50 protein-coding genes, 1 tRNA gene and 6 pseudogenes (1 of these 57 running past the window's edge) are annotated in these 57,671 nt (G+C 47.5%); 22 read left to right on the plus strand and 35 right to left on the minus strand.

What is annotated here, in order from left to right; translation table 11 throughout:
* Positions 1-484: 484 nt before the first annotated feature.
* From ON05_RS20760 to ON05_RS20780, 5 genes and pseudogenes are all read right to left on the minus strand, one after another.
* A pseudogene (locus tag ON05_RS20760) lies at positions 485-1,700 on the minus strand (ISL3 family transposase).
* Between the two features lie 81 nt (positions 1,701-1,781).
* The gene (locus ON05_RS20765; RefSeq protein WP_262562208.1) at positions 1,782-2,138 is read right to left on the minus strand and encodes a hypothetical protein; all 357 of its coding nucleotides are present in this window, start codon (positions 2,136-2,138) and stop codon (positions 1,782-1,784) included.
* A gap of 720 nt (positions 2,139-2,858) precedes the next feature.
* Positions 2,859-3,101, minus strand: a complete 243-nt coding sequence (locus tag ON05_RS20770) for a hypothetical protein (RefSeq protein ID WP_262562209.1) — start codon at positions 3,099-3,101, stop codon at positions 2,859-2,861.
* 61 nt (positions 3,102-3,162) lie between these two features.
* Entirely contained in the window at positions 3,163-3,552 is a 390-nt protein-coding gene (locus tag ON05_RS20775) for a hypothetical protein (RefSeq protein WP_262562210.1), read from the minus strand.
* 602 nt (positions 3,553-4,154) lie between these two features.
* On the minus strand, positions 4,155-4,751 hold the full coding sequence (locus ON05_RS20780) for a hypothetical protein (RefSeq protein WP_262562211.1): 597 nt from the start codon (positions 4,749-4,751) through the stop codon (positions 4,155-4,157).
* Positions 4,752-5,220: 469 nt separating this feature from the next.
* Between ON05_RS20780 and ON05_RS20785 the strand changes: the two genes are divergently transcribed.
* Positions 5,221-5,508, plus strand: a complete 288-nt coding sequence (locus ON05_RS20785) for a hypothetical protein (protein WP_262562212.1) — start codon at positions 5,221-5,223, stop codon at positions 5,506-5,508.
* A gap of 143 nt (positions 5,509-5,651) precedes the next feature.
* Positions 5,652-5,813, plus strand: coding sequence for a hypothetical protein (locus ON05_RS20790; RefSeq protein ID WP_262562213.1), 162 nt, complete (start codon positions 5,652-5,654; stop codon positions 5,811-5,813).
* On the opposite strand, the gene ON05_RS20795 is transcribed toward ON05_RS20790, so the two are convergent.
* Entirely contained in the window at positions 5,806-6,027 is a 222-nt protein-coding gene (locus ON05_RS20795) for a hypothetical protein (RefSeq protein WP_262562214.1), read from the minus strand. The two genes, ON05_RS20790 and ON05_RS20795, sit on opposite strands and share 8 nt — an antisense overlap.
* 94 nt (positions 6,028-6,121) lie before the next feature.
* Between ON05_RS20795 and ON05_RS20800 the strand changes: the two genes are divergently transcribed.
* Both ON05_RS20800 and ON05_RS20805 read left to right on the plus strand, forming a co-directional pair.
* Entirely contained in the window at positions 6,122-6,430 is a 309-nt protein-coding gene (locus ON05_RS20800) for a transposase (RefSeq protein WP_010482143.1), read from the plus strand.
* A gap of 2 nt (positions 6,431-6,432) precedes the next feature.
* The gene (locus tag ON05_RS20805) at positions 6,433-6,975 is read left to right on the plus strand and encodes a transposase (protein ID WP_010482144.1); all 543 of its coding nucleotides are present in this window, start codon (positions 6,433-6,435) and stop codon (positions 6,973-6,975) included.
* A gap of 24 nt (positions 6,976-6,999) precedes the next feature.
* Here ON05_RS20805 and ON05_RS20810 read toward each other — a convergent pair whose 3' ends face one another.
* On the minus strand, positions 7,000-7,410 hold the full coding sequence (locus ON05_RS20810) for a hypothetical protein (RefSeq protein WP_029315886.1): 411 nt from the start codon (positions 7,408-7,410) through the stop codon (positions 7,000-7,002).
* Between the two features lie 221 nt (positions 7,411-7,631).
* Between ON05_RS20810 and ON05_RS20815 the strand changes: the two are divergent.
* From ON05_RS20815 to ON05_RS20825, 3 genes and pseudogenes are all read left to right on the plus strand, one after another.
* Positions 7,632-7,784: pseudogene (locus ON05_RS20815) on the plus strand (IS1 family transposase); the annotation flags it as partial.
* Between the two features lie 113 nt (positions 7,785-7,897).
* Entirely contained in the window at positions 7,898-8,704 is an 807-nt protein-coding gene (locus tag ON05_RS20820) for a transposase (RefSeq protein WP_010470898.1), read from the plus strand.
* A gap of 271 nt (positions 8,705-8,975) precedes the next feature.
* Positions 8,976-10,165 (plus strand): annotated as a pseudogene (locus ON05_RS20825) (IS4 family transposase).
* A 25-nt stretch (positions 10,166-10,190) separates the two neighbouring features.
* Here the strand turns inward: ON05_RS20825 and ON05_RS20830 are convergent.
* From ON05_RS20830 to ON05_RS20850, 5 genes and pseudogenes are all read right to left on the minus strand, one after another.
* Positions 10,191-10,559, minus strand: a pseudogene (locus tag ON05_RS20830) (IS4 family transposase); the annotation flags it as partial.
* Positions 10,560-10,689: 130 nt separating this feature from the next.
* A complete protein-coding gene (locus ON05_RS20835) occupies positions 10,690-11,103 on the minus strand; it encodes an RNA-directed DNA polymerase (RefSeq protein WP_262562215.1) in 414 nt (137 codons plus the stop codon).
* The gene (locus tag ON05_RS20840) at positions 11,076-12,269 is read right to left on the minus strand and encodes an ISAzo13 family transposase (RefSeq protein ID WP_262562083.1); all 1,194 of its coding nucleotides are present in this window, start codon (positions 12,267-12,269) and stop codon (positions 11,076-11,078) included. Before ON05_RS20840 ends, ON05_RS20835 begins: the two co-directional genes overlap by 28 nt.
* Positions 12,270-12,351: 82 nt before the next feature.
* Positions 12,352-12,579, minus strand: a pseudogene (locus ON05_RS20845) (RNA-dependent DNA polymerase); the annotation flags it as partial.
* A gap of 30 nt (positions 12,580-12,609) precedes the next feature.
* Complete coding sequence (locus tag ON05_RS20850) at positions 12,610-13,302, minus strand: NrtR DNA-binding winged helix domain-containing protein (protein WP_010468277.1); 693 nt, start codon at positions 13,300-13,302, stop codon at positions 12,610-12,612.
* An 84-nt stretch (positions 13,303-13,386) separates the two neighbouring features.
* Here ON05_RS20850 and ON05_RS20855 point away from each other — a divergent pair, with 84 nt between their 5' ends.
* From ON05_RS20855 to ON05_RS20875, 5 genes are all read left to right on the plus strand, one after another.
* Entirely contained in the window at positions 13,387-14,238 is an 852-nt protein-coding gene (locus ON05_RS20855) for a protein phosphatase 2C domain-containing protein (RefSeq protein WP_010468279.1), read from the plus strand.
* Entirely contained in the window at positions 14,216-14,995 is a 780-nt protein-coding gene (locus ON05_RS20860) for an ADP-ribosylglycohydrolase family protein (protein WP_010468281.1), read from the plus strand. The genes ON05_RS20855 and ON05_RS20860 overlap by 23 nt, the downstream gene beginning before the upstream one ends.
* A 157-nt stretch (positions 14,996-15,152) precedes the next feature.
* Entirely contained in the window at positions 15,153-16,976 is a 1,824-nt protein-coding gene (locus tag ON05_RS20865) for a hypothetical protein (protein ID WP_262562219.1), read from the plus strand.
* Positions 16,977-16,990: 14 nt separating this feature from the next.
* Entirely contained in the window at positions 16,991-18,019 is a 1,029-nt protein-coding gene (locus ON05_RS20870; protein WP_029314936.1) for an isochorismatase, read from the plus strand.
* A gap of 176 nt (positions 18,020-18,195) precedes the next feature.
* Complete coding sequence (locus ON05_RS20875) at positions 18,196-18,975, plus strand: hypothetical protein (RefSeq protein ID WP_010468285.1); 780 nt, start codon at positions 18,196-18,198, stop codon at positions 18,973-18,975.
* Positions 18,976-19,049: 74 nt separating this feature from the next.
* Here the strand turns inward: ON05_RS20875 and ON05_RS20880 are convergent, their stop codons facing one another.
* The 3 genes from ON05_RS20880 to sppA form a co-directional block, all read right to left on the minus strand.
* Positions 19,050-19,541: a CBS domain-containing protein gene (locus ON05_RS20880; RefSeq protein ID WP_010468287.1), complete on the minus strand. Its 492-nt coding sequence runs from the start codon at positions 19,539-19,541 to the stop codon at positions 19,050-19,052.
* A 47-nt stretch (positions 19,542-19,588) separates the two neighbouring features.
* The gene (gene aroH / locus ON05_RS20885; RefSeq protein ID WP_010468289.1) at positions 19,589-20,008 is read right to left on the minus strand and encodes a chorismate mutase; all 420 of its coding nucleotides are present in this window, start codon (positions 20,006-20,008) and stop codon (positions 19,589-19,591) included.
* A 192-nt stretch (positions 20,009-20,200) separates the two neighbouring features.
* A complete protein-coding gene (sppA, locus tag ON05_RS20890; RefSeq protein ID WP_010468291.1) occupies positions 20,201-21,022 on the minus strand; it encodes a signal peptide peptidase SppA in 822 nt (273 codons plus the stop codon).
* A gap of 371 nt (positions 21,023-21,393) precedes the next feature.
* Here sppA and ON05_RS20895 point away from each other — a divergent pair, with 371 nt between their 5' ends.
* On the plus strand, positions 21,394-22,461 hold the full coding sequence (locus ON05_RS20895; RefSeq protein WP_039778584.1) for a DMT family transporter: 1,068 nt from the start codon (positions 21,394-21,396) through the stop codon (positions 22,459-22,461).
* A 6-nt stretch (positions 22,462-22,467) separates the two neighbouring features.
* Here the strand turns inward: ON05_RS20895 and ON05_RS20900 are convergent, their stop codons facing one another.
* The 10 genes from ON05_RS20900 to ON05_RS20945 form a co-directional block, all read right to left on the minus strand.
* Positions 22,468-23,718 (minus strand): uracil-xanthine permease family protein, encoded by a 1,251-nt coding sequence (locus ON05_RS20900; protein ID WP_029314937.1) that lies wholly within the window; start codon positions 23,716-23,718, stop codon positions 22,468-22,470.
* Positions 23,719-23,820: 102 nt separating this feature from the next.
* Positions 23,821-24,915, minus strand: coding sequence for a hypothetical protein (locus ON05_RS20905; protein WP_010468299.1), 1,095 nt, complete (start codon positions 24,913-24,915; stop codon positions 23,821-23,823).
* 125 nt (positions 24,916-25,040) lie between these two features.
* Positions 25,041-27,305 carry an EAL domain-containing protein gene (locus tag ON05_RS20910; protein WP_010468300.1) on the minus strand — a complete coding sequence of 755 codons (2,265 nt, stop codon included), beginning with the start codon at positions 27,303-27,305 and terminating at the stop codon, positions 25,041-25,043.
* Between the two features lie 93 nt (positions 27,306-27,398).
* On the minus strand, positions 27,399-29,723 hold the full coding sequence (locus ON05_RS20915; protein WP_010468301.1) for an ATP-binding protein: 2,325 nt from the start codon (positions 29,721-29,723) through the stop codon (positions 27,399-27,401).
* A 12-nt stretch (positions 29,724-29,735) separates the two neighbouring features.
* The gene (locus ON05_RS20920; protein ID WP_010468302.1) at positions 29,736-30,137 is read right to left on the minus strand and encodes a response regulator; all 402 of its coding nucleotides are present in this window, start codon (positions 30,135-30,137) and stop codon (positions 29,736-29,738) included.
* A gap of 214 nt (positions 30,138-30,351) precedes the next feature.
* Positions 30,352-31,677, minus strand: a complete 1,326-nt coding sequence (locus tag ON05_RS20925) for a PhoH family protein (RefSeq protein WP_010468303.1) — start codon at positions 31,675-31,677, stop codon at positions 30,352-30,354.
* A 261-nt stretch (positions 31,678-31,938) separates the two neighbouring features.
* Positions 31,939-32,400, minus strand: coding sequence for a hypothetical protein (locus ON05_RS20930; RefSeq protein ID WP_010468304.1), 462 nt, complete (start codon positions 32,398-32,400; stop codon positions 31,939-31,941).
* Between the two features lie 146 nt (positions 32,401-32,546).
* Entirely contained in the window at positions 32,547-35,681 is a 3,135-nt protein-coding gene (locus ON05_RS20935; RefSeq protein ID WP_010468305.1) for a caspase family protein, read from the minus strand.
* Positions 35,682-35,704: 23 nt separating this feature from the next.
* Positions 35,705-36,985 carry a hypothetical protein gene (locus ON05_RS20940; RefSeq protein WP_262562223.1) on the minus strand — a complete coding sequence of 427 codons (1,281 nt, stop codon included), beginning with the start codon at positions 36,983-36,985 and terminating at the stop codon, positions 35,705-35,707.
* A 424-nt stretch (positions 36,986-37,409) separates the two neighbouring features.
* Positions 37,410-38,357 carry an RsmB/NOP family class I SAM-dependent RNA methyltransferase gene (locus ON05_RS20945; RefSeq protein WP_010468307.1) on the minus strand — a complete coding sequence of 316 codons (948 nt, stop codon included), beginning with the start codon at positions 38,355-38,357 and terminating at the stop codon, positions 37,410-37,412.
* A 164-nt stretch (positions 38,358-38,521) separates the two neighbouring features.
* On the opposite strand from ON05_RS20945, the gene ON05_RS20950 reads away from it, so the two are divergent.
* The 3 genes from ON05_RS20950 to ON05_RS20960 all read left to right on the plus strand — a co-directional run bounded on the left by ON05_RS20950 (position 38,522) and on the right by ON05_RS20960 (position 40,419).
* On the plus strand, positions 38,522-39,148 hold the full coding sequence (locus tag ON05_RS20950) for a hypothetical protein (protein ID WP_039778587.1): 627 nt from the start codon (positions 38,522-38,524) through the stop codon (positions 39,146-39,148).
* An 88-nt stretch (positions 39,149-39,236) separates the two neighbouring features.
* Positions 39,237-39,309 (plus strand) — tRNA-Arg (locus ON05_RS20955).
* Positions 39,310-39,411: 102 nt separating this feature from the next.
* Positions 39,412-40,419 (plus strand): adenosine kinase, encoded by a 1,008-nt coding sequence (locus ON05_RS20960; RefSeq protein WP_010468309.1) that lies wholly within the window; start codon positions 39,412-39,414, stop codon positions 40,417-40,419.
* Here the strand turns inward: ON05_RS20960 and ON05_RS20965 are convergent.
* The gene (locus tag ON05_RS20965) at positions 40,387-40,863 is read right to left on the minus strand and encodes an MAPEG family protein (RefSeq protein ID WP_010468310.1); all 477 of its coding nucleotides are present in this window, start codon (positions 40,861-40,863) and stop codon (positions 40,387-40,389) included. The genes ON05_RS20960 and ON05_RS20965 overlap by 33 nt on opposite strands.
* Positions 40,864-40,966: 103 nt before the next feature.
* Between ON05_RS20965 and ON05_RS20970 the strand changes: the two genes are divergently transcribed.
* Positions 40,967-41,677 (plus strand): helix-turn-helix transcriptional regulator, encoded by a 711-nt coding sequence (locus ON05_RS20970; RefSeq protein ID WP_262562226.1) that lies wholly within the window; start codon positions 40,967-40,969, stop codon positions 41,675-41,677.
* On the opposite strand, the pseudogene ON05_RS20975 reads toward ON05_RS20970, so the two are convergent.
* Positions 41,655-43,039, minus strand: a pseudogene (locus ON05_RS20975) (ISKra4 family transposase). The gene ON05_RS20970 and the pseudogene ON05_RS20975 sit on opposite strands and share 23 nt — an antisense overlap.
* Before the next feature lie 310 nt (positions 43,040-43,349).
* On the opposite strand from ON05_RS20975, the gene ON05_RS38145 reads away from it, so the two are divergent.
* On the plus strand, positions 43,350-44,801 hold the full coding sequence (locus tag ON05_RS38145) for a pentapeptide repeat-containing protein (protein WP_010477910.1): 1,452 nt from the start codon (positions 43,350-43,352) through the stop codon (positions 44,799-44,801).
* A 32-nt stretch (positions 44,802-44,833) separates the two neighbouring features.
* On the opposite strand, the gene ON05_RS20985 is transcribed toward ON05_RS38145, so the two are convergent.
* The 8 genes from ON05_RS20985 to ON05_RS21020 all read right to left on the minus strand — a co-directional run bounded on the left by ON05_RS20985 (position 44,834) and on the right by ON05_RS21020 (position 54,674).
* Positions 44,834-46,300: a Rieske 2Fe-2S domain-containing protein gene (locus ON05_RS20985; protein WP_010477912.1), complete on the minus strand. Its 1,467-nt coding sequence runs from the start codon at positions 46,298-46,300 to the stop codon at positions 44,834-44,836.
* 539 nt (positions 46,301-46,839) lie between these two features.
* On the minus strand, positions 46,840-47,346 hold the full coding sequence (locus tag ON05_RS20990; protein WP_010477914.1) for a YqeG family HAD IIIA-type phosphatase: 507 nt from the start codon (positions 47,344-47,346) through the stop codon (positions 46,840-46,842).
* Between the two features lie 23 nt (positions 47,347-47,369).
* Entirely contained in the window at positions 47,370-48,470 is a 1,101-nt protein-coding gene (mltG, locus tag ON05_RS20995) for an endolytic transglycosylase MltG (protein ID WP_010477916.1), read from the minus strand.
* Between the two features lie 28 nt (positions 48,471-48,498).
* Complete coding sequence (locus ON05_RS21000; protein WP_010477918.1) at positions 48,499-49,053, minus strand: DUF3727 domain-containing protein; 555 nt, start codon at positions 49,051-49,053, stop codon at positions 48,499-48,501.
* Positions 49,054-49,177: 124 nt separating this feature from the next.
* Positions 49,178-49,612 (minus strand): Holliday junction resolvase RuvX, encoded by a 435-nt coding sequence (ruvX, locus tag ON05_RS21005; RefSeq protein ID WP_010477919.1) that lies wholly within the window; start codon positions 49,610-49,612, stop codon positions 49,178-49,180.
* A gap of 5 nt (positions 49,613-49,617) precedes the next feature.
* On the minus strand, positions 49,618-50,832 hold the full coding sequence (locus ON05_RS21010; RefSeq protein WP_010477921.1) for a GNAT family N-acetyltransferase: 1,215 nt from the start codon (positions 50,830-50,832) through the stop codon (positions 49,618-49,620).
* A gap of 233 nt (positions 50,833-51,065) precedes the next feature.
* Positions 51,066-52,232, minus strand: a complete 1,167-nt coding sequence (locus tag ON05_RS21015) for a hypothetical protein (protein WP_010477923.1) — start codon at positions 52,230-52,232, stop codon at positions 51,066-51,068.
* Positions 52,233-52,883: 651 nt separating this feature from the next.
* Complete coding sequence (locus ON05_RS21020; RefSeq protein ID WP_010477924.1) at positions 52,884-54,674, minus strand: iron uptake porin; 1,791 nt, start codon at positions 54,672-54,674, stop codon at positions 52,884-52,886.
* Between the two features lie 938 nt (positions 54,675-55,612).
* Here ON05_RS21020 and ON05_RS21025 point away from each other — a divergent pair.
* From ON05_RS21025 to ON05_RS21040, 4 genes are all read left to right on the plus strand, one after another.
* Positions 55,613-56,278 (plus strand): HEAT repeat domain-containing protein, encoded by a 666-nt coding sequence (locus tag ON05_RS21025; protein ID WP_010477926.1) that lies wholly within the window; start codon positions 55,613-55,615, stop codon positions 56,276-56,278.
* Positions 56,268-56,948 (plus strand): SDR family oxidoreductase, encoded by a 681-nt coding sequence (locus ON05_RS21030; RefSeq protein ID WP_010477928.1) that lies wholly within the window; start codon positions 56,268-56,270, stop codon positions 56,946-56,948. Before ON05_RS21025 ends, ON05_RS21030 begins: the two co-directional genes overlap by 11 nt.
* A gap of 63 nt (positions 56,949-57,011) precedes the next feature.
* A complete protein-coding gene (gene tsaE / locus ON05_RS21035) occupies positions 57,012-57,464 on the plus strand; it encodes a tRNA (adenosine(37)-N6)-threonylcarbamoyltransferase complex ATPase subunit type 1 TsaE (RefSeq protein ID WP_010477930.1) in 453 nt (150 codons plus the stop codon).
* Positions 57,465-57,513: 49 nt separating this feature from the next.
* Positions 57,514-57,671 carry the beginning of a DUF2062 domain-containing protein gene (locus ON05_RS21040; protein WP_236619089.1) on the plus strand. Its footprint extends 403 nt past the window's final position, so 158 of the gene's 561 nt are visible here — the first part of the coding sequence; the start codon lies at positions 57,514-57,516; the stop codon falls past the right edge of the window.

Consider the following 57,671-nt stretch of genomic DNA (forward strand, 5'->3'; position numbering starts at 1 on the left):
GCTTCTTAAAGAGGAGTTTCGACAATCTCATGAACCCACTACGGCCGAGAGATTATTTGGAGCGTCAAACTCGTCTAAGACACCCCTGAAATCTATGAGTTTTATCCAACCAACTCATTCGGGTTTTTAACCAGCTAACCTAAAATATGACTTTAAATCTATATGAACAACTGAGAAAGTAGAAACTAGCAATGAATCGCTTTACTTGAGAATTCTCCCCATTATTCCATTTTAAGGCATGAAAAATCGTCACTGTATTAGAGACCTCTGGAATGATTAGATTCAAATCGATCCTAACCTTGGCAAAATGCCGAAGATTGATCATCGTATATGCCAAGCTTCAAGCATAGTGCAGTTTGCTGATCCGTTCGAATCGCAGCAACAAGCGCTTGAATTTATCCTCCCAGGCAAAGACTCGCTCAATGGTATTGAATCTTCTTGGCTCTCCGGGAATAGCGTGGTAACCGCTAGATATAGTGTTTAGTCACAGCAATGTCTGATACCCATTGAGGTCAAGAGAATCCTTTGGAAGAGTCTTTCATATCGAAATACCGTAGCATCGCCTTTTAAGACCTTGATCGGTTATTAAATCCTTCCACAAGCCACTGGTCCACCCTTCCAGGAATAGTTGGTCATCTCGTCCATCCAATTATTGATAGTAGTCAGAAAACTATCAAATTCCTTGATATCACTTTGATACTTGTTTACACCAGGCTCGGATGGCGCATTAGCGCCGTGCTTGGTGTACCTGCCCTCAATATCTACGTGAATTTCTCTCGGAGGTTGTACGCCTGCTTCAGCAGTGGAGAAAAGCAACAATCGCTCAAGGAGTTGTTGCTCTGACTCTTTCAGATTCTCTGGTCGTTTTCTAAAGGCCACATCGCGCCTTTGATGCTGTCATACTCTTGCTTAGAGAGTTCTCGTCGTAGTCGTTGACCTCACGTTACGAACCGTATCAGCACAATTACGATAGGCTTTGGTCACATGAAACCGGTCAATGACAATTTGGATTGTGGGAGATGTTCACGGACCGCACTAACAAATCCTTGTACATGTCCGTACAGACGCGCTCATGGTTTGGCGTAAATCGATGGGAATTGATTCAAGGAAATTGGCCACTGTCTGCTGTTTACGGTCGGATAGAACTGCCAATATGTCCACTCCATCCGTCGTAGGAATCGTGACCAAAACCACAAATCACGATGGCCTCGTTGGAGAGAAATCTCATCAATTCCAATGACTTTGAGGTCTAAATATTCGTTCCAGTCAACTTGAGCGTCAATCCAACGATCAATGGTTCCACTGACGATATCCTCACTAACGCCTAGTTTTCTAGCAACATCTGAAACCGTTGAATTGATCAGGATTCGCAGAAGCCAATGCTCATATGCTTTTGTATTGGGACTGCGAGGTTCGTGCCATTCTAACTGTTGAGTGGTCGTGGGATGGTCATCGCAATACCTGCATCGATAACGCTTGGGCCGGATTCTAAGTAAACGGGGACTTCAAATAATGGCAGGTGACGAATCCGAAAAGGCTGATCATGACAATGGAGGTCAGTAATCTCACGTCCGCATGATGACAGGTTGTTCCTTGAAGCGTACTCTCAATCTTGATGAGCCAATCCCTCTCTCAGTCTTCGTTAGCTCTAGAACTCGAACATCAGGAAGGTTGAGCGGGATGTGAATTGAGTTATCCATGACGCCATTGCTCTGAAGTACTACCTCAGATCATTCCATAGGGATGGAAAAGGACACACACTAATGTAGGGCTGCTACACGCTAATTCCCAGAGAGCCTCTTTCTTGGAAGATGGATGAATCGAACAGCTTTTTGGACCTGGCTTTGGCGTCTTTCTCCCACGTAGATTTTATTGATATTCGGCACCATACCCCGATTAAAAATGGCCTTGCGATTCTCACGACTATCGTACACGCCATCCAAGCTGACGACAGTCCCAATCAAGTCTATGCCTACTGTTCGGGCCGTACTCATCACTTGCGTCAGTGCCGTTTTGAATAGAGGTGACTCGTTCCGGTTACCTGGGGCACTCACAAATGGAGAGATGATATTGCAGTTGCGATGACCGAAGGTCGGTCTTCGACCATCACAGAAAGCAACCACTTTGTCACCCTTCATGTGCTTGGTCCACTAAATCCAGATTGTCGCCCCTTTTTGGCTGCAGTGGTCGTCCCATCCCATGAATAACGCTGGCATCCAACTTCCTTTTCATTAAGCATTGAGACTGACGCTTTGAAAATGTCTTCAAACACCCATGGGTTTCATAGCGTCGAAAGGCTCGATAAACACTGGAGTGGTGAATTCCGGTCGCCCATTTTTGTCCTTTTCAATGGGTAACTCACTCCACTGACATCCCAAGTGCAGCAACTTCAAATGTAGTTGAAGATGGCATGCAAAGAGAGCTTTGGTTGAGGTCCCGAGTGCCGATGTGCAAATGGGTAAGACAAATGTCTCAAACTGCTCAAGGGTTAAGAATGTTGGAATCCATTTATGGACTTAGTTGAGGCATCTGCACTCCTCACGAACGGTAAACTAAATGACGCCAGTCATTTAGTCTGTAACGATGAAGGCTATGCAGGGAATGGGTGTTAGCTGATCTGAACCATGGAATAAAACCCGAATGAGTTGTAACTATGGTTTCAGGGGCATTTGAAGACGGCGTGAGGAATTACCTCAGTATTTACTGTGGCAATCGGTTTACTGCCTCCTTGTTCCGTCACTTGATAAGTGATGTTTAACAACCGATACGGGTCAGAAGAACTTGTATAATGGCGGTTCGAGTAAGGGTATAGTATTTCCCACCTAATGCTCTCGGGCCAATGGTTGTGGAGGCTCCCCCTAACCCGTGACCGAGTCATTGAGAAAGCCTGCTGCAAACCCATCACTGCTGAGGGTGGCTAGGCACCGAGAGGAGTAGGGCTGGGTCGTCATCTCATATTGCGCCGCTTGATTGACGACGGTTTCTAAATCTTCCTGGATCCAACTGACGGCTTCATCATATTGAGTGGCAACTACCCGAAAGGCCGCTGAAGTCACGATGGCCTGCATGGTCATGGACACAAACACAGCGGCAACAATCATCGCCACCAACACTTCGATTAAGGTAAACCTCTATTAGCCATGGAGGAAGACTTTGAAGAATCTAGCCATGGGAATTAGTAGGGCTATTTATGAACAGTCTTAACCACTGATGTATCATTACAACCTCACCCGTTGCCATTGCAATACACCACCGATCGATAGCGGGCTGGCCAGTCCACATATTGAGAATATCGATTAGACTACTCACATCTTCAGGAACAGCGATACCAGAGGTCGCATTGGGAGTAATGATGGTGTCATAGGGTTCCCTACCTCCCGATGAAGTTGACATCTCGATTGCTAGCAGCATTTTTAGAACTGAGGATATCCTCAACCCAGACAACCCCTCAATATTGGTATTCTGACCGCCTGGACAACCTGGGCCAGAGGTGAGCAATTGAATTTCATCCCGAGCGGACCAATAAAGGCATTTGGATACAGGTTTGGTCATATAACAGAATCGTGTCCTCTCCTCCTCTTAAATTCAGACGTAAGCCTCCGACCCGAGGCGGTTCGCCATCGGTACGAATATAAGGATTTTGGCTGAATCCGTAAGCTAATGCTTTGTTTGGGGCACTATTTTGACAAAATCTAGAACAACTGGGCCATTGGTAGTGTCAATAGTCAACACATCATTACCGGCAAGATCTATTTGCTCAATCTGATATAGCGTTGGCGATGTGGCACTAACGCCATTGAGGGTCTGGCTAGTGGTGATTTCCCGAAGTTAGTGCCCTTGATCCCATCCGGGATGTTAGGTCTCAACAAGCAGGCAAACAATGTGCCGGAAACAGTGTCACCACTAGCTCCGTCGGATACTGCTGAAGAGAATACTGCATTGAGATATTCCGAACGCGTTGAGTCTCCAGGTGCTGAACTGCCTGTCAAGAGGGATCGGGTGAAGATGGGGGATAATAGTAGACATTACCTTTACTCCCAGAATTTGTCTACCTCGAAGGGCTAGCACCCCAACTGCCCCTCCACTACCGGGATTCGGATCATGCAAGACAACCCCTGGAAAACCCTCTAAATCAGGTTTCACCGCAATGGTGATTAAACCCCTGTGGTCTTCCCATCTCGACTTGCTTCAACAAATAGGGTGCCTTTCTGCTCTTGCGGATTAAACGATAGGCCCTGAGGGTGTAGCTTCCCGTTGCACCCATAGCCCTGTTGTAGCAAATTGGGGCTTCCCCATCCTTTGGATTGGTGACAGGGTTGACTACTAGGGTCATAGCCTGTCCACTCATCAATGGCACTGGTTTCCTCATCTCCGTTGTTAAACATGCCATCTGGGCCAAGATAGGTCTTGCCCGTTTTGGGATTAATTGTATCGTAGTTACGATTGAGCAATACGGCATTATTGGGGATAGTTAATTGGGCTAAGGACCGGGCCATTCCTCCTTCAGCAATGGCTAAACTCGCCCCGGCTTCTTTGCGGTTAAAAGCAGAGATGCGATCGCTTTGGGCAATCATCATCGTCGATAATCCCAAAATGACCATTACAAAGCCCAAACCAAGGGCAAGGGGCAACGCAACCCCTGTTCCTGTTGTTTGGACTTCAATCGTCGAGAACGATGGATAACTAAGTAATAGAGCAGTGTGGACAATGTCTTCCTTCCAATGTTGCGCCTGCCAAGAGTGAGCCTCCAAACAGCATCAGTATCAAGATTCCTGTCTTAACGGGTGCATAAAAGCCAAGCTTTATGAGAAAAAGCTATTTGCATAGTATGCCTCTTGCAATATTCGTTTCATGATGTGCTACTTACGTAAAATGTCGCGATCTGACTCGAATTTAAGTCCTCTACCATATCGTTAGTTGAATTATGCAAGAGGTCTAGTGATACTTGGAAAAATCAATGCAAAGTAGGCTTATGGACCACGCAATACAAGACAACACTCTCTTAATCGTGGCTTTATCCGTTTGCCACTGGCGACCGGGAATACACTCAATTCCCGGTCAGTGAAGTATATAAGTCCTTGGATGATTCCGTGATCCTATGGAGAAATCAATTCACTGCTAATCAACGTTAGATACCACGAAGGTACCATCCAGCCTAAAGACCTGTAACCTTCCTTGTTACTTTGTATTCCCAACTCAAATTAGAGGGGCAAAATCATTATGCATCAACGATTCTGGACTTATACAAGCCCTATTCGGGCAGGGGCGAAAACTGTTTCAGTTTATAACGATGGCCTCACGGTCTTCCTGTATGATGCCGCTAATGAATCCAAAATCCAGTCAGCCAATCCACCCGTTTTGACCGAAGGCTGCGCTGAAGACACCCTCAACGAGGATTCTAAAGCCCTCGTTGAAGTCGATCTATCTCTATTAGAACCCAATCCTATTGCTGCGCCCTTTGGACTCAAACTTGGTAAGTCAAAAGGGGATTGCTCAGCAAGCTTTTAATTCTGAGGTTCGCCACATCCTCCCGCCACCCTCGGCACACCCCTCGCGATCCCGTCGTCCTCCCCCGCGCTCTCAGGGGGCTGCTCCAATCGTTGCGTTGCATCGGGCTGATCTTTCCGTGCTCCGCACCGAGAAGGGGCATCATGGGTCTGATTGATACTCTCGTTCCCCCTCGCACCTCTGCCCTCGGGGCCTGCTCCAGCAGTGCGCTCCGCGCGGCTACCAACAACAGCGCCGATAAAGGTACCACACAGCGGCTTTCTTGCAACCCCTCCGGTACTCCTGCTCTCCGCTTCGCTAGGTAATAGTTCTGCGATAGTCTTCGACCGGCCTTCGGCCATCGCATTCAGTAACTGGCTCCGCTGCGTTTAGTCCGTGTCCTCGCAAGCGGTTGGGGGCCGATATCGATGTGCGATCGCACTTTTTCCTTGGGGCACTCCATACCCCCGACCCAACCGGGGTGGCAACGCCGGGCAACATGTGGTTTCCAGAGAAGCGTTGTTGCTGGTTATTCGCCATGCTTCTTCAGTTGTTTCTATTCGTTTTTATAGAACTCATTTGAGATCTTTTGCCTAATACGCGAAACTGCTAGAAGCGTTCTATTTCAATTGTTATGGCCTACTCAAGCAGTCTGACTGATGCCGAATGGGACATCCTCAAACCACTGTTACCAGAATTTCTACCACCCAAGAAAAAGACAAGGCCTCTGATCTGGAGTTACAGAGAGCTGATTGATGGGATGCTTTATCGACTCAAAAATGGCTGCAACTGGGAGGACTTGCCCAAAGACTTTCCTCCCTCCTCAACGGTCTTTTGGCACTACAACGAGTGGCGCAAAGCAGGCTCGATTGAGACATTGATGACGCTGCTGCATGGACAGGTTCGTGAGCAGGTAAAAAAAAGTCCAAATGGACAACGTTGATAATGGCAGACTCGCAAGCGGTGAAGAACACCTGCAATGCGAGGGTGGAGTCGAAAGGGTTCTGTTTCTACAAAGCCACCAATGGAATCAAGCGACATCTAGCTGTTGATACCCTTGGCTTTCCATTCTTTACCCTTTGCACACCCACAAATGTCTCAGACGATATGGGCTTACTGATGATGTTGACCCTCAATATTGAGTACTTCAAAGCCAAGCCGGTCAATATCCCTAAAATCACCTTTTTGTTGGACAACGGCTATCACGTGGACACCTTAACTCAGAAGCTTGAGGCTATCTATCCAGCCATCATGAGAAAGATCCGATTTGAGCTGTCGCCGAAGCCTTCAAAAGCAGACAAAGCGGCTCAAGGGAAAACGGGATTTGTTCCAGTTGCGACCCGGTGGGTCATTGAGCGTTCCAACGCTTGGATGGAGCGCTGTAAAAGCCTGACTAAGAACTTTGAGCGAACGCTTGTGAATGCAAAAGCGCAAATGGATTTGTGCTTCGTCAGGCTTATGCTGAAGAGACTTGCGGCTAGTTCTTGAGATCTCAAATGGGTTCTATAGGGGTTACCATGCTGACTTTGCTTCGTTCTCCCGCGCCCTTCCGTCCAGTTGGTTGCCTTCAGCCATGCCTTCTGGGGCTTGGTCTTGCTGCTTCTTGCGGTTGTCCGGGTCGGGCTGGGCCGAGTTAGCGGGGGTTCCCGTGGCCTCCGTCGATCCGGCGGTGGCCAAGCTCCAGGCCATGGGGAGTCTCGGGTCTCTGTGGTGTCTTCTGGCCCTCAGTTGTGCGTCATTCGGTGCCAGGCTCAGCGGTCGGTGTTGCTGGAGTTGTCCAATGCATTTCCCAGTGCTTGCCGGGTTGCCTAGTTTACTTGGGTTGGGGTCCTGTGGGGCCTCGACCCTTTTTTTATTGGCTGGTATCCATAAAGAAACAAACACCAGAAATGTAGAGTACTTCATTTTGAGGAGAGGATGCATTCAGCCAGCTTATCTCCTCTCAGGCCAATCTTCTTCCAAGCCAACAGCAGCAATATCTTTGAAACCAATGTAGTCTAGAACACGATAGACAACCTACGTTACCGGGAGGTTGGCATCCCTCAGTTACAATCAAGCTAGATTCCAAAGCATGATCTTGGGTCGTGCATCAAAAAAGTGTGGGTTTGTTAAACCTATAGGGAGTTGAGTTATCCTATCTTCTGATGCAATGTCCTCTATGTGGTCATCCAAAGACCCACAAACACGGTAAAACCAGTAAAGGCAGCCAACGTTACCGTTGCCCCCACTGTCACCAAACCTTCAGTGAGACCTTTGATACCCTTTATTATCGCCGTCAGATTTCTTCTCAACTCATTTCGGGTTTTATTCCATGGTTCAGATCAGCTAACACCCATTCCCTGCATAGCCTTTCATCGTTACAGACTAAAATGACTGGCGTCATTTAGTTTACCGTTCGTGAGGAGTGCAGATGCCTCAAACTAAGTCCCATAAATGGATTCCAACATTCTTAACCCTTGAGCAGTTTGAGACATTTGTCTTACCCCATTTGCACATCGGCACTCGGGGACCTCAACCAAAGCTCTCTTTGCATGCCATCTTCAACTACATTTTGAAGTTGCTGCACTTGGGATGTCAGTGGAGTGAGTTACCCATTGAAAAGGACAAAAATGGGCGACCGGAAATTCACCACTCCAGTGTTTATCGAGCCTTTCGACGCTATGAAACCCATGGGTGTTTTGAAGACATTTTCAAAGCGTCAGTCTCAATGCTTAATGAAAAAGGGAAGTTGGATGCCAGCGTTATTCATGGGGATGGGACGACCACTGCAGCCAAAAAAGGGGGCGACAATCTGGGATTTAGTGGACACAAGCACATGAAGGGTGACAAAGTGGTTGCTTTCTGTGATGGTCGAAGACCGACCTTCGGTCATCGCAACTGCAATATCATCTCTCCATTTGTGAGTGCCCCAGGTAACCGGAACGAGTCACCTCTATTCAAAACGGCACTGACGCAAGTGATGAGTACGGCCCGAACAGTAGGCATAGACTTGATTGGGACTGTCGTCAGCTTGGATGGCGTGTACGATAGTCGTGAGAATCGCAAGGCCATTTTTAATCGGGGTATGGTGCCGAATATCAATAAAAATCTACGTGGGAGAAAGACGCCAAAGCCAGGTCCAAAAAGGCTGTTCGATTCATCCATCTTCCAAGAAAGATTCAATACCATTGAGCGAGTCTTTGCCTGGGAGGATAAATTCAAGCGCTTGTTGCTGTGATTCAAACGGATCAGCAAACTGCACTATGCCTTGAAAAGCTTGGCATATACGATGATCAATCTTCGGCATTTTTGCCAAGGTTAGGATCGATTTGAAATCTAATCATTCCAGAGGTCTCTAATACAGTGACCGATTTTTCATGCCTATAAAATGGAATAATGGGGAGAATCTTTGGAGATGACAAGGCGCTTCAAATCTAGAGTCAGTAGTAGATGTAGCAGTCTAATTTCAAAGAAAATAGGGTGGTCGAAACGACTACCCTATCCAAAATATGTTGCCAACATGCTACCAAAAGTACTACGTGCTCACCTGAGCGAAAGCCAATATTTGACCTTGCAACTGTTGATACTGTTATTGCAAAGTCATCGCCAAATCCAACTGGCTCGGCTAGCCAGCATGTTTCCTCAACCGATTCATTACAGCAGTCGCATCCGCAACTTGCAGCGGTTCTTAGTCCTACCCCAGTTGAGTGTACGTCTGTTATGGTTTCCCATTCTTAAGCACTGGCTTTCAGAAGAATTCAAGACAGGCCATGGCAATCGAGCCTATCGCCGAGCCCGCCTCAAACGCACCGTTAATGGCTATGTGGTGATGGCCGTTGACCGCACCCAATGGAAGGGACGTAATCTGATGATGGTGACAGTGGTATGGGGTAAACATGCCTTGCCTGTGTACTGGGAACCCTTGCCTAAATCAGGCAGTAGTAGTCTCAAACAGCAACTCCGTTTGTTGAAAACGGCTCTAAAAATCTTCAAACCCTATCCAGTTGTGGTACTAGCAGACCGAGAATTCCACAGTCCTAAACTGGCTCTGTGGTTGAGCCAACGACAGGTTGAGTTTGTGCTCAGGCAAAAGAAGAGTGCTTATGTTCAACTCCAGGGTGAAGTACTATCAACCCCTCAAACAGAGGGGATTTACCCCAGGCCAGAAAGGGTTCCTTCGCGATGTCTATTGGGGAAAGCGAGACCAGTTGGGACCGTTTAACCTCGCGTTTTACTGGAAGCGACAGTATCGAGGCAAGGGGGGAAAGATCCTTGGTTTATCATGACGAGTTTACCGACACTGGAGCAGGCTCTCTCGCTTTACGCTTGCCGATGGGGAATAGAGATGATGTTCAAAGACTGCAAGAGTGGGGGATACAATCTCGAACGAACGAAAGTCAATGATGCTCGTTTCCTTGCTTTGGTACTGGTGATGGCGATGGCCTATTGTTTAGCAATAGTCGCTGGCTATGGATTGAAAAAATTGAAAGTCAACCACTATGTTGCTCGGCTCAATGAGCACTCTCGGCGGCGGCCTCGACACAGTGATTTTGGCACGGCGTTGTTTGGACATTTATGGTGTTGTGGCATGGAAATTTGGACCTCATTCGCCACTGAATTAATGCAACTGATACCCCATAAACGACTCAATTATCAGAGGGGCATGAGGGCGCTATCACTGATTCAGACTATGTTGTAAAACCCTTGTCATCCCCAAAGCCTCCTCTATCTTTGACTGTTGGACGCTTCGGGTCCCGAGTCCACAGTTGAAGTGCACTTAATCCTAATGGAAACCCCGTCTCGGCATCTAGGGCGAGGGTCGGGTGTATGAAAAAGCCCACATCGCGATCATTACCGACGACACCCAACTCTTCTCGCTTTAAGCGTCCTACATGAGATTGTAAATTGATCTCACTCGTGTCACTGACGGCTAACACGTGTCGCCCTTTGACCTGTTGCTGGCAGTGATCACTAAGGCTTTTGACCAACTCAGATATGGACACATTCTCATTCTCTAAGAAGCGGTAGAAGCCCACTTGCTCGGCGCGATTCTGGCTGATTTGACGGATACTGACGCTCTGATTGTGATTAATGGCATCGAATAATGAAGCCCCCTTTTGAGCAATCGAAGGTCACCAAAGGTGGTGCTATCGATGAGTTCTTCATGTACCAAAATAGGATTATCCATAGCGTTGAGGATGTGCTGCAAAGCTTCCTTTCAGTCTAAAACCGACTTGTGTGTACACCGTAGGTTCCATAGGCTTGTTGCAGTTTTTTGATCCGTTGACGGCCTCGGCGAAGGTTGTCGTTTCTGATTTGGATGCGGTCATGCAGTACGCGGAACCCGACAAAGTTAGCTCCTTGCTGAGTTTCAAATTGCTGACTTTTTACGGGATGGATCTTGAGGCGTAAGGTCGCTAAGTAGTTTTCAATGGAGGTACGGCAGTGTTGGAGATATTGCCAGTCATCTGAGAATAAGGCGAGGTCATCTACGTAGCGCAGATACTTTGGACAACGCAGGTTTTCTTTAACGTAATGATCAAAGCTGTTGAGATAGACGTTAGCGAAGAATTGGCTGGTTAGGGATCTACAAATAAATAAGGTACCCATCAATTGGGCACAATCTTGATATCCCATTTGGGTAACGCTTCAGAACATAGCCATTGTTGTTTGTAGGCTTCTAGCTCATCTGAGGGCACAGTAATGTTCTTTTCATAGGTGCCCTCAATCAAATGAACCAAAGGCTTCAATCCATTCCAGGTCATATTCGATGCCCACTGGACAGCCGTATCAATGGAGTTGAGGATAGTGCCATTCCAATATTGTTCCAAGGCTGCCCAACATCGCTCAATCGGATTGTATTTGCTGTGATAGGGCGGATAGTAAATCAGATGAACCGATAATCGTGTCATTTGGACAAACTCAACCATACGCTTGATAAATTGTGTGCGGTTACTGCGCACTGCAGAGCCGCCATCAAGGTTAATTTCTAATCCCTCTATCTGAGGATAGTTATCGTGATGTTCGCGCCACCAAGCCTCTAAACAATCAACAATAAAATCAGTAGTTTCAGCAGACTGACCAAAGTAAATTGACAGTTGCCCTGCGAGCACATCGAGAATCCCGAAGGGTACCAAAATAGCGTCCCAATGGTCATCATGGTCATTGGCTTTTGTCGCGTCTAGGGTACGAGCTTTGCCGCCACGAGAGAGGTTGCCAATTTTAACTTTGGCTTTGCTATCAATCGAGATGCGCAATAGGTTGGGGGCCGCATCGGCAGCATAATTGGCTTGAGCGACATTTGCGAAAATCGCATCGGTTTGCGGCAGTTTTTTCAGGGGTTTAACTTTTTGGGTTTTTAAGCGATAACCCATTCGATTCAATAGATTGCCGATGGTTTGACGGGTTGGTAATGCCTCATCGCTGTAGCCTTTCTCCTCAATCAATGCCTCACGCACGGCCCTGGCACTGATACGGGTGTAGTACAACGTTGATTTGAACTTCGGATCAGCTTGGGCTTCACCATCAACTAAATCCCGAATGTCAGTTGCTAAATGGGGTAGTTTCGTTTCGCTAAGCTGACGACCTCGGGCTTGATAGTTGTCAACGCATCTAATGCCAGTCCGTCGTTCATCAAGGCCCAGTTGAACACTGGTACGTCTCCAACCTAAATGACGCTCAGCTTTGCGGGCAGAGCCGTCCAGGTAGTCTTCAGCCACTTTTGCCATGAATGCTCGCTTGTGTGGGCCTGTCAGTTTCTTGGCGGCATCTCGAAACGTCTCTTTTATAGGGGCATCTAGCATCAGATATCCTCAAAACAATCGGTCAATCATGTATTGACTTGTTTCTTAGATTCGCAGGTACTTTATTTCTTGGCAAGTCCCTTAGGTTACCGATGGGCAACCCTCGTTTGCGGGTCAGTGGGGTTAGCAGGGTGTCCCCAGGGAAATATTCAATGGAAGGGTCTTGTTCATTGCTATTGTCGATAATTTTATCGATCAACCAAAGGGTTGAGGGACAGCGGATCTTCTTGTGCAGGACATTGTTGAGGATGTCTAGATCAATGGAGGGGAAGTATTTGCGGATATCGCACTGCAAGATATATCGGCTGCTACACAGCCCTATTTTTCAAGCGCTTTAATCTCAAACTTCAAAGTTAAATCCCTGTTGTCTCAATCGCTCGTATTTGCTTTGGTCAAACCGATAGAGCCTGGCAGCACGATGAGCAACTCCAGTTTGTTGCTCATCAAGGGGGATTAAGAGATCCATTTTTAGCAATTTCTTACGAAAGTTCCGTTTATCTAGTGGATGGCCAAGAACCGTTTCGTAAAGCTGCTGAATTTGGGTGAGTGTAAATTTTTGCGGCAGGAGTTCAAAGCCAATCGGTTCGTAGCGAACTTTGCCCTGTAAACGCTGGTTAGCTTGTTTCAAGATTTGAGTATGATCGAAAGCTAGAGATGGTAAATTTTTCAGGCAATACCAGGCCGCATCCTCAGCATCAGTAGAGGCTTGTAAAGGATATTCAATTAGGTTGATTAACGCGTAGTAGGCAACGGAGATGATGCGATCGCGTGGATCTCGACCCAAATCGCCAAAGGTATAGAGCTGCTCTAGGAAAATACCCTGAACCCCTGTTTCTTCTTGCAGCTCCCGGCGAGCCGCGTCCTCTAAAGATTCATCCATCTGTACAAAGCCTCCGGGCAATGCCCACTGATGTTGAAAAGGGGGAATCTGACGCTGAATCAGTAGGACTTTGAGATCAATCTGTTCGTCTAGGCCAAACACCACGCAGTCAACGGTCAGGCCAGGGCGCGGATAGTCATAGGTATGGGGCATAGGATGGAGGCAATCTTGACATCGTGTAAAAACGACACTATGATGAATTCATCCAAGTTAGTGTCACTTTTACACTATAAAACAATGCACCAGCATTTTGAAGTCGCAGCTGGGTCTATTTTGGGCCAGAACCATCGACGAGTGAATCAGAATAATCAAGATGCTTGGGCAAGTCTGGCGCTCGATCAAGCAACCATTGCGGTGGTATGCGATGGGTGCGGGAGTCGACCTAAAAGTGAAGTGGGAGCGCAACTTGGGGCTCAGTTAACGGTGCATGCTCTTGCCCAACTAGTAGCAGAGGAGCGACCAGAAGACGAGTTGTTTTGGCAGATGTTGAATAAGCGCCTATTAGGAGGGATGCAGACTTTACAGAAGCAGTTAGGAGCGGACTCACAGAGGCTGGTGGAGTACTTGTTATTCACCCTGATGGGGTGTTTAGTGACCCCAGAAACAACCTGGATTTTTGGCCTAGGGGATGGGGTATTTGTCATCAATGAGGAGTTCCATCGGATTGGTCCATTTACTAATAATGCCCCGCCCTATTTGGCCTACAGCTTGCTATGGGACACCGAGAAGAGCCCCGATCCATTTCAACTCCAGATTTATGCTCAACACCCCACAGAACAGGTGCAGTCTGTGCTGATCGGGAGCGATGGAGTGGGGGATTTAGTTGATATAGCGACAGATTATCTCCCTGGGAAGGCGGAACCTGTAGGACCACTGAATCAGTTCTGGCGTTGCGATCGCTATTTCCAGAACCCTGATCAGGTGCGACGACGGCTCGCTCAAATTAATCGAGAGGTGATACAGCCAGATTGGCAGACCCGGCAGGTGCGGAAGATACCAGGGTTATTACCAGACGACACTACGTTAATCAGTATTAGACGGAAAGGGACAAAAGAAGGAGATAGCGATGCTAGGTGCAATTGCAGGTGACATCATTGGGTCGGTATTTGAACCCCATTGGCGACGAATTAAACGGAAAGAGTTTGACCTATTTAGTAAGAAATCGAAATTTACAGATGATACAGTGCTGACCATTGCAGTTGCTGATGCCATTCTCCATCAAAAAGAGTATGTCCATACCATCAAGGACTATTACCGGCGTTATCCCAAAGCTGGCTATGGCAAGACTTTTCGGGAGTGGGGAGCATCAGACAGTATGGAGCCGTATCACAGTTGGGGAAATGGTTCGGCCATGCGGGTCAGTGCCGTTGGGTTCGCCTTTGATGATTTAGAAACGGTATTGCAGGAGGCGGAGCAGAGTGCAGCCGTCACCCACAATCACCCGGAAGGGATTAAGGGAGCACAGGCAACAGCAGTAGCGATTTACCTGGGACGACAGGGACGGTCTAAAGCGGAGATTAAAACCTATATCGAAACCACCTTTGGCTATAACTTGAGTTCTAGATTGGAAGAGATTCGGCCCCAGTATCAGTTTGATAGCTCCTGTCAGGGGTCAGTGCCCCAGGCGATTACGGCGTTTCTAGAGTCGACGGATTTTGAGGATGCCATTCGCAATGCTGTATCTCTGGGAGGCGATAGCGATACCCAAGCCTGTATTGCGGGTGGTATTGCCCAAGGATTCTATGGTGGGGTGCCAGAACGGATTGCCCAGGAGACCTGGACGCGATTAGATGCAGATTTACAGCAGGTGGTAGAGGCATTTAATGCGATTTACCAGATTCAATAGGTGCATTAAAGATGTATTGCGATACGCATTTATCTTAGATGCATTATTAAATATACGCTAACCTCTTTCTCCAAGAAGCATTAACAGCAATACCATAAATCATAAACTCGTATCACCAATTGGTATTGCGATACGGGAATCTACTTTCTCAATTTTTATGGACGTTTATATTAATCAAAAACGAGTTCGTCTGCGCCCCCAGCAAGCCATTGGTAAGGGGGGAGAAGCGGATGTGTATCGCCTCAATCGAACAACGGCGGTGAAGCTGTTTAAACCACCCAGTCATCCAGATTTTGAGGGCATGGCTGAAGCTCAGCAGGGCGCACGAGAACGGTTGGCGCTGCATCAGCAAAAGCTACGGCAGTTTCCCCAGTCGTTGCCTGAGCGAGTGATTTCCCCCCAAGCGTTGGTAATGAATCAAAATGGACAGCGCATTTTGGGCTATACGATGCCGCTGCTCACCCATGCAGAGGTGTTGTTACGGTATTGCGATCTGCGATTTAGGCAGACGATAGATACTCAGGCGGTCGTTGACCTGTTTTTAGATCTACACGAGACCGTCGCCAAGCTGCATTTTGCGGATGTGGTGATTGGGGACTTTAACGACCTCAATATTTTGGTCCAGGGCACCCAGGCATTTGTGATTGATGCCGATTCATTCCAGTTTGGTTCATTTCCCTGTTCGGTCTTTACCGCCCGGTTTGTCGATCCACTACTGTGCGATCCGCAAGGGACACAGCCGATATTATGTCGCCCCTATTCCTGGGAATCGGATTGGTACGCCTTTACGGTGATGTTGATGCAGGCCCTGCTGTTTGTTGATCCCTATGGAGGGGTTTATAAGCCTTCTGATCCAGCTCAGCGATTACCACAGGCCGCTCGACCGTTACATCGGGTGACGGTATTTCATCCTCAGGTGCGCTATCCAAAGCCAGCTTTACCTTGCGATCGCTTGCCGGAACCCTTACTCAATCATTTTCGCCAGGTGTTTGAGCAGGATTGGCGGGGGGAGTTCCCGCGATCGCTCTTGGAAAATTTGCGCTGGCACATCTGTCCGTCCTGTGGGGCGGAGCATGCTCGCTCTACTTGTCCAAGCTGTGCGAAATCCATAGGAATTGCTCCACCGCCAGGCTCAGTTCAGGTGACAACGGTTCTGCAAACAGATGGCGTGATCTTAGCGGCGACGTTAACGTCGGGGCAGCTACAGTGGCTGGTTTGGGAGGAAGGACAGTTTAAACGGGAAGACGGAACAGTGGTGCTCACGGGGGATCTTAGTCCTATGTTTGACTGGCATCTCCAGGGTCAAACCACCTGGATTGCCCAGCAGGGTCAGGCGGTGGGATTGCCGACCACGGAGCGGATCGCGGTGGATAGTTATCAAGGTCGGCCCCAGTTTGCGGTCAATAATCGGCATCGCTATTGGCTCCACCAGGGACAGTTGCTACGCGACCATGCCGTAGTGGGGGAGGTATTGGCCGGGCAAACCCAATTTTGGGTGGGGCCTCGGTTTGGTCTGGGCTTTTATCGAGCTGGACAACTGAACGGGGCTTTCGTCTTTGATGCTGATCGTTCAGGCATCAATGATCGGCTGTCTTTGTCTATGGGAACGGGAACGATGGTGGCGGCCCACTGTACGTTTAGTCAGTCCCTCGGGTGGCTCTTTGTCACCCTGCAGGAGCAAGGGATGCTGCAACAGCGCTGTTGGGTGATTGCGCCGACGGGACAAGTGGTCGCGCTGGCGGAGGTGGGGGAATGGGCCACCACGGCATCCGGCCTTTGTCCCCACTGGGCGGTGGAGGAGGCACTGCTGGTAGCCACGGATGAGGGCATTATCCGGGTGCAGGTGGAGCAGGGACGGTTGATCGTGCAGCGGCGATTCCCGGAAACGGAGCCCTTTGTACAGTCGGGCTGTCAGTTGTTGGCGGCCCCCCAGGGACTCTATACCGTCGGGTCCCAAACGATTCAGTTATTGCAGTTATAGGAGTGTTTGAGATGATGTTGACACCATTACCGATTCCTGATTTCTTTGACCCTCAGCGGGTGGGAGAGGTGTGGCGGGTTCCTTACCAGGAACGAGCCCAACAGGCCCAGGATTGGGCTAATCAACGGAGGATACAGCCAGCGGCGAAGGATAAAACGCGGGTTTGCCTGATGGCGATTGATGTCCAAAATACGTTCTGTATTCCTGAGTTTGAACTGTTTGTGGGGGGACATTCTGGCATGGGGGCGGTGGAGGATAATCGCCGACTCTGTGAGTTTATCTACCGCAATTTAGGGACGATTACGGAAATTGCACCGACGATGGATACCCATACGGCGATGCAGATCTTCCATGCTGATTTTTGGGTGAATGATCGCGGTGAGTCTCCAGGGCCGCTGACGATGATTTCTTTGGCGGAGGTAGAACAGGGGGCCTGGAAGGTGAATCCAGCCATGGCCTATAGTCTGGGCAATTATATGGCGCTGCAGAATTTTGCCCGCCATTATGTCCAACGTCTTTCCCAAGAGGGGAAATATCCCCTGACGATTTGGCCCTATCACTCGATGCTGGGGGGGATTGGTCATGCCCTAGTGGCGGCGGTGGAGGAGGCCTGTTTTTTCCATAATCTGGCCCGCCATAGTCAAACCCATTTTGAAATTAAGGGGGGCAATCCGCTGACGGAAAATTACTCGGTGCTCCGACCGGAGGTCCTCGATGATTCCAAGGGGCGGCCCATTGCCCAAAAGAATACTCGATTTATCCAAAAGCTGCTGGATTTTGATGCGGTGATTATTGCCGGGCAGGCCAAGAGTCACTGTGTGGCCTGGACCATTGATGACTTACTGACGGACATTCAGGCCCAGGACCCGGAATTGGCAAAGAAAATTTACTTGCTGGAAGATTGTTCTTCGCCGGTGGTGGTGCCGGGGGTGGTCGATTTTACGGAGCAGGCGAATGAGGCGTTCCTCCGGTTCCAACAAGCGGGGATGCATGTGGTGCGGTCTACGGATGCGATCGCAACTTGGCCTGGATTCCATCCTTAGGCAGAAGGGTTAGGCAGCATCCCCATAAGGATGAGCTGCTAGGGCTTCTCAACAATGCGTTAATCATCATTTGTTAATCCACTTGGCCTCTTTTGAGGGTTGGGAGCGATTGTGATCGCTTCACAGGATACGTTTGTCTTTTTTTTCAATGTTTTGGTTTATTCAAGGAGGATATGATGTCTCAAGTCCCAAATTTAAATACGTTATTCCAATCTGCCCAGGCGGATGGGGTGCTCTCTAATGCCTCGATGCAGGCGCTCAATATTGTCGATATTGGGGCACAGATCCAGGCAGGCCTGGGGACGCCAGTAGATGATGTGATGGCCAGTGAGGTAGTGCTGGTGACGATTATGCCGGATGATTCGGGCTCGATTCGGTTTGCTGGTAATGGAGCGGTGGTCCGAGCGGGACATAATATGGTGCTGGATACCTTGGCTATGTCCCCGCAACATGATCAGATTCTGGTTCACAACCGCTATCTCAATGGGGCAGTGCTTTATCCCTACTGTCCGGTTGACCAAGCGATTCGGATGGATCAACACAATTATGCTCCGAATCTGGGTACGCCGCTCTACGACCAAACCCTGGTGTTACTCGCTACGGTGCTGGCAAAGGCCCAAGCGTTTATCGATAATGGGGTGCCGGTGCGGACGGTATCTCTGATTATTACGGATGGGGCGGATGCCCATTCTCAGCGCTCGGTGCGGGAGGTGAAGGGGATGGTCGAGGATATGCTGCGCACGGAAGACCATATTATTGCGGCGATGGGCATCCATGATGGACAGACGGACTTTAAGCGGGTGTTTAGAGAGATGGGGGTGTGTGAGCAATGGATCTTGACGCCGGGCAATTCCCAAAATGAGATTCGTAAGGCGTTTCAACTGTTCTCTCAGTCGGTATTGAGGGCTAGTCAGTCGGCGTACAACTTTAAGTCCTGGGGCGGTTTTGGACCTTAACAGGCGCGTCCCCTAGACAGGCACTATGATTGAAATCACTATTGAAGGCTGCGGTGGTTGATCAAAGGCCCATATCAATCAGGAAGTGATTCATAGGTTACGGCAGGCTTTAATGCGCGCACTAAATCATGCCGTGTAATGATGCCTATCAAATATTGGTCGTTATCAACCACTGGTAAACGGTTGATCTTTTTTGACAACATCAAGTTGGCTGCAGACGTTAAAGGGATATCTGGCTTAGTGGTAATCGGTTGGCTCGTCATAACGTCCTGAACCAACATACCCAACGCCTTTTGCATATGCTGATGGAATTGCTTTGGAGACTCAAAGTATATGACGCTCCCTAGCAAGGTCATATACAAAGGTGGTTGCATGGGGGATTCTCTAACGAGCAAATCGCCTTCTGAGATAATGCCAACTACATGATTCGAGGCATCCACCACGGGCATTCCACTGATTCGATGATCCTCTATTAGCTTGATCACTTTCTCTATTGAGTCCGTAGGAGAGATAGTAATAGGATCAGGGGTCATAAAGTCTTTGACTACGGGATGAGATTCTGCCATTAGCCCACCTATTTGATATGTGAATTGTCCAAATGGACGCGCTAGGATTACAACGATGAGGAAGTGGAAACTCTTGCTTTGATAAAACCCCAATCTGGGCGTAAATGTCTGGCCCCTCTTTGGTAGATATGATGGATCGCTTGGTTCGGATCTGCAGTATTGAAATGGATCAAACAGCGGATACAATAATCCAGATCACTTGATACATGCATCTGCTGCACATCTAGGAGAGGGACGGCATCCCAGTTGGGACGCTGGCGAGCGATTGCTGCAGGAAAAACGGCATCTAAATCCCGAGTCACGGAAAACGTTACGCTGATAATTTCATTCACATCCAGAGAATTCTCTGACTCAATGGCCGACATGAGATCATTCACGGCTTCCCGTATTGCGGCTACGGAATTCTCAGTCGCTGTCGTCGCTCCGCGGATTGCCCTCACTTTCCATGACACAGAATTATCCTCCATAGCTAGATCATGCCTCAGGATTTACGAAAACCTGCGCCATGTTAGCAAACTTGACATCTTCAGGGAATTGACCCACATCACAGAAAATCTACGATTCCCCATACTACCTGTTTATTGAAACATGTAAGGTTGATTAAAGCTAAATTGAATGCAATGTCAATTTAGCTTTAAACCCTTGAGAAACATTAAGATTTAAGGCCGATAAAGCCACAAGGGTAAGCCATTCGTTGCTATCTCAAAATTCACCCAATCCGCAACTTGGGGAGGTACAGACCAGGAAGATTGGCGACTACCGGGTAGCAGCTTACTCCAAAAGGATTTCTGTTCTTCTATGGTGTTGCATTTGGCCTTCTCAGGATCTAGGCCTGCCAGTTCAGCCGCCCAGCACCGGGCATCTTCTTCTGTTCCTAATCGATCTACTAGACCGAGTTCAAGGGCTTGCTGTCCCGTGAAGACACGCCCATCAGCAAATTGCTTAACGGCGTCTACTTCTAAGTTTCGACCTTCTGCCACAATCTCCACAAATTGAGAATAGCTGCTGTCAATCAAATCTTGGAGGATTTGACGTTCCGGCTCGGTCAACTCTCGATCAAAGGCCAGAATGTCTTTGTAGGGGCCAGACTTGATGACCTTAAAGGAAACCCCCACCTTATCTAAAAGACGCTCTAGGTTATTCCCTCGGAGAATCACGCCAATACTGCCGGTTATGGTGCCTGGGTTAGCCATGATATGTTCAGCCCCCATGCCAATATAGACCCCGCCAGAAGCAGAAATATTACCAAAGCTGGCAACAATCTTGATCTTTTCTCGTAATTTGATCAGGGCACTGTAAATTTCATGGGAATCAACGACCGTTCCTCCTGGACTGTCGATGCGGAGGAGAAGTACTGGATAGCCTTTATCTTCAATCGTTTTGAGAGCTTCCAAGACATGCTTTCGGGTTGCACCTGCGATCGCACCTTTGATCTCCAAACGGGCTATTTGTTTGCGGGCACCTTTAAACGGCCAAATCATGGGCAATATTTATCACTGACTGTTTTCAACACTATCAATCTGGGAATGGATTAAAAAATGATCGGCCCAAGCGTAACACTCCAGGACCAGCCCATTGTGAAAGCACACCGCCCATTCAATCACCTTTAAGGCTCCCAAAGCCTGTATTGTAACTTGGTCATCTCTACAATGCTCACATCGGATAACCGCCCCACTAAATTGTGAACACCGAAGCATCGATCTTATAATCGAAACAAAGGTTACAGAAAGTTTAAATTTCTCAGACTAGATTTACTAAACCTGGGGCGTTTGTGACTTTCTTTCATCCGTTGTGCTTTGAGACCAGCTTAAATAAAGCCAATTTCTCTTTTCAATCCTTGCTACGGGTCATTATGCAATTTAGTCTGCCTCACTCTCAACGCTTTCCCAGTCGCCTGATTCTGATCGCCCCCTTCTTCTTATGGGGAACCGCGATGGTTGCCATGAAGGGAGTTTTAGCCCACACCACTCCCCTGTTTATGGGTGGTTTGCGCATTGCCCCTGCTGGACTGTTGGTTATAGGAGTAGCTCTACTTCTGGGTAAAGCTCAACCCAAGGGATGGCGAGCCTGGCTATGGATATTGCTATTTGCCCTAGTCGATGTCACCTTATTCCAAGGTTTTCTAGCATTAGGGCTCTCCCATACCTCTGCAGGGCTTGGATCTGTAATGATCGATTCACAGCCCCTCGTGGTGGCCTTACTGGCGCTGATCCTATATGGGGAGCGAATTGGGCTGTGGGGATGGTTAGGATTAGGCATTGGTGTGGGCGGGATTAGCTGTATTGGGTTGCCCGATAAATGGATTTTGCAGTTGGGGTCTGGGGAATGGCTGCAACAGGACTGGCAGCAATTTCTTAATTGGCAATACCTCAATCAGCTTACTCAAAGTGGGGAGTTTCTGATGCTGCTAGCAGCCCTGTCAATGGCAGTGGGAACCGTGATGATCCGCCAAGTGTGCCGCTATGCCGACCCTATCAGTGCCACCGGTTGGCATATGGTCATTGGGGGACTTCCCCTGTTTATAGGGTCTGGGCTTTGGGAATCTGAGCAATGGGCCCATTTAACCCAAATTGACTGGCTATCCATTAGCTATGCTGCCGTTTTTGGTAGTGCGGTTGCCTATGGCCTCTTTTTCTATTTCGCATCCAAAGGCAACTTAACCAGCCTCAGTTCCTTAACATTTTTGACGCCAGTCTTTGCCCTAGTCTTTGGCAACCTGTTTTTGGCAGAAGTTCTCAGCCCGATCCAAACCCTGGGCGTCTGCCTCACCCTCGTCAGTATTTATTTTGTTAACCAAAGAGAGCAGCTTCCCACCCTGGGACATCTATGGTTATCTCTAGAGCTTCGGATATTGGGTACCAAAGATTCCAAGACTGCGGAGATCCCGGTCCGAGTTGATTCCAAGACGACCGCTAAATAATAGCCCCTATTCACCCGGACTAGGATTCGGTAGAACGCTATTTAACAACACTCCCATTAGGCTGGACAGCCCAATACCTTCCAAGGAGAACTGGCCTATGGTTAGGCTCATATTCCCCGCTCCTAACACTAGAATCACCCCCACAATAATCATGTTGCGGGACTGCAACAGGTTACTCCCAGACTGAACCAAGCTGTTAATTCCCACCACGACAATGGTGCCGAACAGCACCACCAATACTCCTCCCATAACGGGTGGGGGAATGGTCCTTAATAAAGCTCCTAATTTACCGGAGAAGGACAGCATAATGGCAATGAGGGCAGCCCAAGTCATAATGCCAGGATTAAAGGCCCGGGTCAGGGCAACTGCACCCGTCACTTCTGAGTAGGTGGTATTGGGAGGGCCCCCCAACAATGCTGCCATTGAAGTGGCCACACCATCGCCTAAGAGGGTGCGATGCAGTCCTGGATCACGCAATAAAGGATTGCCAGTGATGGAGCTGATCACGAGGATATCGCCGATATGCTCAATGGCCGGGGCAATCGCAACGGGCACAAAGAATGCGATCGCAGGCCAATGCAGGGTCGGTAAGGTAAATTGAGGCCGCATGAGCCAAGGCGCTGCCACAACGGGAGAGAAATCCACAATCCCCAACAACAAGGCACCGACATATCCCACACTAATCCCCATCAAAATCGGGACTAATTGAAACGTTCCTCGGGCCAACAGGGCCGCCACAATCGTTGTGATTAAGGCCAAAGCAGCTAGGAACTGTGCTGTTCCCACACCATAATTAGAGCCTGCCTCAGACGCCATTTGAATCGCGATGGGGGCCAACGATAGGCCAATCACCATGATCACAGGCCCCGTCACGATCGGTGGTAACACTTTCAAAATTGAGTCTGGCCCCCGCCACAGCACCAACATACTTAAAAGCATGTACAAGAAACCAGCCGCGACCAACCCGGACATCGTTGCAGCCAAACCAAATTGTTGGATACCAGCGGTAATCGGCGCAATAAAGGCAAAGGAAGAAGCCAAAAAAACAGGGACTTTGCCTTTGGTAATCAGTTGAAAGACCAGCGTTCCTACTCCCGCCGTGAATAAAGCCACATTCGGATCTAAGCCTGCCAGGATAGGAACTAAGACCAACGCCCCAAAGGCGATAAAAAGCATTTGCGCCCCCAGGATGATGTCCTTGAGGCGGAAGGAGTAGGAACTGGGAGATTCAACCGGATGAGGCGGGCTAAGGTTCATAAACAAACGGTACCGGTTTTGAAATTTCTGTTTTCCCAGTATCAGTCAGCCTTTTTGGGGATCAAGATAGCGCCAGGATTTTCTTCATACTTGGCTCAAACATCAATCTCGATCCATTTGGGTGATCCACTGCATCTTTTGATGAATGGCTAATAATTGCCGATGAATGTGCCGTAACTGGCAAGCCTGGTACACAAGCCCTTGTATATCTACCTCAAACAGCTCCAGTTCATTGACAAGGGACACATACTGAACTTGCAAGGGGGTTAATGTTGTCACGATCTGTTCTTCAATCTGAATCTGAGAAAGGGCCATATCTGATGTTGACAACTTCACGCTATTGAGATCATGATGCAACCTTGCCATCTCCTCCCGCAGCTGATGGAGAGAACGCTGCAGGTCTTGTTGATCCGTATTGAAGGGGAGCAATTGTTCTGATAACACCTTTTGGATAGATATCAACTGATGATCCAAAGATGAACTTTGCTCATAAAGGCAACTTAAGCTCTCTCCCTGGGAGGCTGCGAGATCAGACGAATTTTTTGGGTTCATAGAGGAAGTAAGAGTGTCTAGCTGAGCCTGTAAAGACTGCACCTCCCCACACCAATCTCGAACCAGTTCTGCTACTTTTGGGTTTTGATCTATCGAGCGCGGAATATTTTGGTGACGATGCAGGATCGTTTTCAGAGCTGCCAACCTAGCTGTAGGGGTGCTAATTTCCTGTAAGTCTTGCATTAGGCCCATTAGCGTCTGTCCGCAATATTGGGCTTGCTCTTTTAAGTCTTCAATCTGATCCAGGAAGATCGGCAACTTTTTCGCATCTGCCCCACCCTTCTGTTGGGCTTCCAGACGCTTAATTTCACCTAACAAAGCATCAATAGACTGATGAAATTGAGCTAACTCAGACTCAGTGCTATTTCGTTGAAGTAGGGACACATAATCCTGAATCGCCTGTAGGTCCTGCCGCAAAGAGATTTGAATCGTATTCCGTCTTAATCCTGCATAGTATTCAGTCAGACGATCCATCTGACGCCGATTTTGCAAATTGAGGACAACGGCCACACTTAGAGGGGCTGCAGCCAAAACCATATTTTGGGTCACACAGGTCGCAATCCCTCCAGCCATTACGATCAATGCCGATAAAGACTCTAGCCCTTTAGATCTAGAACATTTTGTTCGCTGGGATAAGCCCGTCATGGCTGTTCGTCCTACATGCCTTGGCTATCAAAATGTGGGATTACCCGTATAACTTGCCCATCTCTCGCTCTTAATTCTTATTCTCTCTTTAGGTCACCCGGAGTGGAGAAAGTCTTTACAGGAATTTAATTCTGCACATCCACAATAGGCGACGTAGATGGTGCTAGAAAGGAAAGATTAGGGTTCATGGGCTGTTGTTGAACGAACCATTGAGGTCCAGCCTGAAGATGTTCTTCCAACTTCTCCTGACTCATGGGTGGAGAGAACCAATATCCTTGTCCCCGCTCGCAACCCAGTTTCTTTAAGTGTAAAACTTCTTCTTCTGTTTCAATCCCTTCGGCAATTACATCCATATTCAAGGTGCGGGCCAGGGAGATGATGGTATTCACAATCTCAGCATCTTTCGGTTCAGAAATCATCCGACTCACAAAAGATTGATCAATTTTGAGGGTGTCTAAGGGAAAGCGGTAAAGGTAGCTCAAAGACGAATACCCCGTCCCAAAGTCATCCAGGCTGATGGTGATATTGCGATCGCGCAGTTGCTGCAGTGTCTTTATATGCTTCTCTTCATGGGACATTAGCATACTTTCGGTGAGTTCAAGCTTTAAATATCGTCCGTCTAGCCCGGACTGAGATAAAACCCGATCTACAGTTTGGATAAAGTTGGGATCTTGCAGTTGTTCACTGGATAAATTGACGCTAAATTTCAACTCCGTTGCAGAGGCAAACTGTTGTTGATAAACCCGTAGAGTCTGGCAAGCTTCCTGAAGCACCCACTGACCAATCTCTACGATTAGACCCGTCTCTTCTGCTAAGGGGATAAATTCCGATGGCATCACTAGTCCCCGATCCGGATGTTGCCACCTAACCAAGACCTCAACATCCGTAAGGTCTCCTGACTGCAGGTCAATGATCGGCTGGTAATACAGCACAAATTCTTGTCGATCAACCGCAGACCGCAGATCTCGTTCAAGTTTGAGCAGGCTAAGGGTCTGGGCATGCATCTCTGGGCTAAATACCACAAAGCAACCTTTCCCTAAGGATTTAGCACGATACATGGCAATATCTGCATCCCGCAATAATAAGGTTGGATCGTCATACTGCACAGAGTTGTAAGCGATACCGATACTGGATCCCGTAAAGACACTATGTTCTCCCACCTGAAAGGGGGTTTTTAAGGTTTCCAGAATGCGTTCTGCCACCTGGATTGCATCCTCTATGCCCTGAATACCATCCAGGAGAATGGTAAATTCATCTCCCCCAAGACGGGCCACAGTATCAGAGGTGCGTACACAGTTTTCTAACAGGTGTGCGATCGCAACTAGCAGTTGGTCACCGACGATATGTCCCAAACTGTCGTTGATAATCTTAAATCGGTCCAGATCAATAAACAGCAGGGCAAATTGATAATCAGACCTGCGATGCTGGCGCTTCAAGGATTGAGAGATGCGCTCCATCATCAAATTACGGTTGGGTAGTCCCGTTAATTCATCATGAAAGGCATCGTGGATTAATTGAGCCTGAGCCCGTTTTTGCTCCGTAATATCGTAAATAATTCCATCTAGGCGATGGGGACATCCTTGATCACCCATGATCACATGTCCTCGATTTTTCAGCCACCTAATTTCTCCATCAGGCCGCAATATTCGATATTCAATATTAAGGGAACCGGCAACGAGCAATTGATCAAAGAAATGGATCATTTGATGACGATCCGCAGGATGAACCACCTCTAGCCATAAATCAGGATTACTGAGGAATGACGACACCGGATAGCCATGAACCGCTTCTGCTGCCGGATTCAAATACAACAGCTGAAATTCGTCAACCGCTGCTGACCACACCACATCATCTAATGAATTGAGGATGCTTTCTAAACGGGTTTCACTCTCCTGCAATTTCTGCTGGACGAGCTGACGCTCATCAATGACCCCCAGCAACTGAGCATTCATGGCTCGGAGGGTTCTATTTTGCTCAATCAACTGCTCATCTTGCAGATGACTCTTTAACGCCGCCTTTACCGTTAGCCCTAAGTCCGTTTCATCCCAGGGTTTAGCGATATATCGGTATAAATTGGCAGAATTAACCGCATTAATCACAGCATCTAAATTCGCCTCCCCTGTTAACAGAATTTTTCGGGTTTTCGGATATTGAATTTGTAGATAACTGAGTAGAGAATCCCCCCCCATATCCGGCAAATTTTGGTCACAAATAACCAAGGGAATCGGGATTTGGTCCACCTCTAACTCAGTAAAGAGTTCAAGGGCTTCTCCACCACTTTCTGCCACCTCAATTTCGTAGCTATCGTCGATAATTCGCTGCAATTGATCTCGTAGCGTATTCAAAATCAATCGGTCATCATCAATGCAAATGATCGTGCCTTTGCTCACCGTTGCTCCACCATTGTCGCTGTCGTCACTTTGGGCACATTCCGTTCAAATACAATGAGGATCAACCTGATATTCAAGCGCATTTTTAACTGATTAGCTCACCTCAAGGGGTAACCAAACCTCAAACCTAGTATGCCCTGGCTGACTCTGACATTCGACCTTTCCTTGGTGTTTATCGACAATTTTACGGACGATATCTAGTCCCAAACCACTCCCTTCGCCAGCAGGTTTTGTCGTGAAAAAGGGATCAAAGATCTTGGCTTGCACATCCTCAGGAATACCACTGCCTGAATCTGTAACGCTGACCAGAATTCCCTGTTGATCCAATCCAATGGCTAATTCAATATGGCCTTTGTAATCCATGGCCTGCATGGCATTATGAAGCAGATTCGTCCATACTTGGGCCAACTCTTCAGGATAGCAATAAATATCTGGTACTTCTTCAAAGGATTTCGTTAAATCAATGCCATGTTTAATCTGGTTATGGTACAAGGTCAGAACCGTCTCTACCGTGTCGGGGACTGACGCTTTGACTTTCTCATTACTCAGATCCTGGCGAGCATAGCTCTTCAGGGCAAATACAATTTTGGCTGCCCGTCCCACAGCCAAGCGGATATTCTGAGTGTTGTTATGTATGACCGTCAAATCATAGGCAACATCCAAAACTTCGGTATTATTCGGCAACGCCAGAATGGGTTCAAATGGTGAAAGATCAGCGGAGACCCCCATCTTACTGAGAATGCTGGCCATGTCATTAGCAGGCTCTAAGCTTTTCTCTGCCAGGATTTTCTTCAAGCTTCGCTTTAGCTTCCGTTCCTCGCGAGAAGTCAACAACTCCTGTTGTTGAGCCACCGCCAGCAACTCAAAGAATGCGTCAGATTGATCGGGCTGCAATTGGTCCAGGATTTGGGGAAGCCGTTGCATCGACTTCTCTAGGGAAGAAGCAATATTTTCTCCGGCGGCTTGAATCGCTCCCAAGGGCGTATTGATTTCATGGGCAACCCCTGCTGTGAGTTGGCCTAAAGCCACCATTTTTTCTGACTGGACCAGTTCCTGGGTTCGCTGTTGAACCTCCTGCTCCAGGGACCGATTATATTCAGCTAACTGTTGCTCACTCTCTTTCAACGCCTCCACCATGACATTTCGCTCTTCCAAAGAGACCCTTAAGTCATTGACCATCAGGTTGAACGCTCGAGCTAATTCCCCCAACTCATCCGTCCGATTTAAGGAAACATGTCGTTGTAGATCCCCTGATGAAATTGCTGTTGCCGCTTCGTTAATTTGCAGGATAGGGTGAGTCACCCACCGAGCCGTTGCCACACCAATCAAAATAGCGGATAGCAGGGCAGCAAAGGATAAGCCAATCGTTGAACGGGTATTGGCATAAATTTGCTCCATAAAGTCTGATTCAGGCACGACAACAACACTTAGCCAATCTAAACCATGCTGATCCCGTAGGGGGTTCACTTGTAAAAAATGCCGCTGGCCGTCAATCATGACATCCAGTTGTTGACGAACAGAAATCTCTTGTAATGTCCCAAAGCGCTCCAGTAGTTTCTCCGTCGTTGCGCGCACAACGGGGTCCTGACTGCTCAAAGCCGGTAATCGTTTGGGGCCTTCATCCGATGTGGTAAAAGGTTGTTCAGAAGTGGAGGTTGCCACGAGAAGCCCAGAACGCTCTAGGATAAAACTTTTTCCGGTTTTACCTATCTTGAGAGATTTTAGGAAATCACTAAACTGGGCAATGGTTAAGTCCGTTGCTAAGACACCCTGAAAGGTTCCAGACGGATCGTAATAGGGCTGCCCCAAGGTAATCGCTAGGGTTGGCGGGTTGACCCAAGCATAAATATCAGTCCAAGTAGGCTTATCCGCTTTTTCCGGGACTAAGTACCAAGGGCGCTTTTGAGGAACAAAGTCAGGGGAGGTTTTGATCCGTTTCCCCCGTTTTCCATTTTTTTGAATGGTATAGGTTTGTAGATCTCCGGTATTTTCCGTGACTTGATAGGTGAAACTACCATCGTCGTTCGCCGCAAGTCCGACAAATTCGCCTTCGGGTGTTCCAAACTGGATATAGCTAATTTGGTTAAATATCTGAATTTGCCGCCAAAAGTGACGCTCCATGCTGTTTAGGTTATTAACCTTAAGCTGGCCTAAATCAATCGCACTCTGATTAAGCTGATTGATATCATGGGGGGCAGATAAATAGGTTTGGGTCCGCTCAGCAATATGGATTTCTACTTCATCCGTAAGCTGTTGTGCCAAAGATTCAATCGAACGTTGGCCATTCTGAAAAGATAAATAGCCCACTAAGCCGACGGCCGCACAAACCTGTAAGACGAAGGGCACCACTAAAACCGTTTTTAGCTTCTGGCGACGAGCGATTTTCCCTGGAAAGGATCGCAACGTTTGGATAAACATGAATCCCTATCTCTATTTTTGAAATGTAGACAATCCGGCTTGAATCACACCCATTAAATCTTCTTCATTCCAGGGCTTGGAAACATAGGCATGAAGTTGCATGTTCTGGTGAATTCGCTCGACTGCAGATTGATCCGCTTGCCCTGATAACAACACCGTCACAATTTCTGGGAATTTTTGATTCAATTCAATCAGGAATTCGTCCCCTTTGATTCCGGGCATTAACCAATCTGAAATAATGAGGAGAATTTCAATATTATCTTCTTTCAATTCCTCGATGACTTCCCACGCTTCTTCGACACTCTCAGCAATTTCACAGGTATGCTGTTCGCCAAAATACTTGCTAATTTGGTCTCGTAGACTTCTAAGGACTACAGATTCATCATCAACACAAAGAATAGCTGAATTTGCCATTTCTACTTTTATTAAGCCTCTAAACAATAGCCTCAATAATCCTTATTAATAACTAGAACCATGGATTATTGTATTTTGAAAATTATTTATTCTAAACAGTTCAAAATAGTCCGCATAGAAAGAAGAGCAGGGCGATCCCATAAACAGTAGAACCATACCCAGTTTGCCCAGTTATTTCTCTGACTTGAAACTTTAGGACCAGGAGTTTACTTTTCTACAGTAAGGCTGCTGCTCTTTCGGCCAAATCAGATCGTTCACCTTGATACAGAGTGATATGGCCCGCTATGGGCTCAGATTTAAATCGCTCTACCACGTAGGTCAACCCATTACTGGCCGCATCTACATAGGGATTATCGATTTGCTCAGGGTCTCCAGTGAGCACCACTTTGGTCTCTTCCCCGGCCCGCGTCAAAATCGTTTTAACTTCATGGGGAGTCAGGTTTTGGGCTTCATCCACAATCAAAAATTGTTTGGGAATAGTCCGTCCGCGAATATAGGTGAGGGGTTCTATTTGGAGGAGCCCTTGGTCCATTAACTCTTCATGTCCCCGCCGCCAATGCTGAGGTTGCCCCACCGCTTCTTGAGTCCCAAAAATCAGATCAAAATTGTCATAGAGAGGCTGCATCCAAGGGGTGAGTTTTTCGTCAATATCCCCCGGTAAATACCCCAAATCTCGTCCCATGGGCACAACAGGACGGGCAATTAACAGACGGCTATAGTTCTTCTCATCCGCAACTTTATGTAAGCCTGCTGCGATCGCAATCAACGTTTTGCCGGTTCCCGCTTTCCCGACCAAGGTGACTAAGGCAATATCGTCTCGCATGAGCAATTCAAAGGCGAATTTTTGTTCGCGATTCCGCGCCCGAATTCTAGAAATGCCGTTATGGGGAAATTTGGGCAACGGCATGACTTCGCCCGTAAGATCACCGGCTAAAGCTAAGGCTGTATGGGAAGGCTTGAGACTATCCACTAAAGTGACCGCCTGATTGGGCCATGTTTTTTCGGCCAGGGTGGCTTGTCCCGATTGGAAGAGCTGACTAATCGTATCGCTCCCTACCATGACTTCAGTCATGCCGGTATAGAGCCCTTCAACATCAACTTTATCGGTGGAGTAGTCCTCTGCGGCCAAACCTAAAACATCCGCTTTTATGCGGAGATTGGTATCTTTGCTCACTAAAGCCACGGGACATTGGCACTGATTTTTCAGTTCCAAGGCCACGGCCAGAATTGCGTTATCGGCTTGGTCCCCTTCTAGTTCTGGGGGCAGCTCTTTGAGGGTGATGCGATCGCACAATGCAACCCGTATTGTTCCACCCTTTGGCAGTTCAATCCCTTTTGTCAGTTGCCCCTGCGCCCTCAGATCATCCAAGGTTCGCGACACCTGACGGGCATTCCGCCCGGTTTCTTGGGGCTGCTTTTTGAACCGATCGAGTTCTTCAATAATCGTAATCGGCAAGACGACGTCGTTATCCTCAAAGCGAAAGATGGCATTTGGATCATGCAACAGTACATTCGTATCAAGGACAAACGCTTTTTTCATAAGGGAGATTAAAACCGAATAAGGGAATGGTTAGCCGAAAGTTGATACTTCATTACAGCACATTGGCCTTGATCCTAGCGTCCCAATTGAAGCCATACCGATTCAGATTTTATAGTGCCTCCAGCTTTGTATGGAAAGCCATTAGAAAGCCCACCTTTTTAATGGGTGGGCTTTCTAATGGCTAATTTCTCTTAAACCAAGAGAATAGACTGATGCTAGTTGCTGCTACTGCAAGGGAAATTCCCCTGACAAAAGCAGCTATTACTTGATTGACCTGAGTTTGCGAGATAGCACAGCTGCCGATCCCATCCCGCCAGAGAGAACAATCGCCACTAGGGGAATTTGAGGAGACTGGTGGCGGGGAGCTTCGCTAATCTCATTCAGATTAATTCCCTTCGGGGTCACAGGTACTGTCAAAATATCTTGATGACCCGACTCGCCAATGCTAACTTCCCACTCTCCCGGCATTATTTCGCTGGTATCAAAGGTAAACTGGCCATTTTCATCCGTTTCGGTCTCCATCACTGGCTCAGTCAAATTGTCAGGGGAATAGATTTTGACTTTGGCCTTTTTATGGGGCTCACCTGTACTGAATACAGCCGTAAACTGAACCTTATTCGCTTCTTCTAAGACATAGTTCGTCTCCAGGGCATGGGCCATCGCACGACCAGGAACTCCCAGTACAGCCAACAACAGAAGCGGCATTAATACTTTAGATTTCATCTGCATTCTTCCCCTAAGGTCTCGTTTTCAACAAAGGTTTTAGCACCAAACACTCGAAGATTGGCTCTATCCTACCGATTAATTCTCAATCTTTCACCCCATTCCAACCCAATTATGCCCCTTACCCCAAAAAATTCGCTCACGGGCTAATCCCGGCTCCAGACTTTAATAGCACTATTTTTACTGCTACTGACCAAAGACTGACCATCGGCGGCAAAAGCCAAGGAATAAATATCGCCTTGATAGCCTGTGAGAGTATGACGTAAGGCCCCCGTCGAAAGGTTCCAGAGTTTGACCGTCCGATCTAAACTCCCCGTTGCCAATGTATTCCCATCAGGACTAAAGGTCACCGCCGTCACGGGTTTAGTATGCTCCTGAAGGGTTCGACTCAATTTTCCAGATTTCAGATCCCAGAGCCTTACGGTTTTATCCTGACCAGCGCTGGCTAACTGTTGGCTGGAAGGTCCAAAGGCAATGGAAATTACCCGGCCCGTATGTCCCTTAAAGGTCCGCAGAAGCTTGCCTGACTTCAGTTCCCATAACTTCACCGTCTTATCACTGCTAGCACTGGCAATCATCTGACCATTGGCACTAATGGTCACCGAGCGCACTTGCCCCGAATGTCCCTTGAGGGTGCGGACAAGCTTGCCCGTTTTAATATTCCAAACTTTCAGGGTTTGATCTTCACTCCCACTGACCAACAACGTGCCGTCAGGGCTAATGGCCACAGACCATACGGTTGCTGGATGGGCGGCAAAGGTTCTAAGGAGCTTCCCGGTGGGTACATCCCACAATTTAATCGTGCAATCCCCACTAGCACTGGCTAAGATTTTACCTTTAGGGCCTAGGGCAATCGTCCAAACCTGATCTTTGTGATCTGACAGAGTTCGAATGAGCTGGCCTTTCCCTAAGTTCCACAACTTAATATCGTTTTGGTCACCACTGCCAATCAAGGTCTTGCCATCTGGGCTGAGGGCAACAGACCAAATTGCCTGTTTCGGGGCATTCGACAAGGTTTTTAATTGAGCATTCTTCCAATTGATACCTGCCTGGCACTGGGAGAATAGTTTCTGAGCAGAAGGATAGAGTCGAGAATCTTTGGGAATATTTTGAGTCTGGGCAATACAGGTGTCATAGCGTTTCTGTTGGGCCAGGGATTGCCAAAACTCCATCTGCTGTGCCTCTTTCTGCCGCTGTTGCGCCTCTTGTTGTTGACGCAGAATAGACATTAGTAGCAGAAGTGCGATCGCACCCGCCCCCGCAAACCACCAAACCCGCTTGGGTACCGACTGCACCTGACGCCAAGACACGGAAGACAAGTTCACCCGATATCGAGCATTCCGTACAGACTGACTCACGATCATAGACAGATTTTGCCCCAGGGAAGTCAGGCGCTGAGCTGAGGTCTTCAGGGTCTGTTGCCCAACCCCCAGAGCCTGATGGAGCGGCTGAATCACCGTTTGATTTGACCAGGTTGAACTAGGTACCGCACGTCTCGGCGGTTCAGGGGCCTGTCCAGGGAATTGGATCACCTGAACCTGACGAATAATCGCGGATTCAACTGGAATCGTATCTGCATCCGTTAACCCCAAGGTGGCTTGAAACTGCCGAAACTGATCCTGCAAATAATCACTGACCGGATATTCTTGGCGCACGGCCTCCACAAAGGCCATGGCATATTCTTGCAGTTTAGTCTGATAGGCTTTACCCGGTTTACTCACCTCCGCCTCAATCATCTTGGCCATCTCTAAGTCCAGATCAAGGCTGGACTGAAGATTATCCAAAATCACCCGATTTACCTGCGATACCTCTCCACGCCCTGCATAGAATTCGAACTGACGGCGATAGACAAATTGGGGTTCATCGATGGCAGCTTGAGCCAAAGCTAAATTCTGTACTGCCTTGACATTATAAATTTGCGGTTCAATTGCCGGAATCTCTTGTTTGACCTTGCGCTTCCCATAGGCATACCATTCCTCCACCGAAATACTGCCGTCACAATTTTGATCTGCAGCACCAGTTCTTAACCCTTCCACTAAATAAAACGTGTAAAGGGATAGATCAGCTCCCTTATGCACAAATGCATGGCGAGCCTGAGTCGCTGAGGTCATAATCGTCCGCCCCAATCCACCTAAATATTGAGGGAGATTCACCCCCCCGAGATGGGGATTGATAGCAGAGGTGTCAGTTTGTCGATAGCAGCAATCTAAAACTACAACCTGTCGTTCTGCCTTACTATCATTCAAAATATCTTGGAGCAGATCGGCTGAAACTAGGGTTGACCGCACCACTTTACCTTTTGAGTTAGTGCGGCTCATACTAGTGGTTAACCCAAATCGGCCATGATCATCCAACACCACCCCATGGCCAGAAAAATAGACCACGAGCAGATCATCAACATCTCGATCTTGGCAAAAGCTTTCTAGGGATTCTGCCAAAATTTGGGGATTCGGGTTCAGTAAGGTTTGGACCTCATCAAAAGCAGCGATTTTAGGATTTTCTAGGACTTGCTTCATCACCGCAATATCCTGCTGGACCCCTGGCAATGGTTCAAAGCCATGCTCACAATGGCTGACCCCAATCAACAGAGCATTCTTAGTCGTGGGTACCCGAGTCATCGAGTCTAAGGTAATTCTCGGAGACTCTAGCAAACGCTCCAGGGAAGACAAAAGGGGCTGATTGTCCATTTCTGGTACGAGGGCATCAGCCGATGTTTCTTGCGGCATTTCAGAATCATTCTCTTTGCCGTTCACCACCTCCGACTCGCCGGGGATAGCCACCGAGAAATTGAGTAGCTTACCTTTGTTGAGTAGCAAACGACATCGTGCCCGGGTACCAGACGGAACCATCACGCCGGGCAATGTCGGCTGCAAGCCATCTATCTGGTCAATGACGACCCTATGGAGATCAGACGAAACCCTGTGACGTTCAATAAACGTCACAGGACCTCTCTCCAAGCAGGCATAGATTGTATCCAAGAGAGGATTATCCAGGGCACCCGCTAAACAATAGGCAATAAAGTAGGGGATGTGACTTCGGCCTAAGTCATCATCCCCTTGGTTATACATCCAGCCAAATAAGGTTAGCTCAGGAGAGATTTGAGCAAGGTAAGCCGCTCGATATCCTGGCTGAGGCGGCGCGTAAGAATTCCAATACTTATAAACCACCTGGGTTAAAAAAACTTGTTTCACTTCCTCCGGGACATCAGCACTACTGAGAGTCTGAAAGCCCTGATCAGGGAAGCTAGTGTAAACCAGTTGACCAAGATCTAGCGTTAGCATCAGAGGGTCTTCCTAAAGTGAGATTATTGGCTAGATTTAGACTGAACTTTTTCAGCCATCTGCCGAATTTGCTGTTTTAACGGATCCGTTGGTGCAGCAGCCTCAGCCTTGGTAAATAGGACTTTTGCAGCTGCTTTATCCCCCTGTTCGACACGCAAGGAAGCTTTGCTAGTTAAAGCCAGAATATTATCAGGATCTAACTCAATGATTTTGTCATAGACACCTTCTTCTTTCTGCTTGTTCCCTTTAACTGCATAGAGGAAAGCCAAATCACTCAGATGCAGTGTATTTTCAGGTTGTAAACTGACCAGTTTTTCCGTCAGTGGCAATGCTTTATCGTATTCAAGCAGATCTCGATATATTTGAGAAAGCTGTGTTAAAGCTTCAAGATCATTGGGGTCGTTTTCAAGTACTTTTTGATTATTCTCAATCCTATCCGCTACGGTCAGTGTTCTTTTGGGTGAAAACAATACACGGGTGCCTAAGAAGATTGCTAAGATGACCGCTATCAATGCAGCTCCGAGACCTAGCATTCGTTTACTTCCAAATGAGGATCTTGATCGATTACTCGATTTGACGGTTGCTAATGGTTGGGCCGTATTGTCTAACAGACGGTTAAATCCACTCGCTAAAGACTGGGGCTTACCTTTTCGATGAATTTTACTTAGTTCCGTCGCCAACCAGAGCAACGGCGCAGAAGCCCCTTTTGCCTGCAGAACCGACATTTTTCCATTTTTAACGATGGGAATCGTAGAGTAAAACCTGCGGTATTGTATCTGATTCGCATCCAAACGAGCCATTAAGGGTCGAATATTTTCTTCTATTTTTAGCAATTTCTGGGGATTTTCCGCCAAAAGATCACATTTTGTTAGCACAATAGCAAAAATATAGGTCAAACCACTTTGTCGAGCCAGTGAGGCGATAGTTTCTACCTGTTTCACAATGCCTTGAAGCGTCTGGCTATAAGCAGAATTATTAAATAGCGTATAGGTATCAATAAAGACACAACAACCATGGGAGTCCATCACCATTTTCTGGAAATTGGGGTTGTCGTTGTTGCAGATTTCTCCTGGAATATCCCACCAGCGAAACTGACACAGATCCTTTTCACCAAAAAGGTTTTGAGTTTTCGCGGCAAAATTAAAATTCGTTATTTTCATCGTTGCTGGCGGATATTGACCTGTTTGGGCAATATATTCCAGCAAGGTATTCAGGTTATGTTGAACCTGGGTATCCTGACAGTCAAACCAGGTAGATGATTTGCGCGACCCACTATTCGCTTTTTGCTCAGCATAGCTACCCACCAAAAAGACAGTTTTACCCACACCCCGATGACCAATGCTGAGTAAGTTAAACGTCTGGGTTTTTGTTTTTGACGGAGCATTCATAAGTTAGTACTAACGAAAAAGTGGGAAAAAGTAAAAGTATTAATGCCAAGGTTTTGGGTATTGTCTCTAATTTACATAGAGCAAGATATCTTAGGGAAGCTTTGTTAATCATTGTTGCATAGGCTAGAACCACTACCGCTAGGTATAGGTTTAGTGCTAGCCCACAACATATTGACCGTATCATCGTTTCCAGTAGCCTCCCTATTTATAGAGATAATGAACAGACTACAGTTAAATATCTGGCCTATCTGAACATTTTGCGGGAGCTATTGTTGTCAGGTTGGCAGAGAGAACCGTTTGCGATCGCACCCCAATCCCCTCAATACATCCAGGGCAACATCTATTCAGAAGACCAACGAGCGTTCTCATCCAGCCATGCCCCTAAGGGTTGAACCATGGATTCTGCCCCTTGGGTATTGCGAAATAACATGGTGAAAGCACCTGCTCCCAAACCAGACTGGGGCCATATCCGATAACAAGGCATATCCGTTAGGTGGGATTGAAAAGTCAATAAGGCATCAACCGTTTGAGGTTCGAAGTTGAGAAAGCGGCGAGTAAACCAGCGACAGACCCGCTCATTTTCCGCTTCAGAGAACGCACAGGTCATATAGGCCAAATAGCCTCCTGGCACCACTAAACGGGAGGCATTAGCCAGGATGCGTCTTTGTCGCTTCACATTATGTTGGATAGAAGCGGGATGGAAACAGCCGGGTGCAGACTCCCCCTTCGCCAACAAAGATTGCCCCGTACAAGGGGCATCGACTAACACCACATCAGCACTGGCAGGAATCGCTTCAGCTAGTACAGATGGGTCTGCGCTCAACACCTGTACAGGCTTAACTTGACATCGTTTTAAATTGCTAATGAGCATTCCCACCCGCTTACCAATCACTTCGTTACTCACCAGCAAGTGGGGCTGTAGCAATCGCCAAGCTAAAAGGCTTTTCCCTCCCGGAGCTGCACATAGATCGAGCACGACATTAGGCTTTTTCCGAATAACCGTGAGAGGAGTTGCGGCAAATACCGAGGAGAAATCTAGGCAATAATAGGCTCCCTGGTGATGCAAATCATGCTTTCCGGGACGCTCTCCCACTGCCAATCGATCCACAAAGGGAAGCTGCCAAGGTAGGGCGTCAACCCGTTGAAAGAAGGCTTTATCTGTCCGTTCTTTGATCCAAGCAATACAAGGGCTATAGGGCTGTGGCTCCGTCAATGCCTGTATAAAGGCTTGTTGTTGCTGAGGGTCTGACCATAGCTTCAGACTAAATTTTGTCAACAACTTAGACACAGTCAATTACTTTGCTTGGGGGTCAGGGCTGAAAAGATATCCCCAAACTGCCCCTTAGTATAAGGCGACAGTTTATGATTTGGGTGATTAAGGTTAACGCTTTTCCTTGTTCCGTCAACTGTTGGTTTGCAACATTATCCCCAAGACTGTTTGAAATGTCTGTCATGCCAGAGAAACAACCCGATGTCCTAGATCAGGCGTTTGTGCAAGCAGCCCATGCTGCCTTAACGGGGTCTGCCCCCAAAATTCCGCCCCAGTCCTTAATTGAATCTCTATTACAACGGGAAAAGGTAACTCAATCCCAGTCGGATCTTAGGTTTGAGCAGTTTATAGGGACCTGGCGACTTTGTTTTGTGACAGGAACGAAAAAACCCCATCAACATCAAAACAAAACTGTCGGTAACGGATTCTACATTCCCCGCTGGGTCAAGATGCAAATCGTCTATTCCCCCGGCAACCCGACGGATTATGGCCCCCAAACCTCAGACACCGTTGGACAAATTGTCAACCAAGTCCATTGGGCAGGATTGAGCTTATCTTTGACTGGCCCAGCTCGTTGTTGGTCAAAAAAAAATATTATGGCCTTTGACTTTACAAGAGTGGAGTTTAAGGCCTTTGGTCGGACCCTATATCAGGGATTTATCCGAGGAGGCCAAGAGAGCGAACAGACCTTTTGGGATGGGCATGTCCGCACCCAAGCCTTTTTTGTTTATTTTCTGATTAAAGATCAGGTCCTTGCGGCTCGTGGTCGGGGAGGAGGGATTGCCCTATGGGCAAAAACCGAGACTTAGAAATTTTGTTTCACGCTCATTGGCCAAAGAGTCGACAAGTTAGCATCGACAAAGTTAGACAGTTAGCATAGTCTAGTTAGAGTCATTAGCGCTCGTAGCTCAGCGGATAGAGCAGTTGCCTTCTAAGCAATTGGTCGCAGGTTCGAGTCCTGCCGAGCGCGTTTTACCTCTGAAAGGGTTGATTCACCTTTAATCAATGCAAATGCATTACAGTGTTCATGATCCGCTGAAGAATCAGCGATTTGATGAGTACAGGATGACAGATGGCAAAATACGACGTTTACGGTCTCGGCAACGCCCTCGTAGATATTGAATGCGAAGTTTCTGTAGAGGTCTTGCAGAACCTTGGGGTCGATAAGGGCGTGATGACCCTATTAGAAGAAGCTGATCAACAGCGAATCATTGACCATCTCAGTAGCTATTCCCTGAAGCGAGGATGTGGTGGCTCGGCAGCCAACACCCTGATTGCCATTAGCCAGTTTGGGGGGAAGTCTTGCTACTCTTGCAAAGTTGCCAGTGATGAACCGGGACAGTTTTACCTGGATGATTTGATCCGGTGTGGCGTCGATACTAATTTACAACAGCATCAGCCAGAAGCGGGCGTCACGGGTAAGTGCCTGGTTTTCGTTACCCCAGATGCTGACCGAACTATGAATACCTTTCTGGGTATCTCTGGACGCTTTTCTGAAGCTGAATTGTTGCCGGATGCGATCGCAGATTCCACCTACACCTATATCGAAGGCTACCTAGTCACCTCTCCCGATGCCAAAGCAGCTGCCATCAAAGCCAGAGATATGGCTAAAGCCGCAGGCCAAAAAGTCTCCCTGACCCTATCTGACTTCAACATGGTCAGCTTTTTCAAAGACGGTCTATTGGAGATGATTGGCTCCGGTTTAGATTTAATCTTTGCCAATGAAAGTGAAGCCCTAAAAATGGCAGAGACCGAGGATATTTCCGCTGCCATTGACCATATGAAGACCCTGGCAACCTATTTTGCCATCACTCGGGGTCCCCAAGGCTCTTTGATTTACGATGGTCAGCAAGTCATAGAAATTGCACCGACCCCAGTACAGGCCATCGATACCGTTGGAGCTGGCGATATGTATGCCGGAGCTGTGCTCTATGGCATTACCAATGGCATGAGCTATAGGGAAGCTGGACAACTCGGATCCGTTGCCGCAGCTAAACTCGTCGCCAGTCTTGGTCCCCGCATGCCTACGGAAGTGACTCGTAGTCTTTTAACTGAAGTAAAAACGGCTTCCCAAGGTTAGGCAAGCGCCTGCACCTATCAAATACACCAACAGCGTCAAAAAGTAACCTATGGCTCTCCCTGGGGAGGGACCATAGGTCTCCATCACGCCTATAGCATGGGCCATTCTGCCCACGCTATAGGCTATCCCCAATCCCCAAAGGAGAGGAGATGGGGCCTGCATAAGTTCTAAAACGACTAAAAACAGAATGACCAAAGGGGTGTATTCAACAAAGTTGCCAAACGCGCGTACCTTCCGTTGTAAACGGCCCTGATTAGGCTCGAAAGTCAAGAACCATCCCTTCGTCAGTTTCTCTACCCAAGCTGCCCATCGATTTGGATCATCCAGGTAGTCCCGTTGATGAACAATATCCGCTGGGCACACACCATGCCAAAGTCGAGCTTGGGCTCGCTCCCAGACAACCGTGAGAGATAAGACAACCGCGAGCAAACTGTTGAGGCTCAAAAAAATGCTGGATATTGGAAGAACCATAGGATTGACATAGATTTGAACGGGTTCACCTTATCCAAATACATACTGATTTCCGAGTCCCCAAATGGGTACAACTATGGGATTGACACCCTTAATCCATGCCATTATCTCTGCCAAGACCGAATCTGAGTTGCGATCGCAGCTATTGGACAAGGCAGGTTATTGCACAGGATCCCAAGCTTGGGGGCTAGATCTTCTGGACTATCAGCAAAAAATCATGGGCTCAGATCTGCAAGGACTCCCCGTATCCTTTTGCAATCGCTATCAAGCCATTGGTCGTGATCAAGACATTACCAGCCAGCAGATGCTTCGTCAGCACATTCCTATACAGCTGTGCTCCCTTTCTTCTCAAAAGCAACCATCCAATGAAATGGATGATCTGTTCAAGACCTACCATATCGAACATGGCGTGGTAGCTCCAATTTTAGGTTCAGGTCAATTACTGGGTGGCCTCTACTTTCTGCGTCATCAAGGTTATCCTCCCTTCAAAACCAGGGATTTACTGCGTATCAGCACTTTATGCCAGCATTTAGCCGTTCAATTTACGACCCTTCGCTTCAATCACCAAGCTTCGGCGAAACACGCCGTCCTCACAGATCGAGAATTAGAGATCGTTGATCTTGTAGCCCAAGGGTTCACCAATCGAGAGATTAGTCATTACCTACACATCAGTGTAGATGGGGTGAAACAAAGGTTGAAACGTCTATACAGAAAAGTTGGTGTTGCCAATCGAGCTGCCCTAGTAGCCAAGGTGAAGGGCGTAGCTAATGGATCGGGGATGCCTTAGACTTCGGAATGGTTACCCCTGGGAATAGGGAGTCAAACCGTTGATTGACCCAGGCAAGCCGCAGCATGAGTAGATGATTGAAACCATCCTCACTCCAGCGCATACCAACCCCTTAAAGCGCTGTTGAATCAGCCACTTACAAGCACTTTCGACCATTCCTGACCCCAGCGGTATCTGTAGTTGTTCAAAGTGGCGATATTGGATGTGTCGCAGATGGCGCTGGAAATAAGCCTGTACCTGGAGCAACGTCGTAAAAGATTTGCCCGTAAACAATTGTGAGTGAATCAACATCGTCAAGGACCGCAATACTAATAGGTGTTGCCCATGTCGCAATTGGTGTCGCCAGCGCCGGAACCAGGCTTGGGCTTGAGCAGAGCGAACATCCCCAAACATCACTTTTGTTGCTCGTGCAAGATGGCCTGCTGCATGAAAAAATCGAGAACTGCCACAGCACAGTGAGAGAACAAGGTGCGGTAGACTCGCCAGAAGCCTCGCCCCCATCACTCAACCAGATGACGCTTGGGGCCGATTCAAAGTCTTGTTTGCGGGCTTCGAGTTGCAGTAAGGGGATGAACTGGTCGATATCGCCCAATACTGCTACCAGTCTTCGACGCAGTAGTTGGGGACACTCTTTTAGCTCGGGTGAGCCGTGTTCCCAGGCGGGCTAAGATAGCGACTTTAACTTCTCGCCACTGGATTTTCCCTTGGGGGTTTTGGAGTGGGGCGAAAGGGCACCATCACACCGTCAGCAGCAATGGCCAAAGGCAGAGCAGACAACACCTCTGAAATCGCTTCACTAGGAGCCTGTTCACCTGATGCTTGAGCTTTGAGTTGAGCCTCTAGCTCCTGATAAGCTTTGTTGCCCATGACTTGCACCCAATTCCACAAGCTTGATGAACTGACGGATAAACCACTCCACTGACTCAGCATCCAACTGGCCAGTTCATAGGGCATAAATAGACTTAACAAGCAGCCTAGACGCACCAGTTCTTTACTGCTGTGCTGGTAAGAGGTAATCCCAATGGATTGATCCAGAGGAGCTGATAGACTACCTGGACACCCTTTTGGACAACGACCCACCCGTCGCTTTCAGTAAATATTTCCCACCAGTGTCTGCATCTGACGAGATTCCCATCCCTTCGAGTGCAAGCGGGTTCCGCAGGTGCTACACCTAGGCCATTCAAATACTGTTTTTGCTCGCCGTGAGAGTTCATCCTCCAGAAGCCATCGAGCCAAAAACAAACCCATTTGCAGAACGATATAAACCATCTGACTCAGGCTGGGTGATTCTTTGAGTGCTTCGACCTGTTCTAGAAATTCGTGATGGGCTAGTACGGCTGGCAATTGCGATGTTAGGCTCATGACAAGTTTTTGATTCGGGTACAGGATCTATTGTCCTTGACCCGTTTTTCTTTGAGCCATACATCCCCGATTCTGTGCTTACGCCCCAAGGTGAAATAGACCACTCAAACTTTAAATAATTTGAGTTCTAGTCTGATCTTAGGGAGGCAAATATTATGCGAAAAAGGAATATATCCTGAGAAATAGTGAGTATTTTAACTATCAAACGCCTTATAATTGATAAATTTGAGTTTCAAAGTAATTTTTAGAATCAATTGGTCAATACTTCTAAATACTGCATTGGAATCATTTGTGACGGGGGGTCAACAGAATGAAACGTTTGTTGGAATGGGGGAGTATCCCCTGGCTAGCACTGGCTATCGGTAGCTTTCAAACACCAGCCCAAGCGCTAGACTCAGTACAATTTTTACTCAATGAGGGGTTTTGCCAAGCCTGTACCCTTAGTAATTCAGACCTATCGGGGCTGGATCTAGCAAATGTCAAACTGAACCATGCCATTCTTATCAAGGCTGACTTGTCCGGAGCTAATTTATCGGGAGCTGACCTCACAGGTGCCAACCTTTCCGGCGCGAATCTGAGCGGGGCCGATCTCACGAATGCCAATCTTACGAATGCCAACTTAGACCAAGTTAATTTAACTGGTGCTCGCCTCAATAACACCAACTTAGCTGGAGCAAATGTACAAATTGCTGTAAATGCTCCAGTGCCTTCTACAGCTCAATCCTCTTTTGTCAGTTACTACAATCCACCAGAAGAGTCCACTGACATTAGCCCTATTTCTCCCATCCCCTCAGCTCCACCTCCAACCTATGGGCGTGTATTAAATCCACCTAAATCCGGCTATCAACCCCCGACGGCAGTCGCCACTCGTGCCCCATCCTTACCACTTCCATCCGCCCCACCAATTCCCACAGAATCACCCACAGTAGCGGATAACAGCATTGGGGGAGCGGATGATCCGAGCCAAGCTGCTGCCCTAACAACAGATGGTATTGGCATTATCGACGGGGGAACCGTTCCTAAAGGCAGAGTCCTAGTGAGTCTCAAAGGGGGACCTCAGGGTATTCAAAGCACCGTACGATATGGCATTTTGGGAGATCTCGAAGCCTTAGGCTATCTTGACTACTCCTTTGGTACTGTTGACGAGTCCGAGCAAGGTTTCGGCCTAAAATATCGCTTCCTCGACCAGGCGAAAGGCAAACCCTTAACCATTAGTGCTGCCGTCAACGTAGGGCTCACGGGCGAAACCTTTATCAACTATGCCACCAATAATCGAAATGAGTTCCAACAACGGGGCCTGAATAAAGCAGTTCCCACGATCTTCCAAGGCACCGATGGCAATGTCGGCAATAATCTGATCTATAGCGTCTCGTTGCCTGTCCATTATCAAGCGACGGACCGGTTAAATTTATGGGTCACCCCTACCTTTAGCTACGTTCAAGATAGAGATATTGCGGTCGGAGGCTTTAATTTTGGCGGCTCCTACGAAATCGTTAATAATCTAAATTTCATTGCCGAAGTCGGGGCTAGTTTTGCTGGCCGAGGCAACGCCTTCCTCAATAACACCTTGGGTGACGCTATTCCTTGGAATGTGGGGTTCCGGTATGATTCCTCAACACTATTTGGATTTACTCCCGGCAGTAAACAACTCATTTTTGACTTGTATGCCACCAACCGAGTGGGAACATCACCCTGGAACCAACTTCGAGTCCGAGACCAGGATGAGCCCACAATTGGCGTAGGGGTTCACCTCTTGTGGTAGCTCAGAACAAACCATCCCTGAGGGATAATACCCTAACGACCTTTTTTCTCCGGGTAATTTCGAGGTGGGATAGATCGCCCTCTTAGAAATCTTTTCTCTAATTGACCTAAGCTTAGCCAGGCCACAGCCGAAGAAAAGATCGTAACGGTCGCAGCAATAGACAATTTGATCGAGAATACCCCAAAGCCAAAGGCCAAAAGCGGTGTAAGGGTCCAAGCGACCAAGGCTAGTCCAACCATTACTTTCCGCAGGCGTTTGACATTTTTCAATGCCTGGGAACAGCTGGCACAGTTCACCGTGTGTGAATGGTACCGATCAAGTAACTGCTCGCGAGTCCGCTCTGGGGGTAGACTTTGCCCGGGGAAAGGATCAGCCTGGAAGCGTTCTTGCCATTGATGCAATGCCAGCACAAACCGATCGGCCCGTGTGGGCAGATAAAAGGCTTGAGCAATGGACTTACTGTCTTTGGTCCGCTCTAAATACCGTTCTTGGAAATGCAAGAAGATTTGGTCATCTTCTAATATGGCATTCTGCCCTAGATGAGAAAACCAAGTCGGCGTATGACTAATCATCCAAGCAGGCACTTTAGATGAAAATTGAAACGGGAATCGAGCAAAAATGCGACACTCACCTTTACGGACTGGTGTAGCATAGACAACGGTCAAGGTTCGACCAAACTGGCTAGATGTTAAGTCATGCCACATCAAGCCGGGAGCCACAAATGTTGTTGTTTGTGTTCCCAATTTTCCTTGGCGAGGGCCTTCTTCCCACACACCGTAAAACCCTTGTTTTCCTGATTCCATGACCTCCAATTCCACCGGCCCCGCATTGCTGCGGTTCCCAACAGAACGGTGATGAGTATAGGGTAAATGGCTAGGGTCTAAAACATTTTCAAGTAGCGTGAGCACATCGTAGGGCAGGTCACGAAATCCATCGAGAATAATCCAGTCGTCAGGTGACTCTTCAATGGGTCCAACAATGGGTACAGGGGTTAGAGCCGCCCGTTCTGGCTGCCCCGCATAGGCGAATAACAAACCTTGTTGAATACTAATCGGCAGGGAGTCCACACAGGCCCTTGGAGAACTCTCGGCAGAACGGCCACTCACCTGCTGAGGAATCCGTTCACAATCACCCGTCCCCGAAAAAGCCCAGCCATGATAGGGGCACTCAATCAGCCCATCTTCATCGATCCGGCCCTCAGACAGTCGAGCTAATCGATGGGGGCATTGATCTGCAAAAACTCGCCAGGTGTTGGCGTTGTGATCCCACCAAATCACAAGATCCCGGTCTAACAAAGTAAAGGTAGTGAGTTTTTCTTTATCTAGATCCTTAACGTAGGCAATAGGATACCAAACTTCTTGCCAATCAAAGCGGTTGGGATCATTCCCCCCCGCAGGCAATGTTTGGACCCTGCGAGAAATGTCGGCAGTCGTCAAAGGTGTATCTGACAAATGTGGAGGGGTTTGCTCAACGTCAACCAAAGTCAGAGAAGATTTCATGGGATTAAATGGGGGTAGGAGTCTGAAACTAAAATGAGGCGTATCAAATCAGGTACTCGGTGTGCCCGACTCGTCATGCCCCAGCTCACACTTGAGTGCATAATTGCAATGTAACAAAATTTCAAGCATTTATGTTTTTTTGTTGCAATTAAAGCCTTATCTATTGCCCATAAAGACATCTTATGGTTATAGGCTGGCAAATTACATAGCACTTTACCTTCACATCATTCCCCAAAGTTGTTAAGGCTAAACTTTTATGCAAAAACTTCATCCAAATCTGCCCAGGATGAGTCCCGTCCCCCATAAACAGGGCATACGCCTGGATGCAAGCCCAAAAAAGCCAACAGCGGTCTTCTAGTATAGAAGACCGCTGTTGGCTAAGGTATTTAAGATTTATCTTTAGAGCCTTTATTGGGCTGGCTCCAATAATTTATGTTTATATATTGACAAATATTTCCTTATTTTGCGACTTCTATAATATTTATTTTATATTTTTACTTTCCATGACTTTTCTGTAATCATCCTTGAAATTCGGATGTTTAATCCAATATTCGTTCCAAGTTTTGGTAAAGCCACAGTTCAATTTTACGCAATGTACTCCCGTGGCCTACCGGCTCTACCAAAATTGTAAATACACCCAGGCGATTTCCAGCCAAAACATCCGTAAATAGCCGGTCTCCAACCATTGCCACATTCTCATAGGGCAAGTCCATCGCTGTTACTGCCTGACGCAGTTTGCGGCGGGACGGTTTACCAGCTCCATAAATATAAGGCAAGTCAAGGCCGACTGCGATTCTTTCAATCCGAGAGCGTTTTAAGTTGTTGCTAACTAACCAAATGGGAACCTTGGCTTTTATGTCAGTTAGCCACGTTAACAATTCAGGAGAAACATCGGCAGATCTAGAGGACACAACGGTATCATCAACATCCAACACCAACCCTTTAAGCTGATGTTGCTCCAACAGAGAAGGGGTCAATTGGAGAATAGAATTTTGAAGCCGTAGATCTGGTTGTAAAAGAGAAACCCAGGAAGAAGCTGGAGACATCAGGCTATATTCAGTAGGACGAACTATAGATTTGTGGAGTTTTGCTTGGCATCTTGTTGATCACGAATTTTAGCTTGAGCTCGTAAGTGCTCGGTCAAAGTCCGGCTAAACACATGGGTTCCATCGTATCGAGCAACAAAATACAGAAAATCTGTTTTCTCGGGAGAAACAGTGGCTTTAAGACTGGCCAGACCTGGGCTAGCAATCGGCGTTGGGGTTAATCCGGCGTTGATGTAGGTGTTATAAGGGGAAGGGGTTTCAACTTGGGCATAAGTGAGGGGTTGGTCAGGGGTTTGAGTGATTCCTAAACCATATTCAACTGTCGGATCAGACCCTAAGGTGATATTGTCCCGTAACCGATTCCAAAAAACTCCAGCAATTCGACCCCTTTCCTCGGCAACCACTGACTCTTTTTCAACAATGCTGGCCAAGGTGACCCAATCATCTAAGCTTAAATCGGTATAGCCGGTTCGGTTCTTATAGACTGGCAAGGCGGACGCTTCAAAATGATTCAACATCACGCCAATGACGGCATCAGGGGTGCGTTGATCAACTGAAATTTGGTAGGTATCGGGAAAGAGATACCCCTCCAGAAAGGGGATGTCTTCCGGTAACCAGGGGTAGCGATCGTGAGGAATATTGTTGGTCGCATCCAGGAACTCTTGAGCCGAAAACCAGCCTAACTCTTCAAAGTATTTAGCCATCTGCTTTTGGGACCAGCCCTCTGGCACGGTGAAGCTAACCTGCTGGACCTTCCCAGACCAGATCGTTTGGGCGATATCGGCCATAGAAGCTTGGGGCGAAAGCTGGTAGGTTCCCGCGTGGAATCCACCAGAAGATTCCCACAAGCCTTGCCATCGAGTCCAAACCTTCCAGGCAGTGATTGAGCGAATGAGTCCTGCTTCTTCTAAAATCTGACCGATTTCGTTAGCAGACGCACCTTCTGGAATTTGGACCTGAAGTAACTCTTGCGAGGGTTGAGCGTTCTTCTCAACAGGTGCGATCGCAGATTGCCACCAATACCAACCTCCCCCTCCAACTCCACCGGCTATCGCAACAATGGCAACGACCGAGGTAATAGCCAATTTGCGGAAAGGCAATGATTTCTTTTTGTTCACATTCAAAAGCAGACGTCGTCTATTAAATCAGCAGTTAGTCTAAATCGTCCATTAGACGTTCCTCCAGCAGAGGTTGAAGCTTGGGTTGAAGAGCTTGGAACTCTTGAGGAGAAAGCAGCTCCGGCTGCATATTCTCACGCAATCTCACAACAAACAGCACTGGATCTATTGGAGTATAGATCGAATACTCTTGTTCCTCCTCAAAAAAAGTCGCTAAGAGTTGATATTCCTCTTGTTCCGAAATCTCATCCCCCTCCTCCATTTCCAAAACCAGAATTTCTTCTTCATCAATATCCGGAAGATCACCTTCTACGGTTAAAGACAAGGCACTTCGCTTCAATTTCAAGTTCTGTTCGGATAATACAGCTTGAGCCGTGGGGAATATCTTCGCCAGCTCTTGTTCTTCTACAGGCTGGACAATCTCATCCTCTTCATCGGTAACAACCCAACCAAAAATGTCTACTGGATAATCGACAGGGTTCAGGAGAGCATATTCTTCTTGATCGATTGGCACAGATACTTCAACGTAGCAGGTCAAAGAACGTCCTGCTTCATCCATCAACGTCACCGTAGAACGGTCCATTTCCATGGGTATTTTACCTCTACTCCCCAGATTACTGGTCCACCATCAGGACCCATAGGCTTAAGTTTAGGGGGTAATGGACTTAATAGGCGAGAAAATTAAACGAAAAAACGAAATAGTGGAACCAAGTCTAGGTCGAAGATAGCCATGGTTTTTGATCCAGCCAACGTTGTAGAATCAACGCGGCCGCTTTGCGATCAATCATTCCCTTTTGTTCTGCTGGATTGATACGCTGTTCACGCATCATGGACTCAGCCTCATGGGAAGTCAACCGTTCATCAATAAAATCCAAAGGTAGATCAAGTGCTTTAGCAATCCGCTTGGCTAATTTCTGGGTCTTTTGAGCTTGAGTTCCCACTTCACCCTTCATCGTATAGGGCAGACCCACGACCAAGGTTTTAACCTGGCGGTCCACCACAATTTGCCGCAGTATTTCCATGTCTTTGGTAAAAGACGTACGTCGAATCGTGGTGAGTCCAGTGGCAATTAAGCCCGTGCCATCACAGCCAGCAACTCCAATCCGACGATGTCCTAGATCTAGTCCTAACGCGGATATTCGCTGCATACCGGTTAAAATTCTGATGGCCAGGGGCGCTGATTTCGCTTTGAGGAAACCTGTTTATTCTGACTCGTGGTAGATCCTTGACAATGACGTTTGCCAGCAACAGGAGTGCGAGTGAGCCAATAGGTCATGCGGCCAGGGACTGGCTTATGATTGGGCTGCAACCCTTGCAACATATCTGACAACTGCAGAGTTTCAAAAGAAATAGAACGAGATTCTCGTAATTTATGCCAAACGGAACGAGACATCATCAAGGTTTGCTCTAAATCTTCAGCGCCAATTTGCTTTAGATATTCTTCCCGCTCAGGTTGATAGTCCGTTGAGTCTAAACACAACGGAGCAGAAGGATAGGCTTGAGTCAGCTGAGCCATATGGGCCAGCAGCTCCGGGTATAGCCAAGTATAGGCAGGATGCACCGTGAGTCGAGCTTCATGAGGGTGCGACCCATTTCGACACAGCTTCATTTCAAAATAGCCAATGGCAGCCTTTCGTTGGGGCTCAAAGACATAAGCTTGGACCAACTCTTTGGTGTCGCCCCAAAGCTGAATCCCCGCCAACAAAGAGTCTACTAAATTCGTTTTAAAGTCCTGAATATGCCGATCAAACACCTGGCGGACCAAAGGAGGCATAGATGCTGTATCGAGCTGGTATAGCAAAGAAGCATCTGCATTATTAACAGGCAAGAGGTTTGGTAGTACTGGTTCTCGCTCTGCTAGACAGCTCAACTGTTCAGGAGCCAGGGACCAATACGTAATTTGGGCGAGGGGCTGAAAGCCATTATGGCGATATAGGGCCAGGGCTGCTGATTGACTCACATCGATCTCTGTCAACCAGGTGCGGGCTTCCCAGATATTTTCAAGGCAATATCGCAATAATTGCGTTCCCACATCTTGCTGACCAACCGCAGGTGAAACACTGACTTGATCAAATCGCCAGGTACTTCGGGAATGGTTAAAGGGTGACACCTGAACTACCCCAGCCAGCTCATGGGTTTGTTCCCAAACATAGGTGCGTTGCTGATCAGATAGGCGATTGGGAAACAGCCTCAACAACTTCAATAATTCAGACCAGCGTTGAAGCTGTAGCAACTGCCGCTCATGGCCGTAAAAAGTGCCAATACTGGACTGATCGTAATCATCCACCAATATCCGCTTGATCGCTTCCAGATCGCGGTACTGAACTGGACGAATGATGGGTTCTAACTTTGGAGCTACTGTCGTCATACGAGTTGCTAAGCTTGCAGAACTAATTGTCCAGAGTGGGTGGATGGACCAACTGAAACCAGCTTGCTAATTTACTCACTAGGAGACATACAAGTTATACAAATTAGCTTGAAGAAGGAAATTTAGGGTATTAATCTCACTCTATGGTATCGGATCTCTCTCCAAAACGGGGATAGAGGCAACAAGTTTTCAGACTTTTGTCAAGGGAAAATCCCTGAACAAAACGTAATCCCCTAAGACTGATTGGGGCGAATCAAGACAACAGGGGTTTGCTCATCCGCATTACCCGCAGGATTACTCCGAAGTGCTTCTTCAATCAACGGCAGCGGGGTACCTTGGGTTGCAGAGAGAATTTTGACTCTCTTGAGGTCGTTCACATCGACAATTGCTGCGGCTAAACCGGTTTCTGCCTGAATTTGGTCAACCACTTTTTGCGGATCGTCGGGACCTAACACAATAAATTGATCAAAGGGTGGCAGGGTACCCGTCACATCATCGATCAACCGGGCCTGTTCCCCAGCCAGGCGATAAAAGACCCCTGCTTGTCCGAATACTTTTGCAATCGCACCCACCACAAACGCTAAAAAGACCCGTACTGGCCCCTCAATATTGACAAGGGTTTGCATACCACAGGCCGTGGCCAAACTAGATGTGGGTAAAAAGAAATAAACTAATCGCTGGGCCACCCATCCAGGTTTTATCGTACTGGGATGAAAGATACGGCCTTGCATAATCGCCACGGGAGTTTCCCCAATGGTGACAATATCACCGGGCTGAGCGTGGGGACTGACATAGCGACGAACAATATCAGGACAGGTATCCAGTTGAGTCAACAAGTGGGTGGGCACAGGTAAGACTTGCCCTCCTGCAACCGAACGCCACTGTAATGGTTCCTCGGGGTCAGGGAAGCGAAGAGGAACCACTTCATGGTGGGTATTCTCAATACGGCCTTTTGGACCATAGGATACGTAGTTTACCCGCACCCAAACCGCTTTCAGTTGAGTCAGATCAGGCCCGGTGATATCTAGCTTAATTTCAACAGAGGTTTGGTAGCGTGACTTAACAATATAAGCAAACCAATACCCATCTTCGCGGGGTTCAGCATCGGGATGCTTGGGCACCACCTTGATTTTGTAATCAATCTCATCCAGACTCCCCTTCGATAAAAGGGTTACATCCACTGACAATTCAGGGATCATTACTTCTAACTTACGGGTGGGGTTAAAAAAGGTTTGCTCCCCTACCAGCTGATAATGCTGGGGTTCTCGACTTTCAAATTGCCAATTTCCTGGCAAGGCGTCTAAGGCATTCCCCTGGCGACGACGATGAGTCCACTCTAAGCCTCCCCAAGCGATGAGAAGGACTGCAACGATACCAATTCCAATGCTTTCGATGATCATTCCGTATATTGAATCCTTACCTTGAGACTCCTGCAAGACCTGGCAATTACTTGATTACTTTATTTTCACTAGAAAAAAAGTATCAAACCGAGATGATCATGCCACATGGCTGACAGTTCGGCACTTATTTCAGCTAACTCAGAGTTTCGATAGACCGATGGGTTTAGCCAAAGAAATCGGTACCGCCGATGAACAACACCATCATTTACTGAAGTTAATACTCTTTACAGCCCATACTTCTCAGAAATAAACTTACCTTGCAAATAGCCTCCTATCCACCTAGAAACTTCTATACTCAGAGGTGAAGCACAATATGCTTCCCTGGCAGATAAAGCAGCCAAATTCAAATCCATTAAAGAGGTTAAAGAGCTGTTGATAAAAACGTCTGTCTCGTCAAATCAGAATAACACCCAATTCTGGCGTTAAACATCCTTAAATGTAGCGATGGGAGATAGGTCTCAAAGGGTAATTCCTAAACGGGCTAAAGTCTCTAAATACTCTTTATTGATGTGAGGAAGTCATTAAACGACGGATTCTGGGTGTTATTTGCTTTTAAAGATGTTTTTTGCTGGTTTTTCAATTCTTTGCCAATGCTAAGCCCCAAGCTCTGCTTAGAGAACTTGGGGCTTAAGGTTAGTCTAATTCTCTAGATTAGAACTTAAAGGTGGTTCGAATGACTGGAATAAAGATAGGGTCATTCGAAGAAGTGTTGTTGGCATTGAAAATGACAATTAATCCAGGTGAGATCTTGATATTGTCATTGACCTTAAACTGATACTGTGCTTCAGCAGTAAAGTTGGAAGAAGTCCCATCATCAATGTTTAGATTACCACCATCGATAATGTAAGGCTGCTGACCAAACGATAGGGAACCTCTGCCACCTTCTAGGAGCAAGTCAGGGAAGACGAGGTTAGCGGCCCAAGTCAACAATTTAATTTGAGAATTTGCAATATCAGGAGTACGGGCTAAGGTTAAACCACCCCAACCAGACACATGAAACCCGTCAACAACTCTGGCATTAAATGAAAGGCCAAAGTTATCAGTAATGGTTTCCAGTCCATTGAAAGGATCGGAAGTATCACCACCTAGAGCTAGGCCACCTGTAAGAACTGGCGCATCTCCCGTATCGGATGTGATGTCAACATTACCCGCTGTGTACTCGTTACGAGAATATTGAACACCAATACCGATATCATCGGTTGGATTAAAGCCAATCTGGGCAAACACCCCATAGGTGCCATTTTCAAAATCAAATAAACCGTTGTTAGCACCATTACCAGCTGTAGTAGCAAACTGGGCATCATCAGCTGCATAGACAACAGAGAGATTGACCTTTTCGCTGACATCATAGACAGCACTGAGGGTCGTTCCTCCTGGTCCCCGCTGCGTTAGTGGGTTGAAACGGAAGAAGCGAGATAAAGCACCACTACCACTACTCTTCAAGAAGGGGTTAAAGGTTTCTACATCGTCCTTGTAGTCACCACCCACAATTGCAATTTTGAGCGTTAGATCCTCAGCTGGCTTAAAACGATAGTTAAGCTCGTCTAGGATGACCGTGTTGCCAGCAGGGTCGTTTTCATCAAAACCAAATCTGGCTAAACTTGTCCCTGCAGAACCGAATTCATCTAGTTCAGGAATATCAGCGGCTTCTAAACGCACACGAAGTCGATCAGTACCACTGAAGCTAGAATCAAAGTTCAGGCGAGTTCGGTGGCCAAGAAAGAAACGATCTGCAACATTCACACCACCACTTTGGGTATTGCCAGTATCCGTATCGACTCCAAGGATGCTATCTAGTGGATCATTATTGCCATCAAATACAAAGGCAGACCCGAATACGACTTCACCGTTAAGTTTGGTGGTGGTGGAAAACTGCTGGGATTCAACAGTTGCCACTCTTGCCTCTAAACCATCGACTCGTCCACGTAAGGTAGCCAGTTCAGCGGCGAACTCATCTTGAAGCGCTTTGAGGGCGTCCAGATCCTCTTTAGTCGCAAATCGATTGCTGAGGTTATCTAAACAAGCATTGACAAGCGCAGCTGCTTCTCGACGAGACATGGCCCGGCTGGGGCGGAAAGTGCCGTTAGGGTAACCGGCGACACAACCATAACGCTCAACTAGAGACTGAATAGCTTGAAACGCCCAATCGTCGGGCTGGACATCGGACAGCTGAGAAACAGAGGTAACCTGAGCTAAATTGTCGTCTTGAGTTTCGCTCATTAACTCTGAAACGGATGGGGTGGGTACATCAGCATCAGCTAGTACTAGGGGCTCAGAAGCCTCCACTGCCTCTGTGTCTAGTTGCTCGACTGCAGAAATTTCAGGTACAACTTCCTTAGTCAATTCTAGTGACTCGGCTGCGATCGCAGTCGTCGGCAATAAAAGAGCTAGACCCACTAAAGCAGGGTTAATCAACCCAAGCTTACGCCAAATCATTGACATATAAATTATCTCCTCACACTAAATAAAAATAGCCAAATTGGCTATTTGAGATGGAAACAGGCTTCGAACAATATCTTCAGCCTGTGCATAAAGGATAAGAATTTGAACACTTGAGTATGAGTCTTAGCAACTCATCGAAGATGGTTGACGGTATAATCAATCACCTTTTAGTCTTCAAAACGCTTATCCATACCTTCAACCTTGATCTTTACCAGCAATCAATACCATCAGAGAAAAGATAGAAACAACAAAGACAAGGTTAAGGGAATAACACCAAAGGTATATCTTTCCTAGATCTTTGCCTGGGTTGATATGTTGACAGTTTCCAAACTTACACAATCAGTTTCAAAAACAGCAATTTACCGAACAGAACAGTCCTACATGAATTTATGCAATTCATACCTTTTGTATTGGGCATTCAGGACTGTTTTTCGATAACACTGAGTCTAAGTTACATCCGTTCTGGAGTAGGCCCAGTGGTTTGTGCTAACTGACACATAGAAGCTGTGATCCAAAAACAATATTGATATTAATCATCAATCCTCCCACAACTAGCATCTAAGTAATCAAGGTGGCATTTGGCCTAATTGCATAATTAAAGCTACTAGTATCCTTAATATGCTCAAATAAGAAAAATCTATGCAGCATATCTGGAGACACAGCCCTAAAACAGTGTTAAACAGTTTTCTCAGGGAAACTTAGCTGTTTAAGTTTGCGAATTAGACTCATCAAATACTATCAGCTTGTTGAAACTATTTTCAATAGCGACCCAGAAATTCACTTCAATTTATCAAAATCTCTGAGATCAGAGTCTGGTAAAGGCACAGACAGATTCCCAAGGACAGCTAAAACCCGCTATTCACCTAACCCAGAAGAGAAGCAGGAAATTTGGCCCATTCTCTTTTAAAATTTGAGTAACGGTGAAAACAGAAGGTTCTATGCCCCATCCCCGACTTCAAGAATTGACCTTGAAGTTAAAAAGTGAAAACGCTAGCGATCGTCTGTTAGCATTGGTGGCCTTAAGAAGCCTCCCCAGCGCTGAAGCATTCCCGTTGATCAAACCGATGCTGTTTGACGACTATTTACCCGTTCGCTCCATGGCCATCCGTTCGTTGATCCATCACCCTTCAGCCGAATCGGTATCACTTCTGATACAGCTATTAGACGATCCAAACTACGAAATCCGGGCAGGTGCTGCTGGAGCCTTAGGACATGTCGGTGATCATGATATTGTTCAAGCCCTGTCTAGAGTTTTCCTTGAAGATACCGAGTGGTTGGTGTGTTTTAGTGCTGCCGTTTCGTTGGGAAACCTCAAGGATCCAGGGGCCTATACGGTGCTCCTCCATGCCCTAGACCATCCGGAAACGATTGTGCAACAAGCTGCGATCGCAGCCCTGGGAGAAATTAAAGCCTTCGATGCCCTAGAATCCCTCCTTCCCTTTGTTCAAGCTGAAGATTGGATGATCCGTAAGAGTCTCGCTACTACCTTGGGTAACCTTCCCGGTCCAAAAAGCATCTCAGCGCTGAAATACTTAGCCAAAGACGATAATCCTCAGGTTGCAGCCGCAGCCACTGTTGCCTTAGAGCTAATACATGAGCCGTAAAATTGTCATTACCGGAGTCACCCAGGGACTGGGGGAAGCCCTCGCGATTGGGTTTATTCAAGCAGGGCATACCGTATGGGGTTGCGGTCGGACCACTGCCTCTATCAATCATCTGGCGCAGCAATATACATCCCCCCATCATTTTTCGACTGTTGATGTTACCCAAGCCCAGCAGGTTCAAGCTTGGGCAGACCAGCTTTTACAAACCGATGCCCCCCCTGATATCGTCATCAATAATGCAGGGGTCATCAATACCGTCGCTCCCCTATGGGAAGTGCCCGAACCAGACATTAGCGATGTATTGGATGTCAACGTCAAAGGCACCATCAACATCATTCGTAGTTTTCTCCCCAGCATGAAAACCAAAGGCCAAGGGATCATTATCAATTTCAGTTCTGGGTGGGGACGGTCAACGTCCCCTGGTGTAGCCCCCTACTGCGCATCTAAATGGGCGATTGAAGGTCTAAATCAGGCTTTTGCCCAAGAAGTTCCTCCCGGCATCGCCACGATTGCATTGAACCCAGGCATCATTCATACTGAGATGCTGGAAACCTGTTTTGGTCAGCAAGCCCGCAGTTATCCCTCCCCCATCGCATGGGCACAAAAAGCCGTTCCATTTATTCTGGGCCTTTCTGAAAACGACAATGGTCAAGCCTTGACTGTCTACTAGTGCATCAGATTTAAACAAGAACTCCTCGTGGCCGAACTCACTCTATTCCTAGAAAACCTGGAAATGACCCAACGGTTTGGGAAAGTCTTGGGGCAAATGCTACCTGCGGGAAATACCTTGTTACTAGAAGGTGATTTGGGAACCGGTAAAACATCCCTGATTCAGGGATTAGGGAAGGGACTCGGTATCTCTGATGCGATCGTCAGTCCTACTTTCACATTAATTAACGAGTACCACGACGGACGAGTTCCCCTATACCATCTAGACCTTTACCGCCTTACCTCTCAACAAGTGGATGAACTCTATCTCGAAACCTACTGGCAAGGAATTGAAGTGCCCCCCGGAATTGTTGCCATTGAATGGTCTGAGCGCCTTCTACATCGACCGTCTAGCTACCTTTTTATCACGTTAAGCCACCAGGAAGAGTCTAGACAAGCAACCTTGCAAGCGGTTGGATCTGACCAAAACTTAGACCTAGATCAAATACCGTTAGCCTTGAATTCTACTTCAGCCTAGTACTCAATGCGGATTGGGTTGGTTATATTGGGCTGAGAGAGAAAAGCCCTTGAACAATCTTCTTGTGCGGCTACAACACCGTATGCGCCAGCCCCATCAACGCTCCCATCGAAAACGTTTCTTACAACGCACTCAGTCTCATCGCAAGAATTTAACGTGGAAACGGCGAGGGCGATATTTATACCTGCGGTTTATCCGGTTACAGGG

This window comes from Acaryochloris sp. CCMEE 5410 (assembly GCF_000238775.2).
Taxonomy (GTDB): Bacteria; Cyanobacteriota; Cyanobacteriia; order Thermosynechococcales; family Thermosynechococcaceae; genus Acaryochloris.

What these genes read in the sequence shown, in the direction of transcription:
- ON05_RS20925 (WP_010468303.1), bottom strand. Translation starts at nt 31,677, where the DNA reads ATGAAAAAAGCGTTTGTCCTTGATACGAATGTACTGTTGCATGATCCA.
- ON05_RS21000 (WP_010477918.1), bottom strand. Translation starts at nt 49,053, where the DNA reads ATGGAAATGGACCGTTCTACGGTGACGTTGATGGATGAAGCAGGACGT.
- ON05_RS20895 (WP_039778584.1), top strand. Translation starts at nt 21,394, where the DNA reads ATGCAATTTAGTCTGCCTCACTCTCAACGCTTTCCCAGTCGCCTGATT.
- ON05_RS20860 (WP_010468281.1), top strand. Translation starts at nt 14,216, where the DNA reads ATGCTAGGTGCAATTGCAGGTGACATCATTGGGTCGGTATTTGAACCC.
- ON05_RS20935 (WP_010468305.1), bottom strand. Translation starts at nt 35,681, where the DNA reads ATGCTAACGCTAGATCTTGGTCAACTGGTTTACACTAGCTTCCCTGAT.
- ON05_RS20770 (WP_262562209.1), bottom strand. Translation starts at nt 3,101, where the DNA reads ATGATTGTTGCCGCTGTGTTTGTGTCCATGACCATGCAGGCCATCGTG.
- ON05_RS20915 (WP_010468301.1), bottom strand. Translation starts at nt 29,723, where the DNA reads ATGTTTATCCAAACGTTGCGATCCTTTCCAGGGAAAATCGCTCGTCGC.
- ON05_RS20990 (WP_010477914.1), bottom strand. Translation starts at nt 47,346, where the DNA reads ATGTCTCCAGCTTCTTCCTGGGTTTCTCTTTTACAACCAGATCTACGG.
- ON05_RS20920 (WP_010468302.1), bottom strand. Translation starts at nt 30,137, where the DNA reads ATGGCAAATTCAGCTATTCTTTGTGTTGATGATGAATCTGTAGTCCTT.
- ON05_RS21025 (WP_010477926.1), top strand. Translation starts at nt 55,613, where the DNA reads ATGCCCCATCCCCGACTTCAAGAATTGACCTTGAAGTTAAAAAGTGAA.
- ruvX (WP_010477919.1), bottom strand. Translation starts at nt 49,612, where the DNA reads ATGCAGCGAATATCCGCGTTAGGACTAGATCTAGGACATCGTCGGATT.
- ON05_RS20810 (WP_029315886.1), bottom strand. Translation starts at nt 7,410, where the DNA reads ATGCATCCTCTCCTCAAAATGAAGTACTCTACATTTCTGGTGTTTGTT.
- ON05_RS20930 (WP_010468304.1), bottom strand. Translation starts at nt 32,400, where the DNA reads ATGAAATCTAAAGTATTAATGCCGCTTCTGTTGTTGGCTGTACTGGGA.
- ON05_RS21020 (WP_010477924.1), bottom strand. Translation starts at nt 54,674, where the DNA reads ATGTCAATGATTTGGCGTAAGCTTGGGTTGATTAACCCTGCTTTAGTG.
- ON05_RS20800 (WP_010482143.1), top strand. Translation starts at nt 6,122, where the DNA reads ATGGCCTACTCAAGCAGTCTGACTGATGCCGAATGGGACATCCTCAAA.
- ON05_RS20960 (WP_010468309.1), top strand. Translation starts at nt 39,412, where the DNA reads ATGGCAAAATACGACGTTTACGGTCTCGGCAACGCCCTCGTAGATATT.
- ON05_RS20870 (WP_029314936.1), top strand. Translation starts at nt 16,991, where the DNA reads ATGTTGACACCATTACCGATTCCTGATTTCTTTGACCCTCAGCGGGTG.
- ON05_RS20850 (WP_010468277.1), bottom strand. Translation starts at nt 13,302, where the DNA reads ATGCCCCATACCTATGACTATCCGCGCCCTGGCCTGACCGTTGACTGC.
- ON05_RS20835 (WP_262562215.1), bottom strand. Translation starts at nt 11,103, where the DNA reads ATGGGATATCAAGATTGTGCCCAATTGATGGGTACCTTATTTATTTGT.
- ON05_RS21010 (WP_010477921.1), bottom strand. Translation starts at nt 50,832, where the DNA reads ATGACGACAGTAGCTCCAAAGTTAGAACCCATCATTCGTCCAGTTCAG.
- sppA (WP_010468291.1), bottom strand. Translation starts at nt 21,022, where the DNA reads ATGATTTGGCCGTTTAAAGGTGCCCGCAAACAAATAGCCCGTTTGGAG.
- ON05_RS20765 (WP_262562208.1), bottom strand. Translation starts at nt 2,138, where the DNA reads ATGAAGGGTGACAAAGTGGTTGCTTTCTGTGATGGTCGAAGACCGACC.
- ON05_RS20865 (WP_262562219.1), top strand. Translation starts at nt 15,153, where the DNA reads ATGGACGTTTATATTAATCAAAAACGAGTTCGTCTGCGCCCCCAGCAA.
- ON05_RS20900 (WP_029314937.1), bottom strand. Translation starts at nt 23,718, where the DNA reads ATGAACCTTAGCCCGCCTCATCCGGTTGAATCTCCCAGTTCCTACTCC.
- ON05_RS20775 (WP_262562210.1), bottom strand. Translation starts at nt 3,552, where the DNA reads ATGACCAAACCTGTATCCAAATGCCTTTATTGGTCCGCTCGGGATGAA.
- ON05_RS20820 (WP_010470898.1), top strand. Translation starts at nt 7,898, where the DNA reads ATGCCTCAAACTAAGTCCCATAAATGGATTCCAACATTCTTAACCCTT.
- ON05_RS20855 (WP_010468279.1), top strand. Translation starts at nt 13,387, where the DNA reads ATGCACCAGCATTTTGAAGTCGCAGCTGGGTCTATTTTGGGCCAGAAC.
- ON05_RS21030 (WP_010477928.1), top strand. Translation starts at nt 56,268, where the DNA reads ATGAGCCGTAAAATTGTCATTACCGGAGTCACCCAGGGACTGGGGGAA.
- ON05_RS20950 (WP_039778587.1), top strand. Translation starts at nt 38,522, where the DNA reads ATGCCAGAGAAACAACCCGATGTCCTAGATCAGGCGTTTGTGCAAGCA.
- ON05_RS20880 (WP_010468287.1), bottom strand. Translation starts at nt 19,541, where the DNA reads ATGGCAGAATCTCATCCCGTAGTCAAAGACTTTATGACCCCTGATCCT.
- ON05_RS20795 (WP_262562214.1), bottom strand. Translation starts at nt 6,027, where the DNA reads ATGGCGAATAACCAGCAACAACGCTTCTCTGGAAACCACATGTTGCCC.
- tsaE (WP_010477930.1), top strand. Translation starts at nt 57,012, where the DNA reads ATGACCCAACGGTTTGGGAAAGTCTTGGGGCAAATGCTACCTGCGGGA.
- ON05_RS21015 (WP_010477923.1), bottom strand. Translation starts at nt 52,232, where the DNA reads ATGATCATCGAAAGCATTGGAATTGGTATCGTTGCAGTCCTTCTCATC.
- ON05_RS20875 (WP_010468285.1), top strand. Translation starts at nt 18,196, where the DNA reads ATGTCTCAAGTCCCAAATTTAAATACGTTATTCCAATCTGCCCAGGCG.
- ON05_RS20905 (WP_010468299.1), bottom strand. Translation starts at nt 24,915, where the DNA reads ATGACGGGCTTATCCCAGCGAACAAAATGTTCTAGATCTAAAGGGCTA.
- ON05_RS20985 (WP_010477912.1), bottom strand. Translation starts at nt 46,300, where the DNA reads ATGAAATCTTCTCTGACTTTGGTTGACGTTGAGCAAACCCCTCCACAT.
- ON05_RS38145 (WP_010477910.1), top strand. Translation starts at nt 43,350, where the DNA reads ATGAAACGTTTGTTGGAATGGGGGAGTATCCCCTGGCTAGCACTGGCT.
- aroH (WP_010468289.1), bottom strand. Translation starts at nt 20,008, where the DNA reads ATGGAGGATAATTCTGTGTCATGGAAAGTGAGGGCAATCCGCGGAGCG.
- ON05_RS20970 (WP_262562226.1), top strand. Translation starts at nt 40,967, where the DNA reads ATGGGATTGACACCCTTAATCCATGCCATTATCTCTGCCAAGACCGAA.
- ON05_RS20805 (WP_010482144.1), top strand. Translation starts at nt 6,433, where the DNA reads ATGGCAGACTCGCAAGCGGTGAAGAACACCTGCAATGCGAGGGTGGAG.
- ON05_RS20790 (WP_262562213.1), top strand. Translation starts at nt 5,652, where the DNA reads ATGGGTCTGATTGATACTCTCGTTCCCCCTCGCACCTCTGCCCTCGGG.
- ON05_RS20785 (WP_262562212.1), top strand. Translation starts at nt 5,221, where the DNA reads ATGCATCAACGATTCTGGACTTATACAAGCCCTATTCGGGCAGGGGCG.
- ON05_RS20840 (WP_262562083.1), bottom strand. Translation starts at nt 12,269, where the DNA reads ATGCTAGATGCCCCTATAAAAGAGACGTTTCGAGATGCCGCCAAGAAA.